Annotated in this window: 47 protein-coding genes, 1 tRNA gene and 1 riboswitch (1 of these 49 only partly in view); of the genes, 22 read left to right on the top strand and 26 right to left on the bottom strand. The window is 73.4% G+C overall.

Annotated features, from left to right (window positions below):
- Nucleotides 1-227: 227 nt before the first annotated feature.
- The 3 genes from KSE_RS24375 to KSE_RS24365 form a co-directional block, all read right to left on the bottom strand.
- Nucleotides 228-1,748 carry a sensor histidine kinase gene (locus KSE_RS24375; RefSeq protein ID WP_081539598.1) on the bottom strand — a complete coding sequence of 507 codons (1,521 nt, stop codon included), beginning with the start codon at nucleotides 1,746-1,748 and terminating at the stop codon, nucleotides 228-230.
- A gap of 432 nt (nucleotides 1,749-2,180) precedes the next feature.
- On the bottom strand, nucleotides 2,181-3,239 hold the full coding sequence (locus KSE_RS24370; RefSeq protein WP_014138017.1) for an SIS domain-containing protein: 1,059 nt from the start codon (nucleotides 3,237-3,239) through the stop codon (nucleotides 2,181-2,183).
- A gap of 209 nt (nucleotides 3,240-3,448) precedes the next feature.
- Nucleotides 3,449-4,753, bottom strand: coding sequence for an extracellular solute-binding protein (locus KSE_RS24365; protein ID WP_014138016.1), 1,305 nt, complete (start codon nucleotides 4,751-4,753; stop codon nucleotides 3,449-3,451).
- Between the two features lie 1,288 nt (nucleotides 4,754-6,041).
- Here KSE_RS24365 and KSE_RS24360 point away from each other — a divergent pair.
- The 8 genes from KSE_RS24360 to KSE_RS24325 all read left to right on the top strand — a co-directional run bounded on the left by KSE_RS24360 (nucleotide 6,042) and on the right by KSE_RS24325 (nucleotide 15,235).
- The gene (locus tag KSE_RS24360) at nucleotides 6,042-7,337 is read left to right on the top strand and encodes an extracellular solute-binding protein (protein WP_197540716.1); all 1,296 of its coding nucleotides are present in this window, start codon (nucleotides 6,042-6,044) and stop codon (nucleotides 7,335-7,337) included.
- Nucleotides 7,338-7,498: 161 nt separating this feature from the next.
- Complete coding sequence (locus KSE_RS24355) at nucleotides 7,499-8,488, top strand: carbohydrate ABC transporter permease (RefSeq protein WP_033259932.1); 990 nt, start codon at nucleotides 7,499-7,501, stop codon at nucleotides 8,486-8,488.
- Nucleotides 8,485-9,408: a carbohydrate ABC transporter permease gene (locus KSE_RS24350; RefSeq protein WP_014138013.1), complete on the top strand. Its 924-nt coding sequence runs from the start codon at nucleotides 8,485-8,487 to the stop codon at nucleotides 9,406-9,408. The genes KSE_RS24355 and KSE_RS24350 overlap by 4 nt, the downstream gene beginning before the upstream one ends.
- A 62-nt stretch (nucleotides 9,409-9,470) precedes the next feature.
- Nucleotides 9,471-11,045 (top strand): glycoside hydrolase family 3 protein, encoded by a 1,575-nt coding sequence (locus tag KSE_RS24345; protein WP_014138012.1) that lies wholly within the window; start codon nucleotides 9,471-9,473, stop codon nucleotides 11,043-11,045.
- A 243-nt stretch (nucleotides 11,046-11,288) separates the two neighbouring features.
- Entirely contained in the window at nucleotides 11,289-12,077 is a 789-nt protein-coding gene (locus KSE_RS24340) for a GntR family transcriptional regulator (RefSeq protein ID WP_014138011.1), read from the top strand.
- Between the two features lie 367 nt (nucleotides 12,078-12,444).
- Nucleotides 12,445-12,708: a DUF3311 domain-containing protein gene (locus tag KSE_RS24335; RefSeq protein WP_269450314.1), complete on the top strand. Its 264-nt coding sequence runs from the start codon at nucleotides 12,445-12,447 to the stop codon at nucleotides 12,706-12,708.
- A gap of 20 nt (nucleotides 12,709-12,728) precedes the next feature.
- The gene (gene mctP, locus KSE_RS24330; RefSeq protein ID WP_193365978.1) at nucleotides 12,729-14,312 is read left to right on the top strand and encodes a monocarboxylate uptake permease MctP; all 1,584 of its coding nucleotides are present in this window, start codon (nucleotides 12,729-12,731) and stop codon (nucleotides 14,310-14,312) included.
- 164 nt (nucleotides 14,313-14,476) lie between these two features.
- On the top strand, nucleotides 14,477-15,235 hold the full coding sequence (locus KSE_RS24325) for a histidine phosphatase family protein (RefSeq protein WP_014138008.1): 759 nt from the start codon (nucleotides 14,477-14,479) through the stop codon (nucleotides 15,233-15,235).
- Nucleotides 15,236-15,340: 105 nt separating this feature from the next.
- On the opposite strand, the gene KSE_RS24320 is transcribed toward KSE_RS24325, so the two are convergent.
- Entirely contained in the window at nucleotides 15,341-16,312 is a 972-nt protein-coding gene (locus tag KSE_RS24320) for a helix-turn-helix domain-containing protein (protein WP_014138007.1), read from the bottom strand.
- 269 nt (nucleotides 16,313-16,581) lie between these two features.
- Here KSE_RS24320 and KSE_RS24315 point away from each other — a divergent pair, with 269 nt between their 5' ends.
- The 4 genes from KSE_RS24315 to KSE_RS24300 all read left to right on the top strand — a co-directional run bounded on the left by KSE_RS24315 (nucleotide 16,582) and on the right by KSE_RS24300 (nucleotide 22,160).
- Nucleotides 16,582-17,076 carry a GNAT family N-acetyltransferase gene (locus tag KSE_RS24315; RefSeq protein WP_014138006.1) on the top strand — a complete coding sequence of 165 codons (495 nt, stop codon included), beginning with the start codon at nucleotides 16,582-16,584 and terminating at the stop codon, nucleotides 17,074-17,076.
- 103 nt (nucleotides 17,077-17,179) lie between these two features.
- Nucleotides 17,180-17,306, top strand: a riboswitch (cobalamin riboswitch).
- 176 nt (nucleotides 17,307-17,482) lie between these two features.
- The gene (locus KSE_RS24310; protein WP_014138005.1) at nucleotides 17,483-19,897 is read left to right on the top strand and encodes a ribonucleoside-diphosphate reductase subunit alpha; all 2,415 of its coding nucleotides are present in this window, start codon (nucleotides 17,483-17,485) and stop codon (nucleotides 19,895-19,897) included.
- On the top strand, nucleotides 19,897-20,916 hold the full coding sequence (locus KSE_RS24305) for a ribonucleotide-diphosphate reductase subunit beta (RefSeq protein ID WP_014138004.1): 1,020 nt from the start codon (nucleotides 19,897-19,899) through the stop codon (nucleotides 20,914-20,916). Before KSE_RS24310 ends, KSE_RS24305 begins: the two co-directional genes overlap by 1 nt.
- Before the next feature lie 98 nt (nucleotides 20,917-21,014).
- On the top strand, nucleotides 21,015-22,160 hold the full coding sequence (locus KSE_RS24300; protein ID WP_014138003.1) for an acyltransferase family protein: 1,146 nt from the start codon (nucleotides 21,015-21,017) through the stop codon (nucleotides 22,158-22,160).
- A gap of 13 nt (nucleotides 22,161-22,173) precedes the next feature.
- Here KSE_RS24300 and def read toward each other — a convergent pair whose 3' ends face one another.
- The 8 genes from def to KSE_RS24260 all read right to left on the bottom strand — a co-directional run bounded on the left by def (nucleotide 22,174) and on the right by KSE_RS24260 (nucleotide 30,082).
- Nucleotides 22,174-22,830, bottom strand: a complete 657-nt coding sequence (def, locus tag KSE_RS24295; RefSeq protein WP_014138002.1) for a peptide deformylase — start codon at nucleotides 22,828-22,830, stop codon at nucleotides 22,174-22,176.
- Between the two features lie 85 nt (nucleotides 22,831-22,915).
- Nucleotides 22,916-23,899: a tetratricopeptide repeat protein gene (locus KSE_RS24290; protein ID WP_014138001.1), complete on the bottom strand. Its 984-nt coding sequence runs from the start codon at nucleotides 23,897-23,899 to the stop codon at nucleotides 22,916-22,918.
- Between the two features lie 107 nt (nucleotides 23,900-24,006).
- Nucleotides 24,007-25,362 (bottom strand): HD-GYP domain-containing protein, encoded by a 1,356-nt coding sequence (locus KSE_RS24285; RefSeq protein ID WP_014138000.1) that lies wholly within the window; start codon nucleotides 25,360-25,362, stop codon nucleotides 24,007-24,009.
- Nucleotides 25,359-26,753, bottom strand: coding sequence for an HD-GYP domain-containing protein (locus KSE_RS24280; protein WP_014137999.1), 1,395 nt, complete (start codon nucleotides 26,751-26,753; stop codon nucleotides 25,359-25,361). Before KSE_RS24280 ends, KSE_RS24285 begins: the two co-directional genes overlap by 4 nt.
- A 195-nt stretch (nucleotides 26,754-26,948) precedes the next feature.
- A complete protein-coding gene (rsrA, locus tag KSE_RS24275; protein WP_014137998.1) occupies nucleotides 26,949-27,311 on the bottom strand; it encodes a mycothiol system anti-sigma-R factor in 363 nt (120 codons plus the stop codon).
- Nucleotides 27,308-28,021 carry a sigma-70 family RNA polymerase sigma factor gene (locus tag KSE_RS24270; protein WP_014137997.1) on the bottom strand — a complete coding sequence of 238 codons (714 nt, stop codon included), beginning with the start codon at nucleotides 28,019-28,021 and terminating at the stop codon, nucleotides 27,308-27,310. The genes rsrA and KSE_RS24270 overlap by 4 nt, the downstream gene beginning before the upstream one ends.
- Nucleotides 28,022-28,494: 473 nt before the next feature.
- The gene (locus KSE_RS24265) at nucleotides 28,495-29,124 is read right to left on the bottom strand and encodes an alpha/beta hydrolase family protein (protein WP_014137996.1); all 630 of its coding nucleotides are present in this window, start codon (nucleotides 29,122-29,124) and stop codon (nucleotides 28,495-28,497) included.
- A gap of 220 nt (nucleotides 29,125-29,344) precedes the next feature.
- Complete coding sequence (locus tag KSE_RS24260) at nucleotides 29,345-30,082, bottom strand: SOS response-associated peptidase (RefSeq protein ID WP_014137995.1); 738 nt, start codon at nucleotides 30,080-30,082, stop codon at nucleotides 29,345-29,347.
- A gap of 115 nt (nucleotides 30,083-30,197) precedes the next feature.
- Here KSE_RS24260 and KSE_RS24255 point away from each other — a divergent pair, with 115 nt between their 5' ends.
- The 5 genes from KSE_RS24255 to hisN all read left to right on the top strand — a co-directional run bounded on the left by KSE_RS24255 (nucleotide 30,198) and on the right by hisN (nucleotide 34,566).
- The gene (locus KSE_RS24255) at nucleotides 30,198-30,905 is read left to right on the top strand and encodes a M50 family metallopeptidase (RefSeq protein ID WP_014137994.1); all 708 of its coding nucleotides are present in this window, start codon (nucleotides 30,198-30,200) and stop codon (nucleotides 30,903-30,905) included.
- A gap of 28 nt (nucleotides 30,906-30,933) precedes the next feature.
- Nucleotides 30,934-32,253 (top strand): 3-phosphoshikimate 1-carboxyvinyltransferase, encoded by a 1,320-nt coding sequence (aroA, locus tag KSE_RS24250; RefSeq protein WP_014137993.1) that lies wholly within the window; start codon nucleotides 30,934-30,936, stop codon nucleotides 32,251-32,253.
- Nucleotides 32,254-32,268: 15 nt separating this feature from the next.
- Nucleotides 32,269-33,324 carry a ribosome small subunit-dependent GTPase A gene (gene rsgA / locus KSE_RS24245; RefSeq protein ID WP_014137992.1) on the top strand — a complete coding sequence of 352 codons (1,056 nt, stop codon included), beginning with the start codon at nucleotides 32,269-32,271 and terminating at the stop codon, nucleotides 33,322-33,324.
- Between the two features lie 101 nt (nucleotides 33,325-33,425).
- A complete protein-coding gene (locus tag KSE_RS24240; protein WP_014137991.1) occupies nucleotides 33,426-33,749 on the top strand; it encodes a DMT family transporter in 324 nt (107 codons plus the stop codon).
- Between the two features lie 19 nt (nucleotides 33,750-33,768).
- Nucleotides 33,769-34,566 (top strand): histidinol-phosphatase, encoded by a 798-nt coding sequence (hisN, locus tag KSE_RS24235; RefSeq protein WP_014137990.1) that lies wholly within the window; start codon nucleotides 33,769-33,771, stop codon nucleotides 34,564-34,566.
- Between the two features lie 43 nt (nucleotides 34,567-34,609).
- Here hisN and KSE_RS24230 read toward each other — a convergent pair whose 3' ends face one another.
- The 4 genes from KSE_RS24230 to KSE_RS24215 all read right to left on the bottom strand — a co-directional run bounded on the left by KSE_RS24230 (nucleotide 34,610) and on the right by KSE_RS24215 (nucleotide 42,366).
- The gene (locus KSE_RS24230; RefSeq protein ID WP_014137989.1) at nucleotides 34,610-36,559 is read right to left on the bottom strand and encodes a tetratricopeptide repeat protein; all 1,950 of its coding nucleotides are present in this window, start codon (nucleotides 36,557-36,559) and stop codon (nucleotides 34,610-34,612) included.
- 353 nt (nucleotides 36,560-36,912) lie between these two features.
- Entirely contained in the window at nucleotides 36,913-38,964 is a 2,052-nt protein-coding gene (locus KSE_RS24225; protein WP_051055368.1) for a glycosyl hydrolase family 18 protein, read from the bottom strand.
- Nucleotides 38,965-39,223: 259 nt separating this feature from the next.
- Nucleotides 39,224-39,297, bottom strand: a tRNA-Met gene (locus tag KSE_RS24220).
- Nucleotides 39,298-39,354: 57 nt separating this feature from the next.
- On the bottom strand, nucleotides 39,355-42,366 hold the full coding sequence (locus tag KSE_RS24215; RefSeq protein WP_014137987.1) for a UPF0182 family membrane protein: 3,012 nt from the start codon (nucleotides 42,364-42,366) through the stop codon (nucleotides 39,355-39,357).
- A gap of 170 nt (nucleotides 42,367-42,536) precedes the next feature.
- Between KSE_RS24215 and KSE_RS24210 the strand changes: the two genes are divergently transcribed.
- Complete coding sequence (locus tag KSE_RS24210) at nucleotides 42,537-43,097, top strand: PPA1309 family protein (protein WP_014137986.1); 561 nt, start codon at nucleotides 42,537-42,539, stop codon at nucleotides 43,095-43,097.
- Between the two features lie 63 nt (nucleotides 43,098-43,160).
- On the opposite strand, the gene KSE_RS24205 is transcribed toward KSE_RS24210, so the two are convergent.
- The 4 genes from KSE_RS24205 to KSE_RS24195 form a co-directional block, all read right to left on the bottom strand.
- Nucleotides 43,161-44,246 (bottom strand): YlbL family protein, encoded by a 1,086-nt coding sequence (locus tag KSE_RS24205; protein WP_014137985.1) that lies wholly within the window; start codon nucleotides 44,244-44,246, stop codon nucleotides 43,161-43,163.
- A gap of 79 nt (nucleotides 44,247-44,325) precedes the next feature.
- Nucleotides 44,326-44,493, bottom strand: coding sequence for a hypothetical protein (locus tag KSE_RS43435; protein WP_014137984.1), 168 nt, complete (start codon nucleotides 44,491-44,493; stop codon nucleotides 44,326-44,328).
- Between the two features lie 200 nt (nucleotides 44,494-44,693).
- Nucleotides 44,694-45,134, bottom strand: a complete 441-nt coding sequence (locus KSE_RS24200; RefSeq protein WP_231873220.1) for a molybdenum cofactor biosynthesis protein MoaE — start codon at nucleotides 45,132-45,134, stop codon at nucleotides 44,694-44,696.
- Nucleotides 45,135-45,222: 88 nt separating this feature from the next.
- Nucleotides 45,223-46,371, bottom strand: a complete 1,149-nt coding sequence (locus tag KSE_RS24195; protein WP_014137982.1) for an NAD-dependent epimerase/dehydratase family protein — start codon at nucleotides 46,369-46,371, stop codon at nucleotides 45,223-45,225.
- A 191-nt stretch (nucleotides 46,372-46,562) separates the two neighbouring features.
- Between KSE_RS24195 and KSE_RS24190 the strand changes: the two genes are divergently transcribed.
- Nucleotides 46,563-48,140 (top strand): zinc-dependent metalloprotease, encoded by a 1,578-nt coding sequence (locus KSE_RS24190; protein ID WP_014137981.1) that lies wholly within the window; start codon nucleotides 46,563-46,565, stop codon nucleotides 48,138-48,140.
- Nucleotides 48,137-48,700: an NUDIX hydrolase gene (locus KSE_RS24185; RefSeq protein WP_014137980.1), complete on the top strand. Its 564-nt coding sequence runs from the start codon at nucleotides 48,137-48,139 to the stop codon at nucleotides 48,698-48,700. Before KSE_RS24190 ends, KSE_RS24185 begins: the two co-directional genes overlap by 4 nt.
- 103 nt (nucleotides 48,701-48,803) lie before the next feature.
- Here KSE_RS24185 and KSE_RS24180 read toward each other — a convergent pair whose 3' ends face one another.
- The gene (locus KSE_RS24180) at nucleotides 48,804-49,403 is read right to left on the bottom strand and encodes a M48 family metallopeptidase (protein WP_014137979.1); all 600 of its coding nucleotides are present in this window, start codon (nucleotides 49,401-49,403) and stop codon (nucleotides 48,804-48,806) included.
- A gap of 334 nt (nucleotides 49,404-49,737) precedes the next feature.
- Here KSE_RS24180 and KSE_RS24175 point away from each other — a divergent pair, with 334 nt between their 5' ends.
- Together KSE_RS24175 and KSE_RS24170 are read left to right on the top strand one after the other, a co-directional pair.
- The gene (locus KSE_RS24175) at nucleotides 49,738-50,847 is read left to right on the top strand and encodes a hypothetical protein (protein WP_014137978.1); all 1,110 of its coding nucleotides are present in this window, start codon (nucleotides 49,738-49,740) and stop codon (nucleotides 50,845-50,847) included.
- A 362-nt stretch (nucleotides 50,848-51,209) separates the two neighbouring features.
- Nucleotides 51,210-52,550 (top strand): ABC1 kinase family protein, encoded by a 1,341-nt coding sequence (locus KSE_RS24170; RefSeq protein ID WP_033259815.1) that lies wholly within the window; start codon nucleotides 51,210-51,212, stop codon nucleotides 52,548-52,550.
- A gap of 141 nt (nucleotides 52,551-52,691) precedes the next feature.
- Here KSE_RS24170 and KSE_RS24165 read toward each other — a convergent pair whose 3' ends face one another.
- From KSE_RS24165 to KSE_RS24150, 5 genes are all read right to left on the bottom strand, one after another.
- Entirely contained in the window at nucleotides 52,692-53,765 is a 1,074-nt protein-coding gene (locus KSE_RS24165) for an aminoglycoside phosphotransferase family protein (RefSeq protein WP_014137976.1), read from the bottom strand.
- 244 nt (nucleotides 53,766-54,009) lie between these two features.
- Nucleotides 54,010-54,423: a hypothetical protein gene (locus KSE_RS46395; protein ID WP_014137975.1), complete on the bottom strand. Its 414-nt coding sequence runs from the start codon at nucleotides 54,421-54,423 to the stop codon at nucleotides 54,010-54,012.
- On the bottom strand, nucleotides 54,420-54,788 hold the full coding sequence (locus tag KSE_RS24155; protein ID WP_014137974.1) for a WhiB family transcriptional regulator: 369 nt from the start codon (nucleotides 54,786-54,788) through the stop codon (nucleotides 54,420-54,422). The genes KSE_RS46395 and KSE_RS24155 overlap by 4 nt, the downstream gene beginning before the upstream one ends.
- 171 nt (nucleotides 54,789-54,959) lie before the next feature.
- On the bottom strand, nucleotides 54,960-55,376 hold the full coding sequence (locus tag KSE_RS42330) for a hypothetical protein (protein WP_148283152.1): 417 nt from the start codon (nucleotides 55,374-55,376) through the stop codon (nucleotides 54,960-54,962).
- Nucleotides 55,377-55,535: 159 nt separating this feature from the next.
- Nucleotides 55,536-56,926, bottom strand: the 3' portion of a protein-coding gene (locus KSE_RS24150; protein WP_193365928.1) for an ATP-dependent DNA helicase UvrD2. The gene runs 901 nt beyond the window's last position; only the last 1,391 of its 2,292 coding nucleotides appear in the window; its start codon lies off the right edge, out of view; the stop codon is at nucleotides 55,536-55,538.

The raw sequence follows: 56,926 nt of genomic DNA, 5'->3' as shown, positions 1-56,926 counted from the left end.
CGCGCCACACCAGAAGCCCCCGTTCCGGCCGACTCCCCCCGACGGCCGGACCGGGTCGAGAGGCCCTGCCGACCCACCCCCCCGGTCGGCGGGGCCTCGTTTCTGTCTCCGGGCCCGGCACGGCGCGGGCCCGGCCCGGCGCGAGCCAGCCCCGGCCCGGCGGGAGCCCCGCACCGGCAGGACCCCGTACCGGCCGCAGGCCCCGCGCGCGGTGTCGGCGGGGCGCGCTAGCGGACGGGGATCTCCAGCACCACCTTGGTGCCGCCCTCGGGCGCGGCCACCATGTCGAAGGTGCCGCCGAGTTCGCCGGTGGCGAGGGTGCGGACGATCTGCAGCCCGAGGTTGCCGGCGGTCTGCGGGTCGAAGCCCTCGGGCATGCCGCGGCCGTCGTCCTGGACGGTGATCAGCAGGTACTCCTCGGGCCGCACGCCGTTGTTCCAGGTGTCGGACCAGCCCTTGCCGCCGGCCGGGGCGCGGCCGCGCAGCGCGCTGACCTCCAGGTTGCCGGAGGTGCTGGGGCCGAAGGCGTGTTCCAGGGCGTTCTGGGTGAGTTCGGTGAGGACCATCGCGAGCGGGGTGGCGACCTCGGCGGAGAGGATGCCGAAGGAGCCGCTGCGGCGGGTCACCACCCGTCCGTCCTGGGAGAGTTCCATCACCATGGCGAGCACCCGGTCGGCGATCTCGTCGAACGCGACCGACTCGTCGAGGGCCTGCGAGAGGGTCTCGTGCACGATGGCGATCGAGCCGACCCGGCGGACGGCCTCGTCGAGGGCGGCCCGGCCGGCGTCCGAGTCCATCCGGCGGGACTGCAGGCGGAGCAGGGCGGCGACGGTCTGCAGGTTGTTCTTGACCCGGTGGTGGATCTCCCGGATGGTGGCGTCCTTGGTCATCAACTCGCGGTCGCGGCGGCGCAGTTCGGTGACGTCGCGGCAGAGCACCAGGGAGCCGGTGGGGGTGCCCTTGGGCTTGAGCGGGATGGTCCGCAGGGTGACCACGCCGCCCTGGGCCTCGATCTCGGTCTGCCGGGGCGCCCAGCCGCTGGCCATCTTGACCAGGGCCTCGTGCACGGCGCCGCGGCTGGGCGGGACCAGTTCGGCGGTGCTCCGGCCGAGGTGACTGCCCACCAGGTCGGTGGTGAGGCCGAGCCGGTGGTAGGCGGAGAGCGCGTTGGGGCTGGCGTAGGTGACCACGCCCTCGGCGTCGAGCCGGATCAGGCCGTCGCCGACCCGCGGCGCGGCGTCCATGTCGGCCTGTTCGGCGCCGGGGTAGGGGAAGGTGCCGGCCGCGATCATCTGGGCCAGGTCGGAGGCGCTCTGCAGGTAGGTGAGCTCCAGCCGGCTGGGGGTGCGGACGGTGAGCAGGTTGGTGTTGCGGGCGATCACGCCGAGCACCTTGCCGTCCCGTCGCACCGGGATGGACTCCACCCGCACCGGCACCTCCTCCCGCCACTCCGGGTCGCCCTCGCGGACGATCCGCCCCTCGTCGTAGGCGGCGTCCAGCAGCGGGCGGCGGCCGCGCGGCACCAGGTGGCCGACCATGTCGTCCTGGTACGAGGTGGGGCCGGTGTTGGGCCGCATCTGGGCCACCGAGACGTAGCGGATGCCGTCCCAGGTGGGGATCCACAGCACCAGGTCGGCGAAGGAGAGGTCGGAGAGCAGCTGCCACTCCGAGACCAGGAGGTGCAGCCACTCCACGTCGGCACCGGTGAGGGTGGTGTGGCGGCGGACGAGTTCGTTCAACGAGGGCACACCGTGAGGGTAGCGCCGACCGTCTCGGCCCACGTTGTCCAGACCAATCGCGGCGACCCTCTGGACAACCACAATTGGTCTAGTCCACAATGAACATGCACCAAGGAGAGGCCCCCCGCGCAACTGCCCTGACCGCGCGCGGCCCCTCCTCGGTCGGAGGCGTCGTTCGAGGGTCCCGCACAACTCTCGGACGGTCCCCGCCTCCGGCATACAGCTCCGGGCTACGGTGCCGCACAGGTTGAGGGTCCTGTGTCGGCGCCGTGGCCCGTAGTGTTTTCCGCCCCCGGGCGGCCAGCCCCGCGTTCCACCCGTTCCCCTCCCCGCACGTGTCCGGCTCTCCGGCGCAGGGGCCCGGACACGGCGAAGCCGCCCCCGCGCACTCGCGGGGGCGGCTTCTTCGCGCTCCGGGCCGGCTGGGCCGCCCGGGTGGGGTCAGTGGGTCTCGGTGACCTTGGCGAGCGCGCGGGGGGCGTCCGGGTCCTGGCCGCGGGCGATGGTGACCTCGTAGGCCAGCAGCTGCAGCGGCAGGATCTCCAGGATCGGCTGGACCTCCTCGGGCACGCCGGCCGGCAGCGCGAAGCCCGCGCTGGCGGCGTCGACCTGCCCCTGCTGGCCGATCACGACCAGGTCGGCGCCGCGGCCGCGCAGGCGGTCCAGGACGGGCTGCAGGGCCTCGCCGCCCTTGCCGTCCGGGACGATCGCGATGACCGGCGAGACGTTGTCGACCATGGCCAGCGGGCCGTGCAGCAGGTCGGCGCCGGAGAACGGGGAGGCCGGGATGTAGGTGGTCTCCATCAGCTTGAGCGCCGCCTCGCGGGCGGTCGGGTAGCCGTAGCCGCGCGAGGTGATGACCAGGCGCTGGGCGAAGCGGTAGCGCTCGGCCAGGTCCTTGACCTCGCCCTGGCGGGCCAGGATGGCGGAGGCCAGCTCGGGCAGCACCTTGGCGGCGGAGCCGTCGCCGCCGCGCAGGCCCTCGACGAACAGGTACAGCGCCAGCAGCTCGGCGGTGTAGGTCTTGGTGGCGGGCAGCGCCTTCTCCGGCCCGGCCAGCACGTCGATGTGGAACTCGGAGACCTCGGCCAGCGGCGAGGCCGCGTTGTTGGTGACCGCGAGGGTGATCGCGCCGGCCTCGCGGGCCGCCTTGGTGGAGGCCACCAGGTCGGGCGAGCCGCCGGACTGGCTGACCGTGATGACCAGGCAGTCGGTGAGGTCCGGCTTGGCGCCGTAGGCGGTGGTGGTGGACATCGAGGTCAGGCCGGCCGGCTTGCCGAGCAGCACCTCGATCAGGTACTTGGCGTACAGCGCGGCGTTGTCGGAGGTGCCGCGGGCGGTCAGCAGGACGAAGCGCGGGTTGCGGGCGGCGATCTGCGCGGCGATCTCACGGATCGCGGGCGCGCCCTCGTCGAGGATGCGCTGCAGGACGGCCGGCTGCTCGGCCATCTCCGCCGACATGATCCTGCCGGGTACGGAAACAGTCTGCGGGTCGGACATCGGGGGTGCCTCCGTGGAGAGATGGTTCTACCCCGTGGGGCGGGACGCCCGACGGGGACCTCTGAACGGCGGCGAGTCCGCACCCTCGCTGCGTGGAACTGTTCTGCCCCGATCCTACGTGCGACCGGGCCCCGCGGCACACTCCGAGGGGGTGCGGCGGGGCCCGGTCTCAAGGGGCGGGACGTCGGCCGGTCCGGCCGGGCGGCGGGTCAGCCCGCGTTGTTGATCAGCTCGTCGATCTGGGCGTCGGCCTCCTTGGTGGCCTGGTCGACGCTCTTGCCCGCGAAGATCGCGTTCAGCATGTTGACCAGGACGTTCTGCTTCTCGATCGTGCCCCAGCCGGGGGCCAGCGGGGTGAACCAGGCGTCCTGCACCGCGTTGGCCGCCGCGGAGGTGGCGGGCTTGTTCTTCAGCGGGGCGAGCTGGACCAGGTTGTTCGGCAGGGTGTCCTTGTCGGCCAGCAGCTGCTCGGACTTGGTGCTGGTGAACATCCGCACCCAGTCGGCGGCGACCTTGGCGTTCTGCGACTTGGCGGTGACCGCCAGGTCGGAGCCGCCGATGAAGGAGGGCAGCGGCTTGCCGTTCGGGCCGGGCATCGCGGCGATCTTCAGCGAGCCCTCCAGCGCCGGGGTGCCGGTGATCGGCGCGGTGGCGATGCCGAGCTCCCAGCCGTTGGCGTAGATCAGGCCGGCCTTCTCGTGGCCGAGCACCTTGGCCTGATCGGACTCGTTGATCTTGTAGTCGCCGCTCTTGTTGTACTTCCGCACCAGGTCGACGAAGTGCTGCAGGCCCTGCTGGGACTTGGGCTCGTGCAGGGTGCCGTGCCAGTTGCCGCCGGCGTCGAACTTGGCGATCGAGCCGCCGTACGCGGCGACGTAGGACATCGCGGCGTACCAGTAGTTGCCGGGCAGGTACAGCGAGGAGTAGTTGGCGCTGTTCTTGTACTTGGCGGCGACCTTGTCGAGGGCGGCGAGCATGTCGTCCTCGTTCTGCGGGAGCTCGGCGATGCCGGCCCCGTCCTGGAGCATCTTCGAGTTGTAGATGCTGACCCGGGCGCCGGTGTAGTAGGGGACGCAGTAGAGCGTCTCCTTGTAGGTGCAGGTGTCGGCGAGGCCCTTGATCCAGTTGTCGGAGTTGTCGAAGGTGCCGCGCTCCAGCTTGAGCAGCGAGCCGTTGACGATGTACTTCAGGGTCTCGGTGTTGCCGAGCTCGACCACGTCGGGGGCCTGGCCGGAGGCGAAGGCGGCGTCCAGGTCGGAGATCTTCTCCTCCCACTTGTGGTAGCTCAGCTTGATCTGGACGTTGGGGTACTTCGCGGCGAACTCGTCGTTCACCTGCTGCACCAGATCGGGCCAGCTCTTCTGGGCGTCGTCCATCAGCCACACGGTCACGGTGCCGGTCGCGTTCTTCCCCTCGACGTCGGTCGAGGCGGGCGACGAGCTACCGGACGTGCAGCCCGCGGCGGTGGCCAGCAGGGCGGCTGTGCTGAGCGTGGCCAGTACCTGACGCTTCAACGCGGTCCTCCGGTTCGGGGCGGGGAGGTCTGCGCAGAGTGGTACAGACCAGATTTTCGGATCTTGGCCTAGACCATTTTGGGACGTCAACGCGGGTGCGGTTTCGCGCCCACCTCGTTGTCAATCCGTTGTCTTCCTTGGTCCAGCCACGTCAACCCCCGGCGGGGAACCGGCCCGGGGATGACTTTAGGCTCACTTAAGGTGACCCTGGGTGAGAAGAATGGATCAAGGGCAATTCCGGAAATCCCCGGGCGGGCGATTTCCCGGGCCCCGATCCGCCGGATTCGCCGCCCGGCCGCCGCCCCGCCCGGGCTCGGACCGCCCCGGACCGGCCGCCGGGGGCGCCGGAGCCCTCCCCCGCCGGGCCGGCCGGCCCGGGCCGCCGGTGGTCGAGTACGCACGACTTCCCTCCCGGCCGGGATCCGCGCCGCCCCGCCGCCGGCCGCCGGAGCCCCGCCCGGCCGCCCGACCTGCGACGGCGCCCGCCCGGCCGCTCCGGTCCCTCGCGCGCGCGCCGTCGTCAGCGTCCCGGCCGCCCCGCCCCGGGCCGGGCCCGGCGCACGGCCGGCGCGCGGCCGGGGCGGCGGAAAGCGCGGGGCGCGCGCCCCGCACCGGGCGGCGGGAACGCCCGGATCCCGGGAAATCCGCGGAAGTCCGGGCGGTGATTCCCGGCCCGGTATTGGCGGCCGGGGCGGGAAAGCCGGGGCGGGCCCGGCGGCCGGTATTCGCCCGGTCCATTAGGCCGGGGCGATTAGCGGCCCGGCCCGCGGCTTTCGGCCGCCGCCCGCGCCGGCCCCGGCGGTGGTCCACCCCGCGCCCGCCGACGGCGGCCCGGTGCCGCCCCGGGGCCCGCACCCGTGCCGCACCCTTGCCGCCCCCCGTGCCGCCCCCGTCCTGCGGGGCGTACTTGACATGAACCCACAGATGTGCCGCGTGCCGAACGGCCGCCACGCGGTCCGGCCGTCCAAGTGTCCGGATAGGTGCCGATTCCTCCCCGCGTTGGTCCAGTCCAACACGGCCGAGTCAAGCGTTGATAACGGCTTGTGCAACCGCTCTTTGAACCCTTGACGCTCGTCATTGGTCCATGCCAACCTCCAGGCGTTGGTCTAAACCAATGGTCTACTCCACCTCACGGATCGGCCCGCCGGCCCCGGCGGTTCGTACTCGTGTGACCCGGTGACGTTCCCCCCTTACGGCACAACGCAGCTCCCGGCCGGTCGGCCAAGCAGCCCGGTGCCTTACCTTGCTCATCCCTCTGGAGGATGGTTTGAACCGCAAGATCGCAGCCGTGGCCGCTATCGCCACTGTGCTCGTCGCCTCGGCTTGCTCCTCGTCTGCTTCTTCCGACGGCAAGTCGAAGGGCGAGGTCCTCAGCACGGACGGCAAGGGCAAGAAGATCACCGTCTGGCTGATGGACGACGCCCAGAAGCAGTGGAACGACGTGGTCGAGGCCGCGAAGGCCGAGTTCAAGCAGAAGACCGGCGCCGACGTCGACATCCAGTGGCAGACCTGGTCGAACTACACCACCAAGCTCGACACCGCCCTGCTCTCCGGCAACGCCCCCGACGCCATCGAGCTCGGCAACACCCAGGGTGCCAAGTACTTCGACGCCGACTCGTTCGTCGACCTCACCTCGGTCAAGAGCAAGTTCGACAACTCGGACAAGTGGCTGGACTCGCTGGCCGCGGCCGGCCAGTCCGCCGACGGCTCCAAGACCTACGCCGTCCCGTACTACGCCGGCGCCCGCGTCATGATCTACCGCAAGGACCTCTTCGAGGCCGCCGGTGTGACCAAGGCCCCGACCACCCTGGCCGAGCTGAACGACGCCCTGACCAAGGTCAAGGCCGCCAACGCCGGCACCCCGAACTTCTCCGCCCTGTACCTCCCGGGCAAGAACTGGTACACCGCCACCTCCTTCGGCGCCGGCTCTTTCGGTGTCAAGGACGTCATCGCCAAGAAGTCCGGCGAGAAGTGGACCAGCACCCTCACCGACCCGAAGTTCGTCGAGGGCATCTCCACCTGGAACAAGCTGCAGAAGGACTTCTCGGTCGGCGGCACCACCTCCGACGAGACCGACCAGGACGCGCTGATGGCGAAGGGCAACATCGCCGCCATCGTCGGCAACGGCTGGGAGGTCGGCTCGGTCGTCGACGAGAAGTCCGGCAACCCGGCGCTGAAGGACAAGCTCGCCACCATCGCCCTCCCGGGTGCCGCCGCCGGCGACCCGACCCCGGCCTTCCTCGGCGGTTCGGTCCTGGGCGTCCCGTCCAGCGCGAAGAACGCCGGCCTGGGCGCGACCTTCCTGCAGATCTTCACCAACACCGCGCAGCAGACCGCGCTGGCCAAGCACGCGATCCCGAACGCGAAGAACCTGGTCTCGGTCTACAAGCAGGCCGCTCCGGCCAACGAGGCCGCCGGTGCCGCCGCCGAGGGCAAGACCTGGTTCATCCCGAACTCCCCGCTGTGGTCCGGCACCAACGAGACCGCTCTGAAGGACGCCTTCGGCGCGATCGCGGCCGGTGGCGACCCGGCGGCCGAGCTCAAGAAGGCCGAGGACGGCGTCCTCAAGAGCCTGAACGGCTGACAGCCGGAATGAACCGCAGGTCGGCCCGGGGAGTTCCGTCGGATCTCCCCGGACGGACCACCGCACTGAGCGCAGGTTAGGGGGTGGGCAGTCCGCGAACGCGCGGACTGCCTACCCGTGCGCCAGGACCGACCAGATCCGCGGGCCCGGGAAGGACCCTGATGAGTGTGACCACCAACGAGACCGTGACGCGGTCCGAGAGCCAGGGGCCTGCCCCGGTGAAGAAGCCGCAGCGGCGCGGCGTCTTCGCGGCCGGCCAGTACATTCCCTACACCCTCCTGCTGCCCGCGGTGCTCGCGCTCGTGGGCGTTCTGGCGTACCCGGTGTACCGCCTGATCGACCTGGCGTTCCAGAACGTCAACCGCTACGCCCTGCTGGCGCACCCGGAGCGGGCCGAGTACATCGGCTTCGACGGGTTCACCCGGGTGCTGAGCGACAACGCGTTCTGGGAGGTCGTGCTCCGCTCGATCTACTTCACCGCGGAGCTGGTCTTCATCTCGATGGCGCTCAGCATGCTGATCGCGCTGCTGCTCAACCGGGTCTCCAACTGGGTCCGGGTCACCGTCATCACCGTGATGATGTTCGTCTGGGCGATCCCGGCGCTGGTCAACGGCCAGATCTTCCGCTGGCTGTTCTCGTCCAACGGCGGCGTGGTCGACTACATCGCCTTCCTGATCACCGGCGACGAGACCTGGAAGCACTACGACTGGTTCGCCGACCCGACGGTCGGCCTCTACGTGGTCGGTGCCGCCGTCATCATCTGGGGCGCCCTGCCGTTCCTCGTCCTGGGCCTGTACGCCGCGCTCACCCAGGTGCCCAAGGAGCTGATGGAGGCCGCCAAGCTCGACGGCGCCAACCCCTTCCAGGCCTTCCGGCACGTGACCATCCCGGTCATCCGGCCCTTCCTGATGATCAGCGCCGCACTGAGCTTCATCTGGGACTTCCAGGTCTTCGCCCAGATCTACTCGCTGCGCAACGCCGCCCCCGAGCCGGGCTACCGGACCATCGGCACCTACCTGTACCAGCAGGGCATCGTGTCCTCCCGGTACAGCGAGGCCTCGGTGATCTCGATCGTCATGATCCTCATGATGCTGGCGGTGCTCGTGTTCTACATCCGCCAGATGCTCAAGATCGGAGCCAACGAGCGATGACCGACGTCCTTCCCACCGCTCCCGAGGCGCAGCAGTCCGCCCTCCCTCCGGTCAAGAAGCCGAAGAAGTCCAAGGAGACCGAGGTCGGCCGCAGCGGCGCGATGACCTGGGTCTGGAACACCATCGCCCTGCTGATCGCGGTCGTGATGGCCTTCCCCATCTACTGGATGGTCCTGACCACCTTCAAGACCAACAAGGACCTGATCTCACAGGACCCGACGTTCTGGCCGTCCTCGCTGTCCTTCGACAGCTACAAGACGATCTTCGACGACAAGGACTTCCTGCCGGCCCTGCAGAACACCCTGATCCTCACCCTCGGTGCGGTGGTCCTGGGTGTCGCGGTCGGCTTCCTCGCCGCCGTGGCCGTGGCCCGGTTCAACTTCCGCGGCCGCAGCTTCTTCATCGTCACCATGCTGGTGGTCCAGATGGTGCCGCTGATGGCGATCCTGATCCCCCTGTTCGTCGTGATGAACAGCGCCGGCATGACCGGCTCGCTGGTCGGTGTGATCCTCGCCTACCTGGTCTTCACCGTCCCGTACGTGATCTGGACGCTGCGTTCCTTCATCGTGAACATCCCGGCGGAGCTGGACGAGGCCGCGATGGTCGACGGCTGCACCCAGTGGGGCGCGTTCTTCCGCGTCATCCTGCCGCTCACCCTGCCCGGCCTGGTCACCACCGCGGTGTACAGCTGGATCCAGGCGTGGAACGAGTTCGTGGTCGCCAGCACCCTGCTGAACACCGCCGGCACGAAGACCTCGATGATCTGGCTGACGTTCTACTCGTCGACCCCGACCCGCGCCGCCGACTACGGCTCGCAGATGGCCGGCGGCCTGCTCGTCTCGCTGCCCGTGATCATCCTGTTCGTGTTCTTCCAGAAGAAGGTGTCGGCGGGTCTCACCGCCGGTGCGGTCAAGGGCTAAGCCCCCTTCCTCACCCCCACCGCACCTGAAACACCTCCACCTCCAGGGAAGGAAACAAGGCGATGCCCGGTACGGAAAGCGCCGATCTCCTCCGCGACGCCGGAGCGGTCCTGCAGCCCGGCTTCGCCGGTCTGACCGCGCCCGAGTGGCTGCGTCGCAGACTGGGCGACGGCGAGCTCGGCGGCGTCGCCCTGTTCGGCCGCAACATCCGCACCCCGCAGCAGGTCGCCGCGCTGACCTCGGAGCTGTACGCGCTCAACGGGGACCTGCTGGTCGCCACCGACGAGGAGGGCGGCGACGTCACCCGCCTCGAGGTGGTCAGCGGCTCCTCCTACCCGGGCAACCTGGCGCTCGGTGAGGTCGACGACACCGACCTCACCGAGCGGGTCGCCCGCTCGATCGGGTTCGACCTGTCCAGCGTCGGCGTGAACCTGAACTACGCGCCGGACGCGGACGTCAACTCCAACCCGGACAACCCGGTGATCGGCGTCCGGTCCTTCGGCGGCGACGGCGACCTGGCCGCCCGGCACACCGCGGCGTACGTCCGCGGCCTGCAGTCGGCCGGCGTGGCGGCCTGCGCCAAGCACTTCCCCGGCCACGGCGACACGGCCGGCGACTCGCACCTCGGGCTGCCGCGGATCGACCTCGCGCTGGACCAGTTCGCCGAGCACCTGCTGCCGTTCCGCGCCGCCATCGCGGCCGGCGTGAAGAGCATCATGACGGCGCACATCCTGTTCGACGCCTACGACGCCCAGCTCCCCGCGACCATGTCGCAGCGGATCCTGACCGGCCTGCTCCGCGAGGAGCTCGGCTTCGACGGGCTGATCGTCACCGACGGCATCGAGATGGGCGCCATCTCCGGCACCCACGGCGTCGCGGCCGGCTCGGTGCGGGCCATCGCGGCCGGCGCCGACACCATCTGCGTCGGCGGCGGCCTGCACGACGAGGACGCCTTCGTCTACCTGCGCGACGCGCTGGTCTGGGCGGTCCGCGAGGGCCGGCTGTCGGCCGACCGCCTGCACGAGGCGGCCGAGCGCAACCGGGCCGTGGCCCGCTGGTCGGCCGGTGTCCGGGCCTCCCAGGTCGGGCAGCAGGCCGAGGTCGGCGTCGGCCTGACCGCCGCCCGCCGGGCGCTGCGGATCACCGGCGAGCTCCGCCCGCTGGGCGGCGTCCCGCACGTGGTGGAGTTCTCCCCGGGCGCGAACATCGCGGCCGGCGACGAGACCCCGTGGGGCGTGGCGAGCCCGCTGGGCGAGCTGGTGCCGGGCACCACCTCCAGCCGGGTCGCGCCGCCCGCGACCGTGACCGAGGGCTCCGGCCTGCTGCACGTCGAGGTGGCCGCCGAGGACGCCGAGATCGACACCGCCCCGCTGCTCGGCGCGGCGGTCGGCCGTCCGCTGGTGCTGGTGGTGCGCGACGTGCACCGGCACCCGTGGATGCGCCGGGCCGCGCTGGCCCTGGTCGAGCACCGGCCGGACGCGGTGCTGGTGGAGACCGGCACCGCCCACGGGGTCGCCGAGCTGTTCGCCCCGAGCGGGGTGACCACGCTGGCCACCTACGGCGGGTCGCGGGTCTGCGCGATCGCGGCCGCGGAGGCCCTCGCGGGGCTCGCGGTGACGGCCGCCCAGGCCGGCTGAGACACTCGGGACGGGCCCGGGACGGGCGCCCTGCGCCGGTCCCGGGCCCGTCGTGCGTCCGGCGGCGGGTCCGGGCCGCTCGGCCGGGCTCCGGGGCCGCCGCCGACCGGTCCGCGGGCCGTCCGGCGGCGGCGAATGCGGCCGGGGGCTCACGGTTGTCCCCCCGTGCGTGCAAACATGTGCTGTTACATAGGACTTAGGGGTCCGTTAAGGGACCGCCTCCAACGAGGAGTGAGAGCTGCCATGAGTGGCGACAGGGACACGGCGGCGGCGCTCGCCGAAGGCTCCACCGTGCCGACCCAGACCGGCCCTGCCACCGCCACGGCCCGGGTCCCCAAGTACTACGGCCTCAAGCGGCACCTGCTGCAGCTGACCGAGACCCAGCCGGCCGGCACGCCGGTCCCGCCGGAGCGCGCGCTGGCCGCCCAGTTCGACACCTCGCGCACCACCGTCCGGCAGGCCCTGCAGGAGCTGGTCGTCGAGGGCCGGCTGGAGCGCATCCAGGGCAAGGGCACCTTCGTCGCCAAGCCGAAGGTCGCCCAGGCCCTCCAGCTCACCTCGTACACCGAGGACATGCGCGCCCAGGGCCTGGAGCCGACCTCCCGGCTGGTCGAGGTCGCCTACATCTCCGCCGACGAGCGGCTGGCCCCGCTGCTGGACATCAAGCCCGGCGGCCGGGTGCTGCGGATCGAGCGCCTGCGGCTGGCCAACGGCGACCCGATGGCGATCGAGGTCGCCCACCTGTCCGCCAAGCGCTTCCCGGCGCTCCGCCGCAACCTGGCCAAGCACAACTCGCTCTACACGGCGCTGCGCGAGGTCTACGGGGTGACGGTCGCCGAGGCCGAGGAGACCATCGAGACCACCCTCGCCAACCCGCGCGAGGCCGGCCTGCTCGGCTCCGACCTGGGCCTGCCGATGCTGCAGCTGTCCCGGCACTCCTTCGACGCGGACGGCGCGCCGGTGGAGTGGGTGCGCTCGATCTACCGGGGCGACCGCTACAAGTTCATCACGCGGCTGAACCGGCCGGCCTGACCACCGGCTCTTCCGGTTCCTCCGGGACGACGCAGCATCACGCGGCTGAACCGGCCGGCCTGACCACCGGCTCTTCCGGTTCCTCCGGGACGACGCAGCATCACGCGCCTGAACCGGCCGGCCTGACGCGTCCGCGTCCGACACGTTCGGGTGGTCGCCGGGTTCCCGGTTGACGGGGTAGTGACAAGGGTCACCCGTCTGCCCTAGCCTCGCGGGGACCTTCCGATCACCGAGGGTGCTGCTCGGCGGACGCACGGCCGTGTGCGTTGCGGCGCCACTGAGGTGACTCCTCGTCAGCCTCCGGGAGCCGCTCGTGCCGTCGTCGTCCCCGTTCCCTCCTCCTTCGGGCGCTCCGGGCGCCCCGCCCGTGGTGTCCGCCGCCCGGGTGCTGGCGGGCCTGTGCCTGCTGGTGCCGATCGTGGTGATGCTGTGGGTGCCGTCCTACCGCAAGGCCGCGCCGGATCTCGGCGGGATGCCGTTCTTCTACTGGTACCAGCTGCTGTGGGTGCCGCTGTCGGCGGTGTTCTCCGGCGCGGCGTACCTGTTGCTCAGGCGTGACGAGGCGGCCCGCCGGGCCGCCTCCGCCGTCTCCGGGGCCGTCTCCGGGCCGCTGGACGGGGGCCGGGCGTGAAGCACGTGGACTGGACCGCGATGACGGTCTTCCTGCTGTTCTTCGTCCTGGTGACGGTGATGGGCTTCCTGGCCTCGCGCTGGCGGCGGCCGGACGACGCCCAGCACCTGCACGAGTGGGGCCTGGGCGGCCGGAGCTTCGGGACCTGGGTGACCTGGTTCCTGCTCGGCGGCGACCTGTACACGGCGTACACCTTCGTCGCGGTGCCGGCGGCGGTCTACGCGACCGGCGCGATGGGCTTCTTCGCGGTGCCGTACACGATCATCGCGTACCCGCTGGTGTTCCTGTTCCTGCCCCGGCTGTGGTCGGTCTCCCGGGTGCACGGGTACGTGACGCCGGCCGACTTCGTGCGCGGCCGGTACGGGTCGCGGGGGCTGTCGGTGGCGGTGGCGCTGACCGGCATCCTGGCGACGATGCCGTACATCGCGCTGCAGCTGGTCGGCATCCAGGCGGTGCTGGACGTGCTGGGCGTGGGCGGCAGCGGGAACTGGTTCCTGCAGGACCTGCCGCTGTTCGTGGCGTTCGGCGTGCTGGCCGCGTACACGTACTCGTCGGGGCTGCGGGCGCCGGCGCTGATCGCGTTCGTGAAGGACGCGCTGGTGTACGTGGTGATCCTGGTCGCGGTGGTGTACATCCCGATGCGGCTGGGCGGCTACGGGAGCGTGTTCGACTCCGCGGCGCGGAAGTTCTCGGCGCCGGGCTCGGCGGGCAAGCTGATCCTCGGCCCGGACAAGCAGTGGGCGTACGCGACGCTGGCGTTCGGGTCGGCGCTGGCGCTGTTCATGTACCCGCACTCGGTGACCGGCGTGCTGGCGTCGAAGTCGCGCAACACGGTGCGCCGGAACATGGCGATCCTGCCCGCGTACTCGCTGATGCTGGGGCTGCTGGCGCTGCTCGGCTTCCTGGCGATCGCGGCCGGGGTGGGCAAGGGCGTGCCGAACTTCAACAGCCAGCTGGCGGTGCCGCAGCTGTTCGCGGACATGTTCCCGTCCTGGTTCACCGGGGTGGCGTTCGCGGCGATCGGGATCGGGGCGCTGGTGCCGGCCGCGATCATGTCGATCGCGGCGGCGAACCTGTTCACCCGCAACGTCTACAAGGAGTTCCTGAAGCCGGGCGCGACGCCGGCCGAGGAGACCCGGGTGGCGAAGCTCGCCTCGCTGCTGGTGAAGGTCGGCGCGCTGGCGTTCGTGCTGGTGCTGGACAAGCAGGCGGCGATCAACTTCCAGCTGCTGGGCGGCCTGTGGATCCTGCAGACCGCGGTGGCGCTGGTCGCGGGCCTGTTCACCCGCTGGTTCCACCGCTGGGCGCTGCTGGCGGGCTGGGCGGTCGGCATGGTGTACGGGACGTGGCAGGCGTGGGGGGTGTCCACCCCGAAGGTCAAGCACTTCGCCGGCAACAGCACGGAGATCCCGGGGATCGGCCAGACCGGCTACATCGGCCTGACCGCGTTCGTGCTGAACGCGGTGGTGGCGGTGGTCCTGACACTGGTGCTGCGGGCCCTGAAGGCCCCGGAGGGCGCCGACGAGACGGCGCGGGCCGACTACTCCGCCGAGGCCGGCGACGAGGCGCTGGAGCACGCTCCGCAGCCCGCGGCGGCGCACTGACGCACCGGGGGCGCACACCGTGCGTCCGTGCGCCCTCTGGTCGCGCCGTTGCCCCGATCGACACCGGGGTGACGGCGCGATCGTCTGTTATGACCGGCCGTTCGGCGGAGAGACCGGGAGAGACGACACACCGCACGCGCCGACGACCACCGGGAGCCACCGCCATGACCGACCTGAGCACGCTGCGCAACGGGCACCGGCCGGAGGCGGAGCGGCCGGAGCCGCCGCTCCGCCTGCCCTCGGTGCTGATCGCCACCCGGCACGGCGAGTCGACCGCCAACGTGGAGTTCCGGCAGGCGGACGCCAGCGGGGCGCTCGCCGTCCCGATCACCTGCCGGGACGCCGACATCCCGCTCTCCCTGCACGGCCAGGACCAGGCCCGCGACCTGGGCCGCTGGTGGGCCGAACGGCCGCCCGCCGACCGGCCGCGCTCGGTCTGGTGCTCGCCGTACGTGCGCACCGCCGAGACCGCCCGGATCGCGCTCGCCCAGGCGTCCGGCCTCGGCGCCGTCCCGGTCGGCCTGGCGGTGCGCTACGACGAGCGGCTGCGCGACCGCGAGCTGGGCGTGCTGGAGATGCTCACCAAGGCCGCGATCGAGCGCGACCACCCCGCCGAGGCGGCCCGCCGGCGGCGGATGGGCGAGCTGTACTACCGGCCGCCGGGCGGCGAGTCCTGGCTGGACGTGGCGCTGCGGGTCCGCGGCCTGCTGCGCGACCTGGGCGAGGAGGAGGCGGGCCGGCCGGTGCTGGTGGTCGCGCACGACTGCACGGTGCTGATGCTGCGGCACGTGCTGGACCGGCTCACCGAGGACGAGCTGCTGGCGCTGGACCCGGTGGCGAACTGCTCGGCCAGCGTCTGGCGGGCCGACGGGGGGCGGCTGCGCCCGTCCAGCTGGAACCAGACCGGCCACCTGACGTCCTGAGCCCTGCCCGTCCTGCCGCCCTGCCTGTCCTGCCGCCCTGCCTGTCCTGCCGCCCTGCCTGTCCTGCCGCCCTGCCCGCCCTGCCGCCCTGAGCCCGGGCCCCCGCTACGCCCCGGCGGCCCGTCCCGGGCCGCCGAACGCCCGCCGGTAGGCCAGCGGGGTGGTGCCGAGCCGGCGGCCGAAGTGGTGCCGGAGCGCGGCGGCGTTGCCGAAGCCGCAGCGGGCGGCGACCGCGTCGACGCTCTCGCCGGTGGACTCCAGCAGGTGCTGGGCGAACAGCACCCGCTGGCCGGTGAGCCAGCGGTGCGGGGTGGTGCCGGTCTCCTGCCGGAAGCGGCGGGCGAAGGTCCGGGGCGACATGTGGGCGAGCCGGGCGAGCTGGTCGACGCCGGTCTCCCGGTCGAGGTGGCGGCGCATCCACTCCAGCACGGCGGTCAGCGCGTCGCCCTCGCACTCGGGCAGCGGCCGGTTGATGAACTGGGCCTGGCCGCCGTCCCGGTGCGGGGCGACGACCATCCGGCGGGCGATCGCCCGGGCCACCTCGGCGCCCTGGACCTTGCGGACCAGGTGCAGGCAGGCGTCGATGCCGGCGGCGGTGCCGGCCGAGGTGATCACCGGGTCGTCGTCGACGTACAGCACGTCGGGTTCGACGGTGGTCAGCGGGAAGCGCTCGGCCATCAGCTCGGCGTACTGCCAGTGGGTGGTGCAGCGCCGGCCGTCGAGCAGGCCGGCGGCGCCGAGCAGGAAGCTGCCGGAGCAGATCGACAGCAGGTGGGCGCCGCGGTCGTGGGCGGCCCGCAGCGCGGCGAGCAGCGGTTCGGGGTAGTGGGCGCGGATGCCGGTGGCGGTGGCGATGACCAGGTCGGCGTCGGCGAGCCGCTCGGGCCCGTGCGGGACGTCGACGGTGAAGCCGGCGTGGGTGCGCATCGGCCCCGGCCGGTCGCCGACCAGGGCGAAGTCGTAGACCGGCAGGCCGGAGGCGCTCCGGTCGAGGCCGAACACCTCGCAGGCCACGCCCAGTTCGAAGGGGTGGATCTCTTCGAGGACCACCACGGCGACGTTGTCGAGCTTCCGCATCGGTCCAGGATGGCAGTGGCAGGATTTCGTGGCAATGGTGCGTTCCTGCCACTCGTCGGCCGGGGGCCGGGGGCGGAGAGTGGAGGCATGACCACCGCACTCGCCCTGCTGGGCCTCCTCGGCGGTTTCGGCCTCATCGGCGCCCTGGTCGGCCGCGACCTGGAGCGCCACGGCCGGACCGGCCGCGACACCGTCCACCGCCCGACCGGCTACCCCTTCGACCCGGACCTGGCCGACCCGCGCCGCCGCCGGTCCGGCACACTGTCCGGATGCAGCCTCCGATCGTCCGCCGCGCCCTCGTCCACGACCTCGCCGGTGCCGGGGAGGTCAGCGTCGCGGCCTTCGTCGGCGACGGCCACACCCGTCCCGACTCGCCGTACGTCGAGCTCCTCCGCGACGCCGCCCGGCGCGACCGGGAGGCCGAGCTCCTGGTCGCCGTCGACGGTTCCGGAGCCGTGCTCGGCTGCGTGACCTTCGCGCCCGGCGGCACCCCGTGGGCGGACACCGCCGGGCCCGGCGAGGGCGAGATACGGATGCTCGCGGTCGGGCCGGCGGCCCGCGGCCGGGGCGTCGGCCGGGCCCTGGTGGAGGCGTCGATCGCCCGCAGCCGGGAACTCGGGCTGGGCGGGATGGCGTTCTCCACCCGTCCGGCGATGACCGCCGCGCACCGGATCTACGAGGCCCTGGGCTTCGTCCGGACGCCCGAGCGGGACTGGTCGCCGGTGCCCGGCACCGACCTGATGGTCTACACGATGCGGTTCTGAGGCGGTTCCGAGGCGGCTCCGGCGCCGTTTTCGTTGTCTACGCGCGGCGCCACCGCCGCGACACGCGCTACTACATCTGGTGCTTCCAGATCCAGCCACCACAACATGTATGCTCACTCTCGCTGTCGACGCAGGGGAACCCGGTGAAAGTCCGGGGCTGCCCCGCAACGGTGAGCGGGCTGTAGCGACGCCCGCGCAGTCCGAGGACCTGCCGACGGTGTGCGACACGGCATCCCCGCAGACGCCTTGTGCAGCACAGCTTTGCCGTCCGGTCTCGCGGGCGGACCGGGGGTGGGTCTTCGCGCGCCGGAACGCGTTCTCGTTCCCCCGTGCCGCCTTCCCCTGGCCGCGTGCGGTCCCGGACACCCCGAGCCACGTCCGCCGCCGCCACAGGAGAGAGTGCGCCTTGACCGTCGCCGCCTCAGTCACCCTGCCGTCCCAGGGATCCGCCGACGCCTTCACCGACCCCGGTGCGGCGTTGCTCCGGCTGCTCACCGACCGCAGCACCGACCTCCCCCAGGTGGACCCCGGCCACGTCGCCGCCGCCGCCCTGCGCGGCCGGCACGCCGGTTCGGACTTCGCCGAGCTCCGCGGGCTGGCCGTCGAGGCCGCCGCGTCGATGATCGCCGAGGACCCGCAGTACTCGAAGCTGGCCGCCCGCCTGCTGGCGCTGGAGATCCGCGACGAGGCCGCCACCCAGCAGGTCACCTCGTTCTCCTCCTCGGTGGCCGTGGGCCACGCCGAGGGCCTGATCGGCGACGCGACCGCCGCCTTCGTGGCCGCGCACGCCGACCTGTTCGACTCGCTGGTGGACGAGGCGGGCGACGACCGCTTCGAGTACTTCGGCCTGCGCACCGTGCAGTCCCGCTACCTGCTGCGCCACCCGATCACCCGCAAGGTGGTCGAGACCCCGCAGCACTTCCTGCTCCGGGTGGCGGCGGGCCTGGCGGTCGGCACCTCCGAGGAGTCGGTGCGCGAGGTCGCCGAGCTGTACACCCTGATGAGCCGGCTGGAGTACCTGACCAGCTCGCCGACGCTGTTCAACTCCGGCACCCGGCACCCGCAGATGTCCTCCTGCTACCTGCTGGACTCGCCGCTGGACAACCTGGACTCGATCTACAACCGGTACGCGCAGATCGCCCGGCTGTCCAAGCACGCCGGCGGCATCGGCCTGTCCTACTCGCGGATCCGCTCGCGCGGCTCGCTGATCCGCGGCACCAACGGCCAGTCGAACGGCATCGTCCCGTTCCTGCGCACCCTGGACTCCTCCGTGGCGGCGGTCAACCAGGGCGGTCGGCGCAAGGGCGCGGCCTGCGTGTACCTGGAGACCTGGCACGCCGACATCGAGGAGTTCCTGGAGCTCCGCGACAACACCGGCGAGGAGGCCCGGCGCACCCACAACCTGAACCTGGCGCACTGGATCCCGGACGAGTTCATGCGCCGGGTGAACGCCAACGCCGACTGGTCGCTGTTCTCCCCGGCGGACGTGCCGGAGCTGGTCGACCTGTGGGGCGCCGACTTCGACGAGGCGTACGTGAAGGCCGAGCTGGCGGGCAAGGCCGTGCGCACCATCCCCGCGCAGACCCTGTACGCCCGGATGATGCGCACCCTGGCGCAGACCGGCAACGGCTGGATGACCTTCAAGGACGCCTCCAACCGGGCCGCCAACCAGACCGCGCTGCCGGGCCGCACGGTGCACTCCTCGAACCTGTGCACCGAGATCCTGGAGGTCACCGACGACTCCGAGACCGCGGTCTGCAACCTCGGCTCGGTCAACCTGGGCGCGCACGTCGCCCCCGGCGCCACCGCCGCCGACCTGCTGAACGCGATGGACTGGGACCGCCTGGACGCCACCGTCCGCACCGCGGTGACCTTCCTCGACCGCGTGATCGACATCAACTTCTACCCGACCACCGAGGCCGGGACGTCCAACTCCCGCTGGCGCCCGGTCGGCCTGGGCGTGATGGGCCTGCAGGACGTCTTCTTCCAGCTGCGGATCGACTTCGACTCCGCCGAGGCGGTCGCCCTCTCCACCCTGATCGCCGAGCGGATCATGCTCACCGCGTACGAGCGCTCCGCCGACCTGGCCGAGCGGTTCGGCCGGCACGAGGCGTACGGCGAGACCCGGGCGGCCCGCGGCCAGCTGCACGTCGACCACTTCGGCGCGGCGAACCCGCAGTGGACCGAGCGCTGGGACGCGCTGCGCGCCCGGATCGCCGAGGTCGGCCTGCGCAACTCGCTGCTGCTGGCGATCGCCCCGACCGCGACCATCGCGTCCATCGCCGGCGTGTACGAGTGCATCGAGCCGCAGGTCTCCAACCTGTTCAAGCGCGAGACCCTCTCCGGCGAGTTCCTCCAGGTCAACCCGTACCTGGTGCGCGAGCTCAAGGAGCTCGGCGTCTGGGACCAGCAGACCCGGGACGCGCTGCGCGACGCCAACGGCTCCATCCAGGAGTTCAACTGGCTGCCGCAGGAGGTCCGTTCGCTGTACCGCACGGCGTGGGAGCTGCCGCAGCGGGCGCTGATCGACCTGGCCGCCGCGCGCCAGCCCTACATCGACCAGAGCCAGTCGCTGAACCTGTTCATGGCGGCGCCGACCATCGGCAAGCTCTCCTCGATGTACTCGTACGCCTGGAAGGTCGGTCTGAAGACCACCTACTACCTGCGCTCCCGCCCGGCGACCCGGATCGCCCAGGCCGCGCCCGGCGCCGCCCGCACCGCCGCCCCCGTCCCGGTGCAGACCCCCACCCTCTCCCAGGCCGAGCAGGACGCCATCGCCTGCTCGCTGGAGAACCCCGAGTCCTGCGAGGCCTGCCAGTAATGAGCACCGAAGACCGCAAGAAGATGCTGCTCGACCCGGGCTTCGAGCTGACCCTGCGCCCGATGCGCTACCCGTCGTTCTACGACCGGTACCGGGACGCGATCAAGAACACCTGGACCGTGGAGGAGGTGGACCTGCACTCCGACGTCGCCGACCTCGCCAAGCTCTCCGAGGGCGAGCGGCACATGATCGGCCGGCTGGTCGCGTTCTTCGCCACCGGTGACTCGATCGTCTCCAACAACGTGGTGCTGAGCCTCTACAAGCACATCAACTCCCCCGAGGCCCGGCTCTACCTGTCGCGGCAGCTGTTCGAGGAGGCCGTGCACGTCCAGTTCTACCTGACGCTGCTGGACACCTACCTGCCCGACCCGGAGGACCGCAACGCCGCCTTCGCCGCGGTGGAGAACATCCCCTCCATCGCGCAGAAGGCCCAGTTCTGCTTCAAGTACATGAACGCGGTCGACCACATCGACTCGCTCCGGTCCAAGGAGGACCGCCGGGCCTTCCTGCTCAACCTGATCTGCTTCGCGGCCTGCGTCGAGGGCCTGTTCTTCTACGGCGCGTTCGCCTACGTGTACTGGTTCCGCAGCCGCGGCCTGCTGCACGGCCTGGCCACCGGCACCAACTGGGTGTTCCGCGACGAGTCGATGCACATGGACTTCGCGTTCTCCGTGGTCGACACCGTCCGCGAGGAGGAGCCCGACCTCTTCGACGACAAGATGGCCCGGCAGGTCACCGAGATGCTGGAGGAGGCCGTCGAGGCCGAGCTCCAGTTCGCCCGCGACCTGTGCGGCGAGGGCCTGCCCGGCATGAACACCGAGTCGATGCGCGAGTACCTGCAGGCCGTCGCCGACCAGCGCCTCGCCCGCCTCGGCCTGCCGATCCGGTACGGCTCGACCAACCCGTTCGGCTTCATGGAGCTGCAGAACGTCCAGGAGCTGACCAACTTCTTCGAGCGCCGGGTCTCCGCCTACCAGATCGCCGTCGAGGGCTCGGTCTCCTTCGACGACGACTTCTAGGCCGCCCCGCACTGCTGCGCCGAATGTCCGGCCCCGTATCCTACGGGGCCGGACATTCGGCGTCGTACGCCTCCACTCCTCATCGATCCGAGGACCCCATGAGCAGCACCAGCACCACCACGCCGGCGGCCCACCCCCGGCTGCCCTCGCAGGCCGACGGGGCGCCCGGGGCCCGGGGGCCGCGACGCCCCCGGCTGTACGTCCTGGACGGCCTGCGGCTGCTGGCGGCACTGGCCGTGGTGCTCTACCACTACACCGGACAGGACCGCGAGCTGGCGGTCTGGGGCGACAAGGCCGCGCACTTCATGCCCCGGCTGCACGCCCTGACCATGTACGGCTGGGCCGGGGTCGAGTTCTTCTTCCTGATCAGCGGCTTCGTGGTCTGCATGTCCTGCTGGGGCCGGTCGCTCGGCGACTTCGCCACCTCCCGGATCACCCGGCTCTTCCCCGCCTACTGGTTCGCCGTGCTGGCCACCGCCGCCGCGCTGTTCGCCGTCCGGCCGCCGTGGGCCGCGCGGATCACCGCGGAGTCCTACCCCAACGTCATCGCCAACCTGACGATGGCCCAGGAGGGGATCGGCGCCGTCCACGTCGACGGCGTCTACTGGACGCTCTGGGTCGAGCTGCGCTTCTACTTCCTCTTCGGCCTGCTGCTCATCGGCGGCCTGACCTACCGCAAGGTGGTCGCCTTCTGCGCCGGGTGGACGATCCTCTCCGTCTACCTCGCGCACACCGACGTGCCGCTGCTCGACACCCTGTTCTTCCCGCGGTACTCGAGCTACTTCGTGGCCGGCGTCGCGCTGTTCCTGGTCCACCGCTTCGGCCCGACCCTGATCAACCTGGGCCTGGTCGGCGTCTCCTGGGCCCTGTCCGTCTGGCACCTGCGCACCATCGTCGCCGAGATCAACTGGCTGCCGCTCTCCTACGACCGGACCTTCGCGCTGATCACGGTCTTCTACCTGGTGATGCTCGCGGTCGCGCTGGGCTGGTTCAACCGGATCCAGTGGAAGTGGCTCACCACCGCCGGCGCCCTCACCTACCCGCTGTACCTGATCCACGAGTACCCGGGCTTCATCCTGATCCACCACTTCCGCCGGTCGATGGGCCCCTACGCCCTGGTCGCCTCCGTGGTGGCGGTGATGCTGGTCGGCGCCTGGCTGGTCCACCGCCTGATCGAGCGCCCGCTCGCCCCCCGCCTCAAGCGCGGCATCGAACGCGGCCTGGTCGACCTGCGCAAGCACTGACCCCGGGCGGCCGTCAGTCGTTCGGGACGGTGGCGTACTTCGGGGTGCCGTCGGCCATCTGCCGCAGCGCGTCCTTGCGGTCGCGCTTGGAGAGCCGGTCGATGTACAGGTACCCGTACAGGTGGTCGGTCTCGTGCTGGAGGCAGCGGGCGAAGAAGCCGGTGCCCTCGACCCGGATCGGGTTGCCGTCCTTGTCCTGGCCGGTGACGGCCGCGTAGTCGGGGCGGGCCAGCTCCTGGTAGGCGGTGGGGACGGACAGGCAGCCCTCCTGGCTGTCGTCCAGCGCCCGGCGGCCGGCCGGGAGCTCCTCCAGCACCGGGTTGACCACGTGGCCGACGTGCCGGACGCCCTCGTCGTCGGGGCAGTCGTAGACGAAGACCTTCAGGTCGACGCCGATCTGGTTGGCGGCCAGGCCGACGCCCTCGGCCGCGTACATCGACTGGAACATGTCGTCGATCAGCGCGGACAGCTCGCCGTCGAACGCGGTGACCGTCCTGACCTCGCGGTGCAGCACCGGGTTGCCGACCACGGTGATCGGACGCGCGGTGCCCTTGCTCAGGTCGGGCCCCTCGCCGACCACGCGCGGCACCCCGCCGTCCTCGTGACCGTGGTCGTGGTCGTGGTCGTGCGCGTGGTCGTGTCCGTGGTGGTGGTCGTGCTGCTCGGCCATCGCTCGCTTCCGCTTTCGTCCGTCCGCCTGCTGTACCGGTCCAGGGTACGGGGCGCGGCCGGGGCGGGCGGCACCTCCCGGCGGGTCAGCAGACCTCTTCGAGGTCCCGGTAGGCGCGGGTGGCCGGGGAGGCGGCGGCCCAGCGCTCCAGCAGGGAGCGGACCAGGCCGGCCGGCGCGGCGATCCCGCACTCCCGCTCGACCTGCCAGGGGCCGCCGGCCGAGCCCTGGCTGAGGTGGCTGAGGTGGCCGGGGTGCAGCGGGTCGCCGTCGTCGTGCGGGTCGTGGTGCGCGGTGTGGCCGTCGTCGATCGCCATCCGGGACTCCGAGCAGGTGCGGCACAGCAGCCGCACCGAGGACGTCCAGTCCTCGGCCGCGTACCCGGCGTCGGCGACGGTCTTCTCCAGCGCGTCCCGGTCGGCGGCGGTGGCGGCCTGCAGCAGCACCACCCAGGTCGGCACCGGGGACGGCGCCCACAGCTCGATCTCGTCGAAGACCGGGTAGGCGACGCCGTCGGCGACCCGCTCGCCGTGCGGGGCGCCGTCGTGCAGCACCACCTCGCCCCAGCGGCGGCCGGAGGACGGCAGCGGGATCGACAGCACCTCGATCCGGGCCGGGTCGAGCCGCCGCCCCCACACCACCTCGGACTCGCCGTCCGGGGAGAGCCGCACCGGGGTGGTGCCCAGGTCGAGCTCGATCGGCCCGTCCAGGCCGGGCCCGCCGGGCAGCCGCAGCCCGTACGCCTGCCAGGCGCGGCGGGCCAGCGGCCAGTCCTGCAGGGCGGTCGCGGTGATGCCGAGGTTCCACCAGTCCGGGGCGCCGTGCTGGCGGTCGAGCAGGGCGACGGCGCGCAGGCCGGCCGAGCGGGCCTGCTCCCAGTCGCGGCGGAACTTGTGCAGCAGGGCCAGGTTGAACCAGGAGTCGGACAGCCACGGCTCCAGGTCGGCGGCCATCACCAGCAGCGCCCCGGCGTCCTCGTAGCGGCCGTCGCCGATCAGCGTGAACGCACGGTCGGTGGTCTGCCGCCAGGTCGCCGACGGACGGTGCCGTGCGCGGTGGAAGATCCTCACGTTGGTCCCTTGCCGTCGGTCGTCACCGGGTCGCCCCGCCTCCGGGTCTTCCCGCCACGACCGCATCCAACCACGGCCGCCCCCGGCCGCGCGCCCCGCGCGGCCATTCAGGCCGCCGGGCAGCGGCCCCGGTCCGGGCCGCGGGCCGCCCGGTGGCCGCGGCGGCCGAGCCGGCCCAGCGCCTCCAGCACCACCGGGTCGTAGCCGTGCCCGGCGTCCAGCCGCAGGTGCTCCAGCGGGTCGAGGACGGCGCGGGCGCCGGCCCGGGCGCCGGTCCGGGGGCGGTCGGCGGCGGCGGTGCGCAGGTCGTCGTGGGCGTTGGCGACCCGGATGATCCGGGAGGCCAGCGGCAGCGTCGGGTCGTGCCGGCCGTCGGCCAGCCGGCACGGGTCGGCGAGCCGGGCGACCTGCTGCCACACCTGCCGGGGCACCCCGGTGCGCTGGATCACCTCGCTGCCGAGCCGGGCGATCCGCTGCTGCTCGCCGTCCGGCAGCAGCGCGGTCGCCCCGCCCGGCACCGGTTCGACCAGCGACAGCTGCCCGATGTCGTGCATCAGCGCGGCGTACTCCAGCAGCGTCAGCTCGCGGCTGCCGAGCCCGAGCTCGCGCCCCAGCGCGCACGCCGTGTCGGCGACCCGGCGGGCGTGCCCGGGGGTGGTGTAGCCGGCGATCTCGGTGGCCCGGGCCAGCGTCTCGATGGTCTGCCCGGTGGTGGCCCGGACCGCGACGGCCCGCCGGAACGACGCCTGGGCGAGCAGCAGCGGCAGGCAGAACACCGGCAGCGCCCACAGCCCGGCCTCCCCGGCGAGCAGGCTCAGCAGCAGCCCGGTGGCGACCTGCGCGGAGCCGATGCCGAGCAGCGCGTGCAGCTGGTCGTCCAGCGCGGCGGCGTACCGCAGCCCGGTCCGGGCGCACTGCTGGGCGGCGGCCAGCACCGCGTCGCCGAGCGCGGCCAGCGCGGCCACGCCCGCCAGCAGCGCCCCGTACGCGGGCCCGGACAGCCGGTCGGTGACGCCCGCATTGTACAGCGGCTGGAACAGCAGCGCGGCGAACGCCACGGTGACCAGCCGGCGGGCGGCGGCGTCCAGCCCGACCGGCGGGACGCAGGGCCGGTGGCGGGCGGCGGCGAGCGCCCGCCGCCCGGCGTACTGGGCGCCGAGCCCGGCCGCCGTGCCGACCGCGGTGACGGCGGTGACCTGCAGCACGCCGTGCGTGGTGGGCAGCCCGTGCAGCGGCCCGAGCAGGGCGTACGCGAGGGCGACGGCGGTGGCGACCGGCGCGGGCTCGCGGTCGCCGGGCAGCGCGGGCCCGGCGCACTGGCCGAGCGCGACCAGTCCGGCGAAGGCCAGCGCGACGCCGCCCTGGGCGACGCCGTCGGCCAGGGCGTGCACGGCGGCGGCGGCGCCGAGCAGCCCGGCCAGCGCGAACAGCAGGTCGGCCGGGGCGGGGCGGCGGGTGTTCACGCCGCTCCCCCGGTCGGCAGGCCGGTGCCGCTCTGCTGGGGCAGCCGGGCCGGTTCGGGCACGCCGAGCGGGATGTCCGGCACCTCGCCGTCCCAGCCGCCGGGCGGCGGCGGCTCGGGCTGCCAGCCGTGCTCGGCGACCGCCCGGACCAGCGCGCCGACCATCACCGGGTCGAACTGGCTGCCCGCGCAGCGCTCCAGTTCGGCGACCGCCTCCGGGACGGGCCGGCCGCGCCGGTAGGAGCGGGTGGAGGTCATCGAGTCGAAGGCGTCGGCGACCGAGATGATCCGGGCGAACTCGGGGATCCGCTCGCCGGCCAGCCCGTGCGGGTAGCCGCGGCCGTCCATCCGCTCGTGGTGGTGCAGGATGCCGTCCCGGCCCTCGCCGAGGAAGTCCAGCTGGCGCACCAGCTCGTGCCCGAACACCGGGTGCACCTCCACCGCGCGCCGCTCCGCGTCGGTCAACGGGCCGTTGCGGCGCAGCAGTTCGGTCGCCACGGCGAGCTTGCCGACGTCGTGCAGGGTGCCCGCGAAGTGCAGCGTGCGGACCCGCTCCTCGGCCAGGCCGAGCTGGCGGGCGATCAGCACCGAGGCCCGGCCGACCCGTTCGCTGTGGCCGCGGGTGTACGCGTCCTTGATCTCGACGGCCTGCACCAGCGCCTGCACGGTGGCCCGGTGGGCGGCCCGCTCGCGGTGGCCCTGCGCGGACAGCCAGGCGGTGATGGTCAGCGGCAGCAGCCCGAGCACCGCGGCGAACGCCCCGTACGGGCCCTGCCAGAGCACCGCGATCATCAGCCCGCCGGCGCCGTGCAGCAGCGCCGCGGGCGCGGCCCGGCGCAGCGCGCCCAGCGCGCCCGGGCCGACCGCGCCGCGGGTCAGCCGGATCATCCCGGCCACCAGCACGCCGTTGACCAGGCAGAACGTCAGGATCGCGGCCAGGGCGCCGAGCGCGGCGCCGGGGAACCTGGTGCCGAGCAGCAGCCGGGCGCCGCCGAGCAGCCGGAACACCTCGGCGGCGGCGGCCGCGGCCAGCGCCAGCTGGGCGCCGTTCCACAGCCGGCGCGGCCCGCGCGGCGGGGCGGCCGGGCCGAGCAGCGCGCCCGGCAGCGCGACCAGGGCGGCGGCGGCGGGCGGCAGCATCAGCACGCCGGCGAACAGGACGGGGAAGAAGCCGCTGCCGCGCGGGTCGGCGTGCGCCTCGTCGGCGGAGCGGCCGCGGACCCAGCGCCAGATCCGGGCGCACGGGGTGCGGGCGCCCTGGGCCAGCGACTCCAGGCACAGGTGCAGCAGGGCGAGCAGGCCGATCCGGGGCCAGTCGAACTCGGGTCCGGCCGCGGCCAGCGGCAGCAGCACGGCGGCCGCGGCCGTCAGGACGGCGGCCAGGTAGAGCACGGCCCGGCCCGGCAGGACGGCGGCGTTCCGCTCGCGTTGGCATTCGCTTCCGCTGGCGATCTCGGCCTCCCCCGCCCGTACCGGGCCCTCCGACGTGAGGACTCGTCAGAGAATAGGGCCCGCCCGCACGGGCGGGGCGCACGATCGCGTATCGCCGCAGCCGGAGCAGCGACAGCTCACTCGATCGAGTGAGCGCTACTCGGCGGTGGCGACCGCCGAGCCGTGTCCGGCCGCCTTGTCGACCGTCACCTCGATGCTCACCGCGGACACCTCGATCACCGAGGTGTCGACCTCGCCGGAGCGCTGGGTGCGGATCGAGTCGATCCGGGCCAGCACCTTGGCGCGGAGGTCGGTCGGGGTGTCGTCGCAGCCGCAGGAGCGCTTGATCAGCGCCTTGATCGCCTGCTCCAGGCCGTACTTCTCCAAGCACGGCGAGCACTCGTCGAAGTGCACCCGGAGCTTGACGCAGTCGCCCTCGGGCATCTCGTTGTCGAGGAATTCGTAGAGGTGGTCCAGCACCTCTCCGCACTCGGTCTCGTGCGGATCGCCGCAGCTCATGAGCCCGCGCCCTTCGCTTCCTGCCCTGCACCGGTACCGGCCGGGACCAGCCCCCGCTCGCGGGCGTAGTCCTCCAGCATGCCGCGCAACTGGCGGCGGCCACGGTGCAGTCGGGACATCACCGTACCGATGGGTGTACCCATGATGTCCGCGATCTCCTTGTAGGCAAACCCCTCGACGTCCGCGAGGTAGACCGCGATCCGGAATTCCTCCGGGATCGCCTGCAGCGCGTCCTTCACGTCGCTGTCGGGCAGGTGGTCGAGCGCCTGCGCCTCGGCCGACCGGAGGCCGGTCGACATGTGCGACTCGGCGCGCGCGAGCTGCCAGTCCTCGATCTCCTCGGCCGCGGTGCGCTGGGGTTCGCGCTGCTTCTTGCGGTACGAGTTGATGAACGTGTTGGTGAGGATGCGGTACAGCCAGGCCTTGAGGTTGGTGCCCTCGCGGAACTGGTGGAACGACGCGTACGCCTTGGCGAACGCCTCCTGGAGCAGGTCCTCCGCGTCGGCCGGGTTGCGGGTCATCCGCAGCGCCGCCGAGTACATCGGATCCAGGTAGCCGAGCGCGTCGCGCTCGAAGCGCTCGCGCCGGGCCTCCTCGGTCTCGTCCTCGGACACCCGGAAGGTGTCCTCGCCGATCGCCTCGGCCAGTTCGTCGCCGGTGAGCTGTTCGCCCTCCGGACGGCCCTGGTCGGCGCCAGCAGCGCCCGACACGGCCGCGTCATCGGTCCCGACGACCGGACCCACCTCCTCGGAAACCCGCACACGGCCCACCTCGGGCCGACCCGCAAGCGAGGATATCGGGCTGACCGGCTTCTCGCCCGCGACAACCCACTCCGACCAGTCCGGCAGGAGCGCGGACTGCGCCGCCCGCTCTTCCGGCCGCTCGCGGCACGCGATCGAACCCATGGACGCTGCCTTTCCACCGGGGCATCTTCTGACGACTCGTGCAACCCCGCCCGCCGCCGCCGCATTCCCGGCCGCCCCGCCTGAGGCGCAACTCACTTCCCGCGCGGCGCCCTTGCCGCCCCGGCCTCGCCCCGGAGCGGGACCCGGAGCCGGCGGGCGGAGCCCCGGGGCCGTGATCGGCGGCCGCCCCACCGGAGCGCCGGACCGCCCGGGCGCGGCGCCCTGCCCTGCCCTGCCCCGGGGCCGGCGGCACCCGGCACCGGCCCCGGAGCGGGGGCTCAGACCGGCCGGAGCCAGTCCGCGACCGCGTCCGTGACCAGCCGCAGTGCCTCGTCCTGGGTGAGCGGCGCCCGCTTCGGGACCTTGAAGCCGTGCCCGGCGTGCGGGACGTCCACCAGCCGGTGGCCGGTCGGGAGGGCCGGGAACTCCGCCGGGGTGCCGAAGGTGTCCGCGCCGCCCTGGACCACCAGGGTGGGCAGGCCGGTGCCGAGCAGCTCGTCCGCCCGGCTCCGCTCCGGCCGGCCCGGCGGGTGCAGCGGGAACGCCAGCGCCAGGACGCCGGCCGCGCCGAGGCCCGCCGAGGTCCGGCAGGCCACCCGGGCGCCGGCGCTGCGGCCGCCCGCGTACACCGGCAGGCCCTCCGCCGCGGCTGCCGCGAACTGCGCGGGCCAGCCCGCGTCGAGCGCGGCCGGCGCCGGGGCGAGCTTGCGCCCGGCCACCCGCCACGGCTGCTCGGCGAGCACCACGGTGACCCCGCCGCCCGGCAGCGCGGCGGCGAGCGCCCGCAGGTCGGGCGCCTCGACCCCGCCGCCCGCGCCGTGCCCGAGGAGCAGGACGGCCCGCGGCTCGACGGCCCGGAACCAGTGGAGCCGGGCGTCCCCGGCGGGAGTGGCGATGATCCGCTGCATGCCGCAGAGCGTATAGACGAGCACCCCCGCCCCCCGCGCACCCGCCCGGAGGGCACTCCCCCGCCTGCCCCCGCGAACCCACCGGAAGAACCTGCCCACCCCCGCCCGGAGGGCACTCTCCCCACCCCCGCCACCCCCGCCCGAAGGGCTTCTCGTCCCCCCACCCGCCCGGAGGGCACTCCCCACCCCCGCCACCCCCGCCCGGAGGGCTTCTCGCCGTTCAGAACAGCGTGGTGTCGTCGTCCTCGGTGCGCGGCCGGGTCAGTCCGGGGTGGTTGTTGCGGATCCGGCCGACCTCGTCGGGGACCGCGTGGATGCGGAGGTCGCCGGGTGGGGGCGGGGTGAGGTCGGCGGTCTCGGTGTGCGGGTCGAGCCAGGCGTCCCAGCGGTCGGGGCCGAGGTAGAGCGGCATCCGCTCGTGGACGGGGGCGAGCAGGGGTTCGGCGGCGGTGGTGACGATGGTGCAGGTGACGAGCCAGGCGTCGGGGTGGTCGCCGGGGTGGGTGCGGTCGCGCCAGAACTCGTAGAGGCCGGCCAGGGCGAGCGGGTGGCCGTCGGCGCGGTGGACGAAGTAGGGGCGGCGGGGCGGGCGGGAGAGGTCGTCGGTGGGGGCGGTCTGCCACTCGTAGTAGCCGTCGACGGGTATCAGGCAGCGCCGGGCGGCGTAGGCCTGCCGGTAGGCGGGTTTCTCGTGGACGGTCTCGGCCCGGGCGTTGATCATCTTGACGGCGGTCTCCCGGCTGTTCGCCCAGCCGGGCACCAGGCCCCAGCGCAGCGCGTGCAGTTGGCGGACGGGCCGGCGCTGTCCGCGCGGGGCGCGGTCGAGGACGGCGTAGGTCGGCGCGGTGGGGGCGACGTTCCAGCTGGGCGCGATCGTCTCGGTCGGGTCCCACTGCTCGACGCCGAACAGGCGGACGAGTTCGGCGGGGTCGGTGGAGGAGGCGAAGCGTCCGCACATGGCGCCCAGCTTGCCAGAGCGCGGCGGGCCAGAACCAGCGGCTACCGGCGGCCCGTCCTTCCGTGGGAGGCTGCCCGCCCCGGGCAGGGGAAGCGGACGGTGAGCGGAGGCCGGCGTGGTGGACTTCACGGCGTGGTGGGAGCGGTTGACGGCCGCGCAGCCGGACCCGCCGTCCTGGCTGGTGTGGGGGACGGCGGCGGTGGCGTTGCTGGTGGTGGCGGTGCGTCCGCTGTGGCGGGCGGCCCGCACGGTGGTGACGATCGCGCACGAGGGCGGGCACGGGCTGACGGCACTGCTGACCAGGCGGAAGCTGGCGGGGATCCGGCTGCACTCGGACACCTCGGGGTTGACGGTGTCCTCCGGGCGGCCGACCGGCCCGGGCATGGTGCTGACCGCGGCGGCGGGCTACCCGGCGCCGTCGCTGCTGGGCCTGGGCGGGGCGGCGCTGCTGGCGGCGGGGCGGACCACCGCGCTGCTGTGGATCGGGATCGCGCTGCTGGCGGCGATGCTGCTGACGCTGCGCAACCTGTTCGGGGTGGCGGCGGTGCTGGTGACCGGCGGGGCGTTCGTCGCGGTGTCCTGGTACGGGACGGCCGAATGGCAGGGGGCGTTCGCCTACCTGGGGGTGTGGTTCCTGCTGCTGGCGGGGGTGCGGCCGATGCTGGAGCTGTGGGTGACCCGGCGGCGCGGCGGCGCGCCCGGGTCGGACGCGGACCAGCTGGCGCGGCTGACGGGGGTGCCGGGGGCGTTGTGGGTGGTGCTGTTCCTGGTGGTGGCGCTGGCCTGCCTGGGGCTGGGGGCGGCCTGGCTGCTGCCCCGGTAGCGGCGGCGGGCCTCATAGACTTGGCCCCATGACCGACTCCCTGTGGCCCGCTCCCGTCGCCACCGCCGCCGTGGACGCGACCGTGACGATCCCCGGCTCGAAGTCCGCGACCAACCGGGCGCTGGTGCTGGCCGCCCTCGCCGACGGTCCGGGCTGGGTGCGCCGGCCGCTGCGCAGCCGCGACTCGCAGCTGATGGCGGACGGCCTGCGGGCGCTGGGGGTGACGGTCGAGGAGACGGTGAACGCGGCGTCCGGCGGGACGGGCGGCGGCGAGGCGTGGCGGGTGATCCCGGCCGAGCGGCTGCTCGGCCCGGCCCGGGTGGACGTGGGCAACGCCGGGACGGTGATGCGCTTCCTGCCGCCGCTGGCGGCGCTCGCGGACGGGCCGGTGCACTTCGACGGCGACCCGCGCAGCCACGAGCGCCCGCAGCACGGCGTGATCGACGCGCTGCGCGTGCTGGGCGCCCGGATCGACGACGGCGGGCGCGGCGGTTTCCCGCTGACCGTGCACGGCACGGGCGCGCTGGACGGCGGGCCGGTGGAGGTGGACGCCTCGTCGTCCTCGCAGTTCATCTCGGCGCTGCTGCTCTCCGCGGCCCGGTTCCAGCACGGCGTGGAGATCCGCAACACCGGCGGGTCGGTGCCCTCGCTGCCGCACATCCGGATGACCGTCGACATGGTCCGCAAGGCGGGCGGCCAGGTCGACGCGCCGGAGGACGGCGGGGAGAAGGACGTCTGGCGGGTCACTCCGGGCGCGCTGATCGGCCGCGACCTGGTGGTCGAGCCGGACCTGTCGAACGCGGCGCCGTTCTTCGCGGCGGCGCTGGCCACCGGTGGCCGGGTGACCGTCCGGGACTGGCCGCGGCACACGTACCAGCCCGGCGACCAGCTGCGGGAGATCTTCACCGCGATGGGCGGTTCCTGCGAATTCACGGACGAGGGGCTGGAGTTCACCGGCACCGGGAAGATCAGCGGGATCGAGGCGGACCTGCACGACGTCGGCGAGCTGACCCCGGTGATCGCGGCGGTGGCGGCGCTGGCCGGCTCCGAGTCGCACCTGTACGGCATCGCGCACCTGCGCCTGCACGAGACCGACCGGCTGGCCGCGCTGGCCCGGGAGATCAACGCGCTGGGCGGCGACGTCACGGAGACCGAGGACGGGCTGCGGATCCGGCCCCGGCCGCTGCACGGCGGTGTCTTCCACACCTACGAGGACCACCGGCTGGCCACCGCCGCCGCCGTCCTGGGCCTGCTGGTCGACGGCGTGCTGGTGGAGGACGTGGCGACCACGGCGAAGACGCTGCCGGACTTCCCGCGGATGTGGGCCGACCTCCTCGGCCAGGGCTGACGGGGGATCACCAGCATGCGCCGCTACGACAAGAACGCCGACGAGGACGACATCCGCACCCGCCCGGGCCGCCGGGGCTCCCGCCCCCGCACCCGGATCCGGCCCAAGCACGAGGACGCCGCGGAGGCGATGATCCTCACCGTGGACCGGGGCCGGATGACCTGCCTGGTCGACGGCGGTACGAAGGACGAGCGCCAGGTCGTCGCGATGAAGGCCCGCGAGCTGGGCCGCAAGGGCGTCGTCGTGGGCGACGTCGTCAACGTGGTCGGCGACCTGTCCGGCGAGCCGGACACGCTGGCCCGGATCGTCCGGGTCGAGGAGCGCAGCTCGGTGCTGCGCCGCACCGCGGACGACGACGACCCGTACGAGCGGATCGTGGTCGCCAACGCCCAGCAGATGGCCATCGTCACCGCGCTGGCCAACCCGGAGCCGCGGCCGCGGCTGATCGACCGCTGCCTGGTGGCCGCGTACGACGCCGGGATGGAGCCGCTGCTGGTGCTGACCAAGGCGGACCTGGCGCCGGCCGACGAGCTGCTGGAGTCGTACGCGGCGCTCGGCATCGACTACGTGGTGACCCGGGCCGACCAGCTGGAGACGGTCGGCGCGGAGGCCGTCCGGGAGCACCTGCGCGGGCGGACCACGGTGTTCATCGGGCACTCCGGCGTCGGGAAGACCACCCTGGTCAACGCGCTGGTCCCGGAGCACCGGCGGAGCACCGGCCGGGTCAACGCGGTCACCGGCCGCGGCCGGCACACCACGGTCTCCGCGCTGGCCCTGCGGCTGCCGCCGCCGCCCGGCGCCAAGCCGGGCTCGAAGAAGGCGCTGGACCCGGGCTGGGTGATCGACACCCCGGGCTTCCGCTCCTTCGGCCTGTCCCACATCGACCCGTCCCGGGTGATCCACGCCTTCCCGGACCTCGAACCGGGCACCGAGGGCTGCCCGCGGGCCTGCTCGCACGACGAGCCGGACTGCGCGCTGGACGCCTGGGTCGCCGACGGGCACGCCGACCCGGCCCGGCTGTACTCGCTGCGCCGCCTGCTGGCCACCCGCGAGGCTTCCGAGGGCGACTGAGAATTCACCGCGCTTTCCCGCCCGGCGCGAGTCGCCGGGCCCGCTGCGCTGGGTAACGATAGGGACGTCAACAGCGTCCTCTCTGACAGGGAGTCAACCCGATGGCATGGGCCATGGTGATCCTCGCCGGTCTGCTGGAAACGGGATTCGCGGTCAACCTCAAGCTCAGCCACGGCTTCACCAAGCTCTGGCCCACCATCAGCTTCGCGCTGTTCGCGCTGGGTTCCTTCGGGCTGCTCACGCTCTCCCTGAAGACCCTCCCGGTCGGCAGCGCCTACGCGGTGTGGACCGGGATCGGCGCGGCCGGCACCGCCGTGTACGGGATGGTCTTCCTCGGCGAGTCCTCCTCCACCCTGAAGCTGGTCTCCATCTCGCTGGTCATCGCGGGCGTGATCGGTCTGCAGCTCAGCGGCTCGGGACACTGAGTCCGCTAGGGTTCCGTGCATGGCCGACTACCACGACGACCTCCGACTCGCCCACGTCCTCGCCGACTCGGCCGACTCGATCACCATGGAGCGCTTCAAGGCGCTCGACCTGAAGATCGAGACCAAGCCCGACCTGACCCCGGTCAGCGACGCCGACAAGGCCGCCGAGGAGCTGGTCCGCTCCGTGCTGCAGCGGGCCCGCCCGCGCGACGCGGTGCTCGGCGAGGAGTACGGCCTGCAGGGCTCCGGCCCGCGCCGCTGGGTGATCGACCCGATCGACGGCACCAAGAACTACGTCCGCGGCGTCCCGGTCTGGGCCACCCTGGTGGCGCTGCTGGAGGAGCAGCCCGACGGCGAGCACGTCCCGGTGGTCGGCATCGTCTCCGCCCCGGCGCTCGGCCGCCGCTGGTGGGCCGCGAAGGGGCTGGGCGCGTTCGCCGGCCGCAGCCTGGCCAAGGCCCAGCGGATCCACGTCTCCAAGGTCTCCCGGCTCGCGGACGCCTCGCTCTCCTTCTCGTCGCTCAGCGGCTGGGAGGAGCGGGCCCGCCTGGACGCCTTCCTCGACCTGACCCGGGTCTGCTGGCGCACCCGCGCCTTCGGCGACTTCTGGTCGTACATGATGGTCGCCGAGGGCGCCGTCGACATCGCCGCCGAACCCGAGCTCTCGCTCTGGGACATGGCCGCCCCCTGCGTCATCGTCCAGGAGGCCGGCGGCCGCTTCACCGGCCTCGACGGCATCGACGGCCCGACCGGCGCGGACGCGGTCGCCACCAACGGCATCCTGCACGAGGCGGCGCTGCGCTCGCTGAGCGTCTGACGCCGCGACCCGGGCCGGGGCGCCCCCGGCCCGGCGCCAGGACCTACGCGCTGAGCTCCGCGTGGAGCGCGCCGAGCAGCCGTCCGGCCCGTTCGGCGACCTCGGCCGGGCCGTACTCGGTGGCCCGCCGGCACCAGTTCTCGGCCTGGGTCGGCTCGCCGCGGCGCAGCGCGAGCAGGGCGAGCCGGAGCGCGGCGCGGCCGTGGCCGGCGTCGGCGGCGCGGGTGTACCAGAGCATGGCCTCGGCCTCGCTGTCCTGGCGGGCGAGCAGCAGGCCGAGGTTGAAGGCGGCGCTGCGGCTGCCGGCCTCGGCGGCGCGGCGGTACCAGCTCTCGGCGATCTGCAGGGCGCCGCGTTCGGCGGCCCGGACGCCCATCCGGACCTGGGCGCGGCGGTGGCCGGCGTCGGCGGCGGTCGCGTACCAGTGCTCGGCCTCGGCGTCGGCGTCGCCGCGGCGGTCGAGCAGCGAGGCGAGCCGGAAGGCGCCCTCGGCGGAGCCGCCGTCGGCGGACTGCCGGTAGCGGTCGAGGGCGCCGGCCAGGTTGCCGCGCTGCTCCTGGACGACGGCGAGCTGCAGGGCGGCCTCGCCGTGGCCCTCGGCGGCGGCGCGGGCGTACCACTCCTGGGCCTGTCGGGTCTCGCCGCGGCCGGCGTGCAGGACGCCGAGGTTGAAGGCGCCGTCGACGGAGCCGGCTTCGGCGGCCTTGGAGAACCAGGGTTCGGCGCCGGACTCGTCGCCGCGCTGGAGCAGGACGATGGCGAGCGCGTTGCAGGCTTCGCGGTGCCCGGCGTAGGCGGCGCGGCGGTACCACTGCTCGGCCTGGGCCTCGCGGCCGGCGCCGGCGCAGAGCAGGCCGAGGTTGAAGGCGCCGTTGTGGTCGCCGGCGTCGAGCGCGGCGCGGTACCAGCGCTCGGCGACGCCGTTCTCGCCGCGGCCGGCGTGCAGGGCGCCGAGCGCGTTGGCGGCGGTGCCGTCGCCGGCTTCGGCGGCCTCCTGCCACCATTCGGCGGCGGCGGCGAGGTCGCCGGTGTCGCGGAGCAGGAAGCCGAGCGCGCAGGCGGCGCGGGCCTCGCCGTTCTGGGCGGACTGCCGGTACCAGCGGGCGGCCTCGTCGAGGTCGGCGCGGGCTTCGAGCAGGACGCCGAGCCGGAGCGCGGCGCGGGCGTGGCTGCGGGCGGCGGCGGTGCGGTACCAGGTCTCGGCGGTCTCCTTGTCGCCGGCGGCCTCGCGCATCCGGGCGAGCCGGTAGGCGGCCTCGCGGTGGCCGGAGTCGGCGGCGGCCTTGAACCAGCGTTCGGCGCGGACGTCGCGGCGGTGCTCCATCAGGTCGCCGAGGGCGTAGGCGCCGAGCGGGTGGCCCTGTTCGGCGGCGTAGTGCAGCCAGTACTCGGCGGCCTCCTCCTCGCCCTGGTCACGCAGTTGCAGGCCGAGGGCGTGCGCGGCGGGGGCGGAGCCGGCCACGGCGGCCTGCCGCCACCACTGGGCGGCCTCGGCGCGGTGGCCCTGCTGGTGGAGCAGGACGCCGAGGTTGTTGGCGGCGGCGCGCAGGCCGGCGGCAGCGGCGGTGCGCAGGTACGGTTCGGCGTCGCGCAGGTCGCCGCGGCGCAGCAGGAGGGCGCCGAGCTGGCTGGCGGCGTTCGGGTCGCCGTGGTCGGCGGCGCCGCGGTGGCGGGCTTCGAGGGCGGCCTGTTCGCGGGCGGCGAGGGCGGTCTCGAAGCTGTCGCCGCCGTCGCCGGGGGCGGCCGGGTCGTCGTCGGTGCCGGCGAGGTCGCGGGCGGACGCGGCGGCGACCCGGTCGGCGGTCAGGTGGACGAGCCGTTCGGGGCCGTAGCCGGACACGTCGATGCCGCCGCCCGCGGTGGTGCGCTGGGCGGGCAGGCCGCCGGTGGGCGGGTCTTCCAACTGGTCGGTGGGCCGGGCGCCGGTGTCGGTGTCCGCGGTGCTGCTGGCCGCCAGTCGTTCTCCCGTTCCGCTGTTGCCGATAAGCTTCATGCCGACTCCCGCTCCCCCCGAGTGTCGCGGCATCCGCCCCTGGCCTCCGGCCCGGGACGCCTCCCCCAGGGGGCACGTCGAACCGGACGGCCCGTCAACGGCCGTGCCGCGTCCCCCTCGTGGTCCATCGTCGCATCACCCGCACACCGCGTACACCTGCTCCGTCCGTTTTGGCGGAGCGGGGCCGACGACCGTCGAGATCGCTTCGGCTCTTTGTCGATTTCCCGACACTTGAGCCCCACAAACCCCGGCCACGCATCGTACCGGAGTCGATCAACTCCGCGCTCCGGCAAGGGCGAAGGCCCGGAGGGGGATCCCCTCCGGGCCTTCCTTAAAAGGATGTTGACTCAGCCTCAGCTGACGCTGAAGTCATCGGCCTGGTAGGCACCCTGTCCGTACCAACCATGCACCCAGACCGTCACCGAGGTGACCGAGGCGCCGGTGGTGAACTTGGTGGACAGCTTCGTCCACGCGCTCCCGCCGGGGGTCCAGGTCGAGCTGTCGGCGCCGGAGCCGGTGACGCCGAGGTAGGTGTAGTTGCCCTTGACCCAGGCGGAGAGCGTGTAGGTGGTGTTCGGCTTGACCGTGACCACCTGCTGGCACTGCGCGGTGTCGCCGGCGCTGGCGTTGCCCTGCAGGGCGTACGAGCCGGTGTGCCCGCCGCTGACGGCCGCTCCGCCGCTGCCCGCGCAGGTCCACGGGCTGAGCGCGCCGGTCTCCAGGCCCGGGTTGACCACGATGCCGCCGCCGCTGGTCGGCGAGGAGGTCGGCCCGGTCGGCGAGGAGGTCGGCCCGGTCGGGGACGAGGTCGGGCCGGTCGGGGAGCTGGTCGGCCCGGTCGGGGAGCTGGTCGGGCCGGTGGGCGACGAGGTCGGGCCGGTCGGCGTGCTGGTCGGCCCGGTCGGGGTCGCGGTCGGCGAGCCGGTCGGCGGGGCCGGGCAGGAGGCGGCCGAGCCGTTGGTGGCGTTCACCAGCGGGTTGAGCAGCGCCGCGTTCGGGTCGTCGTAGAGCGAGAAGACGAACGAGCCGCCGAGGCCGTTGCAGTGCGCGTAGTCCAGCTTGGCCTGGATCGACTTGGCGTTCTCGCCGGACCAGAAGTTGTTGCCGTCGTAGAAGTACGCGGCCTGCGAGGCCGGGTCCCAGTAGGTGTAGCTGGGGTTGTCGACCGTCCCCAGCAGTTCCTTGTACATCCGCACGCCGTTGACGTTGCCGGAGTTCGGCGCGCCCTGGGCCGGCCCGCTGGCGGGCTGGAACAGCCCGTGGTTGGCGCCGGCCGCCACGCCCGTCCAGCCGCGGTAGTACAGCGGGACGCCCATGTTCAGCTTGTTCGCCGGGAACCCGCCGGGGATGCCGTACGAGGAGTCGCCGACCGTGTACGCCTTGATCGCCTCGTCGATCGAGTACTTGGCGTTGCCCGGCGGCACGTTGTTCATCGGGTCGTTCGGGTTCTGGTAGATCGGCGTCTGGTGGTTGGTCGGCCCCTGGGCCTCCCAGCCGCCGTGCATGTCGTACGTCATCGGGTCCGCGAAGGTCAGGTACTGCCCGATCTTGTCGGTCTCGATGTACTGGATCTTGTCCTGGCCGGCCGGCAGCGCCGCGCTCAGCGCGTAGGTCTTGCTGTCCGCGGTGCCCTGGGTGTTGAGCTGGCTGCGGAACTCGGCGAGCAGGGCGGTGAAGTTCTGCTTGTCGTTCGGCGAGGCGTGGTTGCCGAGGTGGCCGCCGCCGCCCGGGTACTCCCAGTCGATGTCGAAGCCGTCGAAGATGCCCTTGCCGGTGCCCGGGCCGCCGTAGCCGCCCTGGGCGGGCAGGTTGCCCTTGATGAACATGTCGACGCAGGAGGAGACGAACTTCTTGCGCGCGGCGTCGCTGGCCGCCACGTCGGAGAAGTACTTGGAGTACGTCCAGCCGCCGATCGACATCAGGACCTTGAGCTTCGGGTACTTCGCCTTCAGCTCCTGGAGCTGGTGGAAGTTGCCCGCCAGCGGCTGGTTCCAGGTGTCGGTGGAGTTGTCCACGCTGTTGCCGTTGGCGAAGGTCTTGGCGTAGTCCGCGTAGTAGTCGCCCGCGCCGTCGCCCGCGTTCGGGTTGTTCTCGTCCTGGGAGGCGGCCGAGTTCGGCTCGAAGCAGGTCAGGTTGTTCGGGTCGATGTTGGCGAAGTCGTACAGCAGGTAGTCGAGCTTCCCGGCCATGCCGTTGGTGTCGACGTTCTTCAGGTAGAAGGCGTTCGAGTAGATCGACCACTGGTCGAAGTACGCGACCTTGATGCCGCCGCTGGTGGCGGGGGCCCCGGTGGTGTTGCCCGGTCCGGCGGTCGCGCTGGGGGCTCCCAGCAGCGACACCGCCCCGGCGAGCAGCGTGGCGGCCGCGGCCGTGACGGCCCAGGCCCTGCGGTTGTTGCGATGCATGCGGATGTGCCTCTCTCCTGTCACGTGGGGATGCAGGAACACCGTCGGACACCCGGTCGGGAGAGCGGCAGACGGAACCAGAACGTGATCAACTCTCGTTACTGGCATACGAGTTGCAGCGCATCAGGACGGACGGTGGGGGCCGCCCGTCATGGGCATGACCCAGATTGGACTGGACCACAGGGGGTGTCAATCAGTCGGAACACCAAGGAATGGCAAAGGCCCGGAGGCTGATGCCTCCGGGCCTTTCGCTACTGAGTAGCGGGGACAGGATTTGAACCTGCGACCTCTGGGTTATGAGCCCAGCGAGCTACCGAGCTGCTCCACCCCGCGTCGGTGAAACCACTGTATCACGATCACGGGGTGGGTCGGCAAAGCGGTTCTCCCAGCTCAGCCCGCGGGTGCGGGGGACGGCTGGGTGGTGGGCGGGCCGGTCGGGGCGGCCGTCGGGGCGCCCGAGGGGCTGGCCGACGGGGCCGCGGACGGCGAGCCCGAGGGCGAGGCGGACGGGGCGGGCGACGGCTGGGTGCCGCCGGCCTTCTGCTCGGCGGCCACCGCGGCGGCGATCGCCTGCTTCAGCGCCTCCTGGGCCTTGCCGTACGCCGTCCAGTCGCCGCTCTTCATCGCCGCCTGGCCCTCGTCGAACGCCTTCTGCGCGTCGGCGAGCGCCTTGGCCACCTCCGGGTCCTGCCCGCCGCCCGGGGTGGTGGGCGTGGTGGGCGTGCCGGTGCCGGGCTGGGTCGGGTCGGCCGGGGCGGTCGGCGTGGTGGCCCCGTCGGCCGCGCCGCCGAGCACCTTCGCCAGCGCCTTGTCCAGGGTGTCCTCCAGCGCCACGTTGCGGTCGCCGTAGACCGCCAGCACCTTCTTCAGCACCGGCACCTTCGCGCCGCGGGCCACCAGGTAGACCGGTTCGACGTTGAGGATGCCGCCGCCGACCGGCAGGGTCAGCAGGTTGCCGTAGACCAGGTCGGAGTCGTTGCCGGTGCGCAGCAGCGACAGCTGCCGGGCGACGTCGGTGTCCGAGTTGAACTTCGCCTGGGTCAGCGCCGGGCCGAGCGCGCCCGAGCCGGAGGTCATCCGGAGGATCCGCAGCTTGCCGTAGTCCGGCCCCGGGTCGGCCCCGGCGGTCATGAACGCGGCCAGGTTCTTGCGCCCCGACGGCACGAACGCGGTGGTCAGCGAGAAGCTCGCCTCCTCGGCGTCCGGCATCCGCAGCGTCAGGTAGTACGGCGGCTGGACGTCGTGGCTGTTGATCGTCGGGTCCTCCGGCACCTCCCACACGTCGGTGCCGCTGAAGAACGCGGTGGCGTCGGTGATGTGGTACTGGCCGAGCAGGTCGCGCTGCACCTTGAACAGGTCCTGCGGGTAGCGCAGGTGCGGCAGCAGGGTGGCCGGGATGTCGGCCTTGGCCTTGACCGTGCCGGGGAACGCCTTCATCCAGGTCTTCAGCACCGGGTCGGCGTCGTCCCACTGGTACAGCGTCACCTCGCCGGTGTACGCGTCCACGGTGGCCTTCACCGAGTTGCGGATGTAGTTGACCTGGCCGGCGGTGGTCAGGGTGCGCCCGCGCTGGTCGGTCAGCGAGTCCTTGGTGGCGTCGCCGAGCGTCGTCTTGGACGAGAACGGGTAGCCGTCCGAGGTGGTGTAGCCGTCCAGCACCCACACCAGCCGGCCGTTCTGGACCACCGGGTACGGGTCGGCGTCGATCGACAGCCACGGCGCGACCTTCTCGACCCGCTCCTTGGGGGTGCGGTCGTACAGGATCTTCGCACCGTCCTTGATCGCGCCCGAGTAGAGCAGCTGCGGCTCGGCGAACTTCACCGCGTACGCGGCCCGGGTCAGCGGGTTGTCCAGCGGGACGCCGCTGCCGCCGCTGTACTGCGAGGTCTGGTCGGGCTGGCCGTCCCGGGTGTAGTCGATCTCGTCCATGCCGGGGCCGACGACCGAGTACATCGTCGACCTCTCGCCGTAGTACACCCGCTGCTCGTACCCGCCCAGGTCGCCCTCGGCCGGCAGCGAGTGCTCGGTGTAGACCGGGTTGCCGTTGGCGTCGACCTGGTTGCCCTTGGCGGCGACCACGCCGTAGCCGTGGGTGTACTTGAAGTGGTCGTTGATGAAGTTGCGCTGCTGCACGCCCGACAGGTCCAGCTCGCGCACGCCCAGCACGGTGTCCTGCTTGCCGTACCGGTCGACGTCCAGCGTCTTGGGGAAGGCGTAGTAGTTGCGCAGCGCCTGGTTCTGCTGGAACGTCGGCGAGACCACGTTCGGGTCGAGCAGCCGGATGTCGGTGATGGTCTGCGCGTCCCGCTTGAGCTTCTCGGCGTCGGTGGAGTCGGCCGGCGTGTACTGCTGCTCGACGGTGTCCGCGATGCCGTACGCCTGCCTGGTCGCGTCGATGTTCTTCTGGATGTACGCGGTCTCCTTGGCCTGCTCGTTCGGCATGACCTGGAACTTCTGCACCAGCGCCGGGTAGAGGCCGCCGACCAGCAGCGCGGAGAGCGCCATCAGCCCGAAGCCGATCAGCGCCGGCGCCCAGGTCCGCCGGATCGGGGTCAGGAAGAACAGCAGCGCGCAGATGACCGCCACGAAGAACAGGATCGTCTTGGCCGGCAGGAACGCGTTCGCGTCCACGTAGCGCAGGCCGGTCCAGCCGTCGACGTTCTTGAACGACCCGCTCTTCACCGCCAGCGCGTACCGGTCCAGCCAGTAGGCGACCGCCTTCAGCAGCACGAACACGCCCAGCAGCACCGCCAGGTGGCCCTGCGCCCCGGCGGACGCCCGCCGCCCGGGGCCCTGCAGCCGCAGGCCCCCGTACAGGTAGTGCACGGCGGTCGCGGCCAGCAGCGAGACGATCACCGCGCTGAACGCGAAGCCCAGCACGAACTGGTACCAGGGCAGTTCGAACGCGTAGTACGAGACGTCCTTGTGGAACTGGCCGTCCTTCACCCCGAACGCGGTGCTGTTCACCCACAGCATCCAGGTCTGCCACCGCGCGCCCGCGGCGGCGCCCGCCGCCAGGCCGACCAGCAGCGACAGGCCGACCAGCAGCCACCTGCGGAACGGCGCGACGCCCATCCGGTAGCGGTCCAGGCTCTGCTGCTCCACCGACATCGCCGCCAGCGGCGGCCGCAGCCGGTACGCCAGCCACAGGTTGAAGCCGACCACCAGCGCCATCAGCAGCCCGAACACCGCGAACAGGCCGAGCTTGGCGCCCAGTTGCGAGGTGAACACCGAGCCGTAGTGCACCGAGTCGAACCACAGCCAGTCGGTCCACAGGCCGGCGAACATCACGAACAGCAGGAACAGGACGGCCAGCGCGCCCACCGTCAGCAGCAGCACCTTCGTCCGGCGCGACGGCGGGCCGACTCTCGCTCGGGAACCCGGACCAGGGCGGTCCGGCATCTGGAAGGTCAAGGCGCCACCTCAGCTGTCGTGGTTTGCGGGAAGAAGTCGTGCGGCCATCCCTGTTAACGGACGGCAGCCCCTCATGCAACTTAAACGGTCTTTACCTGAGTTCCCGGACGATGCGTCGGAGTTGGAGGCGGCCCCCTCCGCCGTGTGAGGATGGCCCCATGTCCGACTCCCCTGACCTGACCGCCGCCGCCTCCGGCCTCCCCGCGGCCACCCCGCTGACCCGGGCCGCCCTGGAGATCGACGAGCACGCCGCGACCCTCGGCTGGGACCTCCCGGCCCGCCTGTTCGCCCTGGTCGACAACGCCCAGATGCGCAAGGCCAACCCGCGGCTCGCCTCGCAGCTCGGCCTGGACGACAACCCGACCGGCCTCACCCCGGTCGAGCAGGAGGAGATCCCCCCGGGCACCGAGCTCGACCGCTTCCTCGGCACCATCGCCTGGCCCGAGGGCGTCGTCGGCTGCGCCCTGGTCGTCGAGCGCCTGATGCTCCCGCCCGGCGCGGAGTCCTCGCGGCCGAAGAACGCCTCCGAGAAGGAGATCAACGACTGGGTGGCCACCCACCCGCAGCGCCAGGAGGTCCGGATCACCGCGGCCGTGCTGCGCGGCGGCGCCAAGGAGGTCGCCCTGCGGCTGCGCGAGAAGGACCTCGCCCGCGAGGTCCTGACCGGCCCCGACCTCGTCCCCAACCTGACGGACGCGCTGCTCGCGACCTTCTCGTAGCTCCCCGGACGTGCCGGAGGGGGCCCGCCGCGGCGGGCCCCCTCCGTCGTGTCCGCCGCCCGGCTACGTGCCGCAGCCCGGCAGCGCCGCCGCGTCCCCGGCCCGGATGGCGTCGAGCGCCTTGACCGCGCCGTCCAGGTTCTCCACCTTGACCAGGGTCAGCCCGGACGGGGTGCCCTTGACCGCCTCGGCGCAGTTGTCCGCCGGGGTGAAGAAGTACTCGGCGCCCTTGTCGCGGGCCGCGATCAGCTTCATCTGGATGCCGCCGATCGGGCCGACCGCGCCGTCGTCGTCGATGGTGCCGGTGCCCGCCACGAACTTGCCGCCGGTGAGGTCGGTGGGGGTGAGCTTGTCGACGATGCCGAGCGCGAACATCAGGCCGGCGCTGGGGCCGCCGACGTCCTGCAGGCCGATGTCGATCTTGAACGGGTAGACGTGGTCCACGCTGGGCGTGATGCCGACGACCGCCCGCTCGGGCCCGTCGTCCGCGGACTTGGCGGTGGTGACCGGCACCTGGACCTGGTCCGCCGGGTTCGGCGTCGCGCTGGCCTTGGCGTGCGGGACGACGGTGAAGACCACGCTCTCGCCGGGCTTGTGCCTGGTCACCTGCTCGGCGACCTGCTCCCGGCTGGAGATCGCGGTGCCGTCCACCGCGACGATCTGGTCGCCGGCGTGCAGCTTGCCCTCGGAGGGCCCGCCCGCGGCCACCGAGGAGACCACGATCTCGGTGCCGACCGGGATGTTCAGGTGCTTGAGCGCCGCGGTCTTGGCGCTGTCCTCGGAGGACGCGAACTGCTCGGCGTTCTCCTGCTGGGCCTCCTGGTCGGTCTGGCCCTGCGGGTAGACGTTGTCGTGCGGGACGACCAGCACGTCGTCCCGGATCCAGCCGACGATCGCCGAGACCAGGCTGGGCTGGTAGTTCGCCCCGGTGACCTGGACGGTGGTCATGTTCAGGTGGCCGCTGGTCGGGTAGGTCTCGTGCCCGGTGATGGTGATCACCGGGGTGCCGGTCTTGTCCTGCGTGCCGAGGGTGTTGTACGTCGGCCCCGGGCTCATCTCGGTGAACGGCACCTTGAACAGGACCGAAGCGCAGAGCAGGCCTATCAGCAGCAGGGTGGCGGCGAGCATCGTCGCCGATCGGCGTGGCATGGCACGACAGTACGGGAAGTGCGGGTCCCGGTGTACCGCCGGTCGGCGTCCCGCACCGCCGACCGGGGGCCGGGCCGGATCAGTCCCGGGCGGCGGTCCCGCGCTCCATCGCGGCGCGGAAGCGCTCGTGCTCGGCGAGCGAGCTCGGATCGGTCATGGCCCTGGGCGGGCGGGCCGCCCAGGTGGCCCAGACCGCGGCCAGGACCCCGGCGACCACGGGAATACTCAACCAGGCGAGCACAGCCATCTTCGAACTCCCCACAGGCTCGTCATGCGTATCAGCAGATTAACCGCCGGTGGAGGGAACGGCGCGCGCGGCATCCGGGTTACGGGTCCCGGCCCGCCCTCCACCCGCAGGGGGTACCGCCGAACGGGCAACGAGCGCCGCCCGGAGCGGGACACGGGGAGCGGGTGGCCGGGGTCAGGGCCGGGGAGCCGGGGCGCGGTTCAGCAGGAGCCCGCGCCGACCCACTCCTCCTCGCCGTCGGTGAAGACCTGGTGCTTCCAGATCGGCACCTGGTGCTTGAGGTCGTCGATCAGCCGCCGGGAGGCCGCGAACGCCTCGCCGCGGTGCGCGCAGGACACCGCGACGATCACCGCGACGTCGCCGATCTCCAGCCGCCCGGTGCGGTGCACCGCCGCCAGCGCCCGGACCGGGAAGTCCGCGCAGACCTGCTCGGCGACCCGGCGCAGCTCGCGCGCCGCGGTCGGGTGGGCGCTGTACTCCAGCGCGGCGACCGGCTTGCCGCCGTCGTGGTCGCGCACCGTCCCGACGAACAGGGTGGTGCCGCCGGCCGCGTCGTCGCCGACCGCGGCGTGCACCTCGTCCAGCGAGAGCGGGGTCTCGCGGACGGCGAGCAGGCGGATCGGGTCGTGGTTCTCGGACATGCCCACCATCATTCCGCATGCCCGCCGACCGACCACAAGGACTTTCGTATCACGATGCGATAATTCCAGGATGCGGAAACCGGGCCGGTCAGATCCGCCGGTGCCTCCGGGCCCGCCGGACCAGCGCGGCGGTGCCGATCAGCGCCACCGTCGCCCCGGCCGCGCCCAGGCTGGTGGCGGCCTCCTTGCCGCCCAGCCGGCGCCCGGCCACCGCGTGCTTGCCGGCCACCTGGGACAGCAGCTCGGCCAGCACCTCCTCGTTGGTGTGCCGCGGCCGCCAGCCCGCCTCGTGCAGCCGGCTGCCGGACACCACCCACGGGTACATCGTGTACGCGAGGTCCCCGGCCGGGGCCGGGGTCAGGCCGAGCCGGTGCAGCCGGGCCGCGGTGCCCAGCGCCAGCGAGGCGGGCAGCTCCATCCGGCGGATCCCGGACAGCTCCTCGACGTCCTCCTGCTCCAGCCAGCCGTCGCAGCCCACCGTCACCTCGCCCTCGACCAGGCCGAGCGCCGCGTACTCCAGCGCCGCCGCCAGGTCGTCCAGGTGGCAGAACTGCCAGCACGGGCGGGAGCCCGCCACCACCAGCAGCCGCGGCGCCTCGAAGTGCCTGGTCAGCACGGTGTCGATGCCGGGGCCGACCACCACGGCCGGGCGCAGCACGGTGATCTGCAGCCCGGGGTGGGCGCGCGGGGCGCGCCGGGCGAGGCGCTCGATCTCCAGCAGGTCGCCGACCAGCGAGGCCTCCTCGGTGGCCCGCAGCTCGGAGTCCTCGGCGAGCGGGACCTCGTTGTCGGGCAGCGCGCCGTAGACCATCGCGGAGGTGCACAGCACCACCCGGTGCACCCCGGCGGCCGCGGCGGCGGTCAGCACGGTCTGCGCGCCGCGCACGTTGTAGGCGCTGCGGGTGCGCGGGTCGGACTCCATGCCGAGGTCCATCGCCAGGTGCACCACCACGTCCACGCCGGCCAGCCGCTCGGCCACCGCCGGGTCGCGGACGTCCAGCACCCGCCACTGCACGCCGGGCACCTCGCCGCGCCGGTCGTCCACCGCGAGCACCCGGCGCACGTGCGGCGAGTCGACCAGCCGCCGCGCGACACGCTCGCCGAGCACGCCCGCCGCGCCGGTGACGGCCACGGTCAACGGCTTGCCGCCGTAGGCTGGAGTCGGCGGACCGGCGTCGGTCTGCGCGTCCTCGCCCCCGGTCAGCCCAGAGCGAACGTCCGAAGGCGGGGAACTCACCGGCCATCCTCCACGGTTAGCGTAAGTGCGGACGTACGAGTGTCACGCACTTGACCATCCTGCCCGAGGCTCGGCCCCGGCGGTGCACCCGGCGCGGTCGCCGCGAGACCATTGAAACCGCTCGGAGCCCCCGGGCGGCAGACTTTCCCGCCACACCACCCGCGTGACGGCCGACCAGATCGAGGACCCCCGTGAGCGACCTCCCCTTCGGATTCGGCGTTCCCCCCGAGGAGCCCGAGGACGGCGAGAACAAGGGCAAGAAGGACGGCGAGCAGGGCGACTCGACCCCGCAGCAGCCGTTCGGCTTCGGCACCGGCAACCCCTTCGGGGCGCTCTTCGGCATGGGCGGCCCCGGCAGCGGCGGCGGCCAGGGCGGGGACAACCCGTTCGCCGCGATGATGGGCGGTTTCAACCCCAACGACCTCGGCGCGGCGTTCCAGCAGCTCGGGCAGATGCTCTCGTTCGAGGGCGGCCCGGTGAACTGGGACCTGGCCAAGAACATCGCCCGGCAGACCGTGGTCGCCGAGCAGCCCGGGGGGAAGTCCAAGGACCGCTCGGTCGGCGAGGCCGAGCGCACCGCCGTCACCGAGGCCGTCCGGCTGGCGGACCTCTGGCTGGACTCGGCGACCGAGTTCCCGTCCACCTCCTCCGCGGCGGTGGCGTGGAGCCGCGCCGAGTGGATCGAGGCCACCCTGCCGGTCTGGAAGGACCTGGTCGACCCGGTCGCCGAGCGGGTCGGCAACGCCATGGGCGGCGTGCTGCCCGAGGAGATGCAGGCGATGGCCGGGCCGCTGATGGGCATGATGCGCTCGATGGGCGGCGCCATGTTCGGCACCCAGATCGGGCAGGCGCTCGGCGCGCTGGCCGCCGAGGTGCTCGGCTCCACCGACGTCGGCCTGCCGCTCGCCCCGGCCGGGAAGGCCGCGCTGCTGCCGCAGAACATCGCCGAGTTCGGCGAGGGCCTGAACGTGCCCGCCGAGGAGGTCCGGCTCTACCTGGCCCTGCGCGAGGCCGCCCACCAGCGCCTGTTCGCCCACGTGCCGTGGCTGCGGGCGCACCTGTTCGGCGCGGTCGAGGCGTACGCCCGCGGCATCAAGGTCGACACCTCGCGGATGGAGGAACTGGTCGGCCAGCTCGACCCGAGCAACCCCGAAGCCCTCCAGGAGGCGCTCGCCGGCGGCCTGCTGCAGCCCGAGGACACCCCCGAGCAGAAGGCCGCGCTGGCCCGGCTGGAGACCGCGCTGGCCCTGGTCGAGGGCTGGGTCGACGCCGTCGTGCACGCCGCCGCCGCCCCCCACCTGCCGCACGCCGCCGCGCTGCGCGAGACCCTGCGCCGCCGCCGCGCCACCGGCGGTCCCGCCGAGCAGACCTTCGCCACCCTGGTCGGCCTCGAACTCCGCCCCCGCCGCCTGCGCGACGCCTCCCGGCTGTGGGCCTCGCTCGCCGACGCCCGCGGCGTCGAGGGCCGGGACGCGCTGTGGAGCCACCCCGACATGCTGCCCACCGCCGCCGACCTGGACGACCCGGACGGCTTCGTGCACCGGGACACCGCGGCCGTGGCCGAGGGCGGCTTCGACTTCGACGCGCTGGACAAGCTGCTCGGCGAGGCGGCCGGCGGCGGGTCGGGTTCCGGCTCCGGCTCCGGCTCCGGCTCCGGGAAGGCCGACCTGACCAAGGGGTCGGAGGAGCCGGACGCCCCGGGCACCCCCGGCGCCTCGGAGCAGGGCGGCCAGGACGGCGAGCAGGGTCCGGAGGGCACCGCCAAGTGACCTCGCTGCACGCCGACGCCGTCCGCGTCCTGACCGGGTGGACGCCCGTCGGGGACGGCCAGGACGAACTGCGCCGCGCCTACCTGGCCCACCTCGCCGACCGCCCCGACGGCATGTGGCGGGCCTGCCCGGAGGGCCACATCACCGCCAGCGCGCTGGTCGTCGACCCGGCCGGCGGGCGGGTGCTGCTCACCCTGCACCCGAAGGTCGGCCGGTGGCTGCAGATGGGCGGCCACTGCGAGCCCGGCGACGGGACGCTGGCCGCGGCCGCGCTGCGCGAGGCGGTCGAGGAGTCCGGCGTCGAGGGGCTGGTGCTGCTGCCCGTCGACGGCCGCCCCGGCCCGGTGAAGCTGGACCGGCACCTGGTGCGCTGCGCCGGGAAGGACCGGCCGGAGAACACCCACCTGGACGTCCAGTACGTGGCGCTGGCCCCGGCCGGCGCGCGCGAGCTGATCAGCGAGGAGTCGCTGGACCTGCGCTGGTTCGACTGGGACGGGCTGCCCGCCGACACCGACCGCTCGGTGCGCGACCTGGTGGCGCGCGCCCGCGAACTGGTCTGACGCCCGCCGCCGCGGCCCCCGGCCTCCCCCGCGCGGGGCGGCCGGGGGCCGCGTCCGCGTCCGCTCCGGTGACCCGCCCAGGCGGCCCGCCCAGGTGCCCCGCTCAGGTGGTCCGGGCGGGCGGGACGTGCGGCAGCCGGGCGGCGGAGGCGACGCCCTCCAGGTAGCCGCGGGCCCGCTCGGTGCGCGGGTAGGACTCCAGCAGGGCCCAGAACCGGGGGCCGTGGTCGGGCACCAGCAGGTGCGCGAGCTCGTGCAGCAGGACGTAGTCGACCACGTACTCGGGCATGCCCTGCAGGCGGTGGGAGAGCCGGATGGTGCGCTCGCTGGGGGTGCAGGAGCCCCAGCGGGAGTTCTGGTTGGTCACCCAGCGGACCTGCTCGGGGACGGCCCGGCCGCCCAGGTGCAGCCGGGAGAGCTCGTGCGCGCGGGACTGCAGGGCCTCGTCGCCGAGCGTCCGGCGGCTCTCCCGCGCGGCCAGCTTGTCGAGCATCTGGGCCACCCAGCGCTGCTCCTCGGCCAGTGACATCCGGGCCGGGATCAGCACCACGGTGCGGTCGCCCTCGCGGTACGCGGAGACGGTGCGGCTGCGGCGGGCGCTGCGGCGCACCTCGACCTTGCCGCGGTCGACGGGGCCGCGATCGAGGCCGCGGTCGGCACCGGCGGGCTCGGCGCCCTCGGGGGCGCGCCCGTGGTCGGTCACGCACTCACGGTCGGCCCCGGCGTCGGCATGCGCACCGGGCGCCGCGGTCGCCGGCCCGGAGGCTGCCCGGGCGCGCCGACGCGACGCCGACCGATGGGAGTCGCGTTCGGCTGCCACGGCACAGGACGTTACCCCGTCCCCCTGACAGAAGTCCGGCACCGGGACGGCGCGGTCGCCCGGACCACCCGGGCGCGTTGTCCACAGGCTGTGCACAACGATCAGCCGATCGTCGTACCGGGGCTGTGGACAACCGGTTTCCGCCCGCCGGGACGGACGGGCAAGCTGCGGTCACCGGCGGTCCCGACGCCGGGATCCCGACCCTGGAGGAACCCGCATGCGCCCCGTGATCAAGCCCGCCCTGTCCCGGCTCTGGCGGGAGAAGCAGACCCTGCAGTTCGGCACCGTGCGGCGGCACGCCCGGCTGATCGAGGGCGTCGACCGCAGGCTGTCCGGCTTCCTGGAGCTGGTCGACGGCAGCCGGGACGGCCCCGCGCTGGTCGCCGCCGGGCAGAAGCTCGGCCTGAGCGCCGAGTACTGCCAGGCCGTGCTCGACTCGCTCGGCGGCAGCGAACTGCTGGACGACGCCCAGGCCCTGCGGGACGTGCTGGAGCTGTACCCGCCGGCCCGGCGCGACCTGCTGGGCCCCGACGTCTCCTCGCTCTCGCTGGTGCACCCGGCGCCCGGCGAGGCGGCGACCGTGCTGCACGGCCGGGTCAGGGCCCGGGTCGAGGTGCGCGGGGCCGGGCGGATCGGGGCGGCCGTCGGGGCCGCGCTGGCGGCCGGCGGGATCGGCGAGGTCGCGGTGCTGGACCGCGGCCGGGTCGCCGCCCGGGACTGCGCGCCCGGCGGCCTCCCGCCGGGCGACATCGGGCGGCTGCGCTCCACCGCCGCCCGCGAGCTGGTGCACCGCGCCACCGGCGCCCCGGTCGGCGAGCGCTACCGGCGGCCGCCGACCGCTCCCCCACCGCCCACCCTGGTGGTGCTCGCCCCGCGGGACGGCTCCGCCGCGTACACCGGCGCCGCCGTCGACGCCCAGGAGCTGATGCGGGCCGGCATCCCGCACCTGTACACCGGGGTCCTCGAACACCTCGGCGTGGTCGGCCCGCTGGTCGTCCCCGGCGCCTCCGCCTGCGGCAGCTGCGCCACCCTGGCCCGGCGGGACGAGGACGAGGCGTGGCCCCGGCTGCTGGCCCAGCTGATCGACGAGGGCCCCGGCCGGGCCCGCCTCCCGGCCTGCGACGGCGCGGTCGCCGCCTCGGTCGCCGGGCTCGCCGCGCTGCACGTCCAGCTGTACCTGGACGGGGTGCTGCCGCCGAGCGTGGACGGCTGGTGCGAGCTCTCCGCCGCCGACGGCATGGTGCGGCGGCTGCGGCTGCGCAGCCACCCGGACTGCGGTTGTCTCTGGCAGTCCGTCACACCGGGGCGAGCGGGCACAATGGCCTAGGGTCCGTGCTCGAACCCCCGCCGCCCGCCCGGAGGGCCGGGCCGCGGGGGCGCGGGAGCGGGGCCGAGGACGAGCCCCCGGGCCCGTCCGGCAGTCCGCGTCCGCTCCGCCGCCCGTCCGCCGCCCGGCGCGTCCCGCCGGGTCCGGCGGGCGGCCGGTGGCGGCGGGCCGGGGCACCGGGCGGGCCCGGGAGCACCGCTGTACCGACCGCCGGCGGGGCGCCGGTCGGTCCGGAGGACGAGGAGGTCCGGTGAGCGATCTACCGCGCAGGGCAAGGACCGGCCGGGGGCGGGCGGACGTCCGCCCGCGCGCCGGGGCGGCCCCGGCCGCCACCCGCCGCGCCGACCGGACGGGAGCGGCGGATGTCTGACATGCCGCGCAAGGCGGTCTCCCGGACGGCCCGGCTGGCGGCCCTGCCGCTGAGCTTCGCCGGGCGGGCCACCCTCGGCCTGGGCAAGCGCCTGGGCGGGCGCCCGGCGGAGGAGGTCGCGGCCGAGCTGCAGGCCCAGACCGCGGAGCAACTCTTCGCGACGCTCGGCAAGTTGAAGGGCGGTGCGATGAAGTTCGGGCAGGCCATGTCGGTCTTCGAGTCCGCCCTCCCGGAGGACGTCGCGGGCCCCTACCGGGCCGCGCTCACCAAGCTCCAGGAGTCCGCCCCGGCGATGCCCACCCGCACCGTGCACGCGGTGCTCGCCGACGACCTCGGCGCCGACTGGGCCGACCGGTTCCGCTCCTTCTCCGACCAGCCGTCCGCCGCCGCCTCGATCGGCCAGGTGCACCGCGCCGTCTGGAAGGACGGGCGGGACGTCGCGGTCAAGATCCAGTACCCGGGCGCGGGCGAGGCCCTGCTCAGCGACCTCGGCCAGCTCTCCCGGCTGGCCCGGGTGCTGGGCCCGCTGATCCCGGGGATGGACGTCAAGCCGCTGATCGCCGAGCTGCGCGAGCGGGTCACCGAGGAGCTGGACTACCGGCTGGAGGCGGAGTCCCAGCAGCTGCACGCCCGGGAGTTCGCCGGGGACACCGACATCGTGGTGCCCCGGGTGGTCGCCCAGTCCGGGCGGGTGCTGGTCACCGAGTGGCTGGAGGGCAAACCGCTCTCCCAGGTCATCTCGGACGGCACCCGCACCGAGCGCGACCGGGCCGGGCAGTTGCTCGCACGCTTCCTGTTCGCCGGCCCGAGCCGCACCGGCCTGCTGCACGCCGACCCGCACCCCGGGAACTTCCGGCTGGTCAAGACCGGCCGCACCGCCGCCGCCTGGAAGCTCGGCGTGCTCGACTTCGGCACCGTCGACCGCCTCCCCGGCGGCCTGCCCCCCACGATCGGCACCTCGCTGCGCCTCGCCCTGGCCGGTGACGCCGGGGCGGTGTACGACCTGCTCCGGCAGGAGAACTTCGTCCGGGCCGGCATCACCCTCGACCCGGACGCGGTGCTCGACTACCTGCTCCCGATCATCGAGCCCACCCGCGCCGAGCAGTTCACCTTCAGCCGCCCGTGGATGCGCACCCAGGCGGCCAGGATCGCCGACCCGCGCTCACCCGCCTACAACCTCGGCAAGCAGCTCAACCTCCCGCCCTCCTACCTGCTGATCCACCGCGTCACCCTCTCCACCATCGGCGTGCTCTGCCAGCTCGGCGCCACCGTCCGCCTGCACGAGGAGCTGCTGCGCTGGCTCCCCGGCTTCGCCGAACCGGAGGCCGACTGACCTCGGGACCGGCTGACCCGAGGCCGACTGACCCCGGGACCGGCTGCCCCCTCCGGCGGGAATCCCTTCGCGGTGCCAGGGCGCCACGGCGTCCCGGCCGTCCGGGCCCGCGCCCCCGCTGGGCGGCGCGGTCCTCCGGGGTCAGGTCCGGTCGGCCGGGAGGGGGACGGCGGTGGGCCAGGTGGTGCGGGCGCGGGTGGCGAGGGTGGCGCAGAAGCGGCCGAAGACGGGGAGGGCGGTGTCGGGGCCGGCCAGTTCGGCGACCGTGCGGACGCGGTGCAGCAGGCGGCGGCGGGCGGTCGCGTTGCCCCAGGTCCAGTCGCCGTGGTGGAGCCGGGCGAGGTGGTCGGCGGTGCCGCGTTCGGCCTTGGGGACGAGGGCGTCGCCGCGGATCAGCCAGCCGGCGCTCGCGTCGGCGAGGTCGGCGGCGGTGGGGGCCCGGGTGCCGGTGGCGGCCTGCCAGGTCGCGCGGTAGGCGGCTTCGGCTTCGGCGAGTTCGGCGGCGGGCGCGGCGGTGGAGCACCAACAGGTGGGGAAGCCGGTCCGCAGGTAGGCGAGTTCGACCGCGCCGGGGCCGAGCGCGGCCTGTTCGAAGTCGACGAACCGGACGCCGTCGGCGGTGTGCAGGTCGTTGCCGGGGCAGGGGTCGCCGTGCAGCAGCGAGTGCCGGACGGGGGTGGCGGAGAGCCGGCCGATCAGCGCCTCGGCCTCGGCGCGGGCGCCGGGCGGGGCGGGGACGTCGAGGATCCGGGCCAGCGCGATGAAGCAGCCGAGGTCGCGCTCGGTGGGGCCGGTCCAGGCGGGCAGCGCGGTGCCGGGGGCCGTCCCGGCGAGGTCGTCGAGGTCGGCGGGGGCGCTGGCGTGCAGTCCGGCCAGGGCGGTGGCGTACTCGGCCCGCCAGTCGGGGCCGGGGGTGCGGTCCTCCAGCCGTTCCATCACCACGACCCGGTTGGCCGGGTCGGTGCCGATCAGCGCGGGCGCGACCGGTCGGCCGGGGCGGCCCGCCCGGCCGGCCAGGGCCAGCGCGGCGCTCTCCCGGGCGTAGCGGTCGTCGGCGCCGGGCGAGTCGACGAGCTGCTTGACCACCACCGGCCGACCGGCGATCTCGGCCCGCCAGACCCGGGAGCGCGGGCTGCTGACCAGGCGGCGGACCTTGCGCGGGGTGCCGCCGAGGGCGGCGCGCGTCTTCTCGCCGAGCGGGAGGGAGGACCACATGGCGCACATCCTCGCACGAACGGTTCGAGTGGCGAACAGTCGTACGGCACCGGTTGGTTGGACCGGCCGCGCGGCCGCGGCATGAATGCGGCACATCGGGGCAGACGGTGTCCGGACCGGCTCTTCGGGGGGCCGGAACGCGCCGACGGCCGGCTCCCCGGGGGCGGGAAGTCGGCCGTCGGCGTTCAGGGGTGCTTGACCGGCGGAGCCGCGTGCGGGCCGGTCGGCAGGGGTGGTGCGTCCGTCACATCAGGGCGACGGCGAGGGCCTTGCGGGCGCGCAGGGAGGCACGTTCGGCCTTGCGACGCAGCCGCGTCGCGCGCAGCACCCGCAGGCCGAGGCGTTGCTCCTCGGCCTCGTGGAGGCGTTGCTGCATATGGGCGCGCGCCAGGGATTCTTGGAGGAGATTCATCTCGAGGGTCCTGTTCTGGATCTGGAGTTCGTTGGTCTGCTCGGAGCGGACGGTCGGGTCGATGCCGGCGGGGTTCATGTGGTGGTCCTGCTCGTGGTGCGTCGTCGGGAAGGGGCGGGTCAGTTCGGCGTCGGCCTTGGCGGCCGCGATGCGTACCGAGTGGCGCAGAGCGGTGTCCAGCGGGGGCTGCTCTCCCCTGCGGACGGCTCCGGTGCCGCTGCGGATGGTCCTGGCTGCGGGGTTCACGCCATGACCTCGGTCTTGCGCGGACGGCCACGCGGGCGCTTCCGGGCGACGATGACGCCCTGCACGAAGAGCTCCCCGCCCCAGACGCCCCACGGCTCGCGGCGCTCGACGGCACCGGTGAGACAGGCGGCCTTGACGGGGCAGGTGCCACACAGCGACTTGGCGTACTCGACGTCCGCGGGGGTCTCCGCGAAGAAGACCTCCGGGTCGAAGGCCCGGCACGGGATGGGGAGCCCGAGCGAGTCAGCCTCGTCGATGGCGGTGAGCTGCATGAGTGTTACCTCCGGGGGGTCGGCCTGCTTGGCCTTGACGGTCTTGTCGGTCGGTACGGACGGGAGGGGCGGCGGTGTGATGACCGTGGACACTGTGGGCGTCTTCCTCGTCTTCGATGTGGATCCGGCCGTTCCGTCGTGCGGATCGGTCCGGAGGCCCCGTGGGGCCTGGGTAGGTCTTGCGTACCGGACAAAACAGAAGGGCCGCGGAACCCGGTTGCTGGGTTTCCGCGGCCCTGGAGGCACCGCCCGTGACTGACTCAGTCAGGGTCGTTCGCTCCAGGGTCCAGGCCCGCGGAAAGCCTGCTTCCGGCCTGCTTCGGCGCCGCGCACGGCGACCTCAGCCAGGGAGATCTGCTGGTCCTGCTTCTTGCTTCCGGCACCGAGGACGGCCGCATAGTGCCCATGCCGGGCTTCTGCCACTACTGCCTTCGGTGCCTTGGTCGGTCGCTCGTCGGACAGCGAAATACCGTCGACAAACGTCGCCCAGTGACGGGAGAGACCTGCCTCGACACGGGTGCCCACAGCATTGCCGAGATCACTGACAGAGCAGCGACCGGCCAGCGGGAGTCCGGCGTTGCCGCCGGCCGTGCCGAGACCCAGACCCGGAACGCTGACGCGCGAGGGCATGGCGAGGGTGGTCATCAGGGTGGTCGTTTTGGCGATCATCTTGGTCTCCACTGCACTCGCCTCCTCTCGGCGTCTCGCGGCTCCCGGTCACCCGGGTTCCGATATCTGGTTGATGGTCAGCGCACGCAGAAACAAGCCCTCTGCGAGCTTTGCGGTCTCGTCCCCTTGACCGCTCCGGCAGGCTATTGCGCCGTACACGCGGCGCGCAAACTATTTTTCCGGCGAGTTCTCGACCGAGTTCCCGGCCTGGTCGTCGGCCTCGTCCCCGGAGGGGGCGCGCTCGGACTCCGGCTCGGTCTCCCCCGCCGGCTCCGGACTCTCCCCCGCACACAACAAGAGCACGTCGGCGCCGTACTTGTCCAGCTTCATGGCGCCCACTCCGGAGATCCTGGACAGCTCGGCGCGGCTGCCCGGCACGTCCTCCGCGACGGCCATCAGGGTGGCGTCGGTGAACACCACGTAGGCCGGGACGCTCTGCTCCTTGGCCTTGACCGCGCGCCACTCGCGCAGCCGCTCGTACAGCGCCTCGTCCATCGTGGACGGGCAGCCCTCGCAGCGGCGGAGCTTGAGCTCGCGGCCGTCGGTCAGGGTGCGCTCGCAGACCCGGCACTTGACCGGGCCGCCGCGGGACCGGCGCGCGGCGGGGCGCTCCGCGCCGGGCTCGACGCCGCCGCGCCCGCCGCGGCCGCGGGCGCCGGGGCTGCCGGAGCCCGGGCGCAGGCCGTCCAGGAAGCGGGTGGGCTTGCGGGAGGCGCGGCCGCCCGGGGAGCGGGAGAGCGCCCAGGAGAGGGTGAGGAAGCGGCGGGCCCGGGTGACGCCGACGTACAGCAGCCGGCGCTCCTCCTCGACCTGCTCGTCGGTCTTGGCGTAGATGATCGGCAGCGTGCCCTCGCTCAGGCCGACCAGGAAGACCGCGTCCCACTCCAGGCCCTTGGCGGCGTGCAGCGAGGCGAGCGTGACGCCCTCGACGGCGGGAGCGTGCTGGGCGGCGGCCCGGGCGTCCAGCTCGGCGACGTAGGCGGCCAGGTCGGCGCCCAGGCCGTCGGCCGTGCGGGCGGTCTCGAACTCGCCGGCGAGCCGGACCAGCGCGTTCAGCGACTCCCAGCGCTCGCGGACGGCGCCGGAGCCGGACGGCGGGGCGGGCGTGAAGCCGCGGGTGGCGAGCACCGCGCGGACCTGGGCGGCCAGGTCGGGCGCGCCGGCGGTCAGCGGGTCGTCGGCGGCCCGGGCGGCGCCCTTGAGCAGGACGCCGGCCTCGCGGACCTCGGGGCGCTCGAAGAACCGCTCGGCGCCCTTGAGCTGGTAGGCGATGCCGAGGTCGGCGAGGGCCTGCTCGTAGACCTCGGACTGGCTGTTGGTGCGGAACAGCACGGCGACCTCGCTGGCCCGCACGCCGGTGCCGAGCAGGTCGCGGATCAGCCGGGCGGTGGACTCGGCCTCGGTCGGCTCGTCCTGGTACTCGCGGTAGACCGGCTCGGGGCCGGCCTCGCGCTGCGAGACCAGCTCCAGCCGGTGCTGGGCGGCCTGGCCGCGGGCCTGCGCGAGCAGCCCGTTGGCCAGGTGGACGACCTGCGGGGTGGAGCGGTAGTCCCGGACCAGCT

The organism is Kitasatospora setae KM-6054, assembly GCF_000269985.1.
GTDB lineage: Bacteria > Actinomycetota > Actinomycetes > Streptomycetales > Streptomycetaceae > Kitasatospora > Kitasatospora setae.
Note: the sequence above shows the minus strand (reverse complement) of the source record. Positions and strands in the feature narration are given on the sequence as shown.

Bases quoted from the DNA above. Each gene is read 5' to 3' on its own strand.
- KSE_RS24370 (WP_014138017.1), bottom strand. From the start codon at position 3,239: ATGTCCGACCCGCAGACTGTTTCCGTACCCGGCAGGATCATGTCGGCG.
- KSE_RS24355 (WP_033259932.1), top strand. From the start codon at position 7,499: ATGAGTGTGACCACCAACGAGACCGTGACGCGGTCCGAGAGCCAGGGG.
- KSE_RS24350 (WP_014138013.1), top strand. From the start codon at position 8,485: ATGACCGACGTCCTTCCCACCGCTCCCGAGGCGCAGCAGTCCGCCCTC.
- KSE_RS24345 (WP_014138012.1), top strand. From the start codon at position 9,471: ATGCCCGGTACGGAAAGCGCCGATCTCCTCCGCGACGCCGGAGCGGTC.
- KSE_RS24340 (WP_014138011.1), top strand. From the start codon at position 11,289: ATGAGTGGCGACAGGGACACGGCGGCGGCGCTCGCCGAAGGCTCCACC.
- mctP (WP_193365978.1), top strand. From the start codon at position 12,729: ATGACGGTCTTCCTGCTGTTCTTCGTCCTGGTGACGGTGATGGGCTTC.
- KSE_RS24325 (WP_014138008.1), top strand. From the start codon at position 14,477: ATGACCGACCTGAGCACGCTGCGCAACGGGCACCGGCCGGAGGCGGAG.
- KSE_RS24320 (WP_014138007.1), bottom strand. From the start codon at position 16,312: ATGCGGAAGCTCGACAACGTCGCCGTGGTGGTCCTCGAAGAGATCCAC.
- KSE_RS24315 (WP_014138006.1), top strand. From the start codon at position 16,582: ATGCAGCCTCCGATCGTCCGCCGCGCCCTCGTCCACGACCTCGCCGGT.
- KSE_RS24305 (WP_014138004.1), top strand. From the start codon at position 19,897: ATGAGCACCGAAGACCGCAAGAAGATGCTGCTCGACCCGGGCTTCGAG.
- KSE_RS24300 (WP_014138003.1), top strand. From the start codon at position 21,015: ATGAGCAGCACCAGCACCACCACGCCGGCGGCCCACCCCCGGCTGCCC.
- def (WP_014138002.1), bottom strand. From the start codon at position 22,830: ATGGCCGAGCAGCACGACCACCACCACGGACACGACCACGCGCACGAC.
- rsrA (WP_014137998.1), bottom strand. From the start codon at position 27,311: ATGAGCTGCGGCGATCCGCACGAGACCGAGTGCGGAGAGGTGCTGGAC.
- KSE_RS24265 (WP_014137996.1), bottom strand. From the start codon at position 29,124: ATGCAGCGGATCATCGCCACTCCCGCCGGGGACGCCCGGCTCCACTGG.
- KSE_RS24260 (WP_014137995.1), bottom strand. From the start codon at position 30,082: ATGTGCGGACGCTTCGCCTCCTCCACCGACCCCGCCGAACTCGTCCGC.
- aroA (WP_014137993.1), top strand. From the start codon at position 30,934: ATGACCGACTCCCTGTGGCCCGCTCCCGTCGCCACCGCCGCCGTGGAC.
- rsgA (WP_014137992.1), top strand. From the start codon at position 32,269: ATGCGCCGCTACGACAAGAACGCCGACGAGGACGACATCCGCACCCGC.
- KSE_RS24240 (WP_014137991.1), top strand. From the start codon at position 33,426: ATGGCATGGGCCATGGTGATCCTCGCCGGTCTGCTGGAAACGGGATTC.
- hisN (WP_014137990.1), top strand. From the start codon at position 33,769: ATGGCCGACTACCACGACGACCTCCGACTCGCCCACGTCCTCGCCGAC.
- KSE_RS24230 (WP_014137989.1), bottom strand. From the start codon at position 36,559: ATGAAGCTTATCGGCAACAGCGGAACGGGAGAACGACTGGCGGCCAGC.
- KSE_RS24225 (WP_051055368.1), bottom strand. From the start codon at position 38,964: ATGCATCGCAACAACCGCAGGGCCTGGGCCGTCACGGCCGCGGCCGCC.
- KSE_RS24215 (WP_014137987.1), bottom strand. From the start codon at position 42,366: ATGCCGGACCGCCCTGGTCCGGGTTCCCGAGCGAGAGTCGGCCCGCCG.
- KSE_RS24210 (WP_014137986.1), top strand. From the start codon at position 42,537: ATGTCCGACTCCCCTGACCTGACCGCCGCCGCCTCCGGCCTCCCCGCG.
- KSE_RS24205 (WP_014137985.1), bottom strand. From the start codon at position 44,246: ATGCCACGCCGATCGGCGACGATGCTCGCCGCCACCCTGCTGCTGATA.
- KSE_RS43435 (WP_014137984.1), bottom strand. From the start codon at position 44,493: ATGGCTGTGCTCGCCTGGTTGAGTATTCCCGTGGTCGCCGGGGTCCTG.
- KSE_RS24200 (WP_231873220.1), bottom strand. From the start codon at position 45,134: ATGTCCGAGAACCACGACCCGATCCGCCTGCTCGCCGTCCGCGAGACC.
- KSE_RS24175 (WP_014137978.1), top strand. From the start codon at position 49,738: ATGCGCCCCGTGATCAAGCCCGCCCTGTCCCGGCTCTGGCGGGAGAAG.
- KSE_RS24170 (WP_033259815.1), top strand. From the start codon at position 51,210: ATGTCTGACATGCCGCGCAAGGCGGTCTCCCGGACGGCCCGGCTGGCG.
- KSE_RS24165 (WP_014137976.1), bottom strand. From the start codon at position 53,765: ATGTGGTCCTCCCTCCCGCTCGGCGAGAAGACGCGCGCCGCCCTCGGC.